The sequence below is a fragment of the Mucilaginibacter angelicae genome (assembly GCF_042434235.1).
GTDB classification, from domain to species: Bacteria; Bacteroidota; Bacteroidia; order Sphingobacteriales; family Sphingobacteriaceae; genus Mucilaginibacter; species Mucilaginibacter angelicae.
Window position 1 is genome coordinate 57672 of sequence record NZ_JBHLTS010000071.1, and the last position, 57671, is coordinate 115342.

At 42.8% G+C, this 57671-nt stretch carries 46 protein-coding genes (2 of these 46 cut by a window edge); 13 read left to right on the top strand and 33 right to left on the bottom strand.

Annotation, left to right across the window (positions count from 1 at the left end; translation table 11 throughout):
* A protein-coding gene (locus ACFFGT_RS23010; protein WP_377024866.1) for a RagB/SusD family nutrient uptake outer membrane protein crosses the window boundary here: on the top strand, window positions 1-1578 show its 3' portion. The gene continues 3 nt to the left of window position 1, outside the view; the window shows 1578 of its 1581 coding nt (coding positions 4-1581); its start codon lies beyond the left edge, outside the window; it ends in the stop codon at window positions 1576-1578.
* A 286-nt stretch (window positions 1579-1864) separates the two neighbouring features.
* Here the strand turns inward: ACFFGT_RS23010 and ACFFGT_RS23015 are convergent, their stop codons facing one another.
* The 28 genes from ACFFGT_RS23015 to ACFFGT_RS23150 form a co-directional block, all read right to left on the bottom strand.
* The gene (locus ACFFGT_RS23015; RefSeq protein ID WP_377024867.1) at window positions 1865-3166 is read right to left on the bottom strand and encodes a sensor histidine kinase; all 1302 of its coding nucleotides are present in this window, start codon (window positions 3164-3166) and stop codon (window positions 1865-1867) included.
* The gene (locus ACFFGT_RS23020; protein WP_377024868.1) at window positions 3150-4523 is read right to left on the bottom strand and encodes a sigma-54-dependent transcriptional regulator; all 1374 of its coding nucleotides are present in this window, start codon (window positions 4521-4523) and stop codon (window positions 3150-3152) included. Before ACFFGT_RS23020 ends, ACFFGT_RS23015 begins: the two co-directional genes overlap by 17 nt.
* A gap of 21 nt (window positions 4524-4544) precedes the next feature.
* On the bottom strand, window positions 4545-5729 hold the full coding sequence (locus ACFFGT_RS23025; protein ID WP_377024869.1) for an ABC transporter permease: 1185 nt from the start codon (window positions 5727-5729) through the stop codon (window positions 4545-4547).
* 27 nt (window positions 5730-5756) lie between these two features.
* Window positions 5757-6980, bottom strand: coding sequence for an ABC transporter permease (locus ACFFGT_RS23030; RefSeq protein ID WP_377024870.1), 1224 nt, complete (start codon window positions 6978-6980; stop codon window positions 5757-5759).
* Window positions 6981-7004: 24 nt separating this feature from the next.
* Window positions 7005-7670: an ABC transporter ATP-binding protein gene (locus ACFFGT_RS23035; RefSeq protein ID WP_377024871.1), complete on the bottom strand. Its 666-nt coding sequence runs from the start codon at window positions 7668-7670 to the stop codon at window positions 7005-7007.
* 39 nt (window positions 7671-7709) lie between these two features.
* Window positions 7710-9167, bottom strand: a complete 1458-nt coding sequence (locus ACFFGT_RS23040) for a TolC family protein (RefSeq protein ID WP_377024872.1) — start codon at window positions 9165-9167, stop codon at window positions 7710-7712.
* 116 nt (window positions 9168-9283) lie between these two features.
* Window positions 9284-10531 carry an efflux RND transporter periplasmic adaptor subunit gene (locus ACFFGT_RS23045; RefSeq protein WP_377024873.1) on the bottom strand — a complete coding sequence of 416 codons (1248 nt, stop codon included), beginning with the start codon at window positions 10529-10531 and terminating at the stop codon, window positions 9284-9286.
* Between the two features lie 611 nt (window positions 10532-11142).
* The gene (locus ACFFGT_RS23050; RefSeq protein WP_377024874.1) at window positions 11143-11508 is read right to left on the bottom strand and encodes a response regulator; all 366 of its coding nucleotides are present in this window, start codon (window positions 11506-11508) and stop codon (window positions 11143-11145) included.
* A gap of 117 nt (window positions 11509-11625) precedes the next feature.
* Window positions 11626-12408 (bottom strand): NIPSNAP family protein, encoded by a 783-nt coding sequence (locus tag ACFFGT_RS23055; RefSeq protein ID WP_377024875.1) that lies wholly within the window; start codon window positions 12406-12408, stop codon window positions 11626-11628.
* A 32-nt stretch (window positions 12409-12440) separates the two neighbouring features.
* On the bottom strand, window positions 12441-16631 hold the full coding sequence (locus ACFFGT_RS23060) for a hybrid sensor histidine kinase/response regulator (RefSeq protein ID WP_377024876.1): 4191 nt from the start codon (window positions 16629-16631) through the stop codon (window positions 12441-12443).
* 238 nt (window positions 16632-16869) lie between these two features.
* Window positions 16870-17640, bottom strand: a complete 771-nt coding sequence (locus ACFFGT_RS23065) for a 3-keto-disaccharide hydrolase (protein WP_377024877.1) — start codon at window positions 17638-17640, stop codon at window positions 16870-16872.
* 19 nt (window positions 17641-17659) lie between these two features.
* Window positions 17660-18535, bottom strand: coding sequence for a sugar phosphate isomerase/epimerase family protein (locus ACFFGT_RS23070; RefSeq protein WP_377024878.1), 876 nt, complete (start codon window positions 18533-18535; stop codon window positions 17660-17662).
* 50 nt (window positions 18536-18585) lie between these two features.
* Complete coding sequence (locus tag ACFFGT_RS23075; RefSeq protein WP_377024879.1) at window positions 18586-19479, bottom strand: hydroxypyruvate isomerase family protein; 894 nt, start codon at window positions 19477-19479, stop codon at window positions 18586-18588.
* 2 nt (window positions 19480-19481) lie between these two features.
* On the bottom strand, window positions 19482-20732 hold the full coding sequence (locus tag ACFFGT_RS23080; RefSeq protein ID WP_377024880.1) for a nucleoside permease: 1251 nt from the start codon (window positions 20730-20732) through the stop codon (window positions 19482-19484).
* 34 nt (window positions 20733-20766) lie between these two features.
* Window positions 20767-21210, bottom strand: a complete 444-nt coding sequence (locus ACFFGT_RS23085; RefSeq protein ID WP_377024881.1) for a c-type cytochrome — start codon at window positions 21208-21210, stop codon at window positions 20767-20769.
* Window positions 21211-21351: 141 nt separating this feature from the next.
* Window positions 21352-22659 carry an MFS transporter gene (locus ACFFGT_RS23090; RefSeq protein WP_377024882.1) on the bottom strand — a complete coding sequence of 436 codons (1308 nt, stop codon included), beginning with the start codon at window positions 22657-22659 and terminating at the stop codon, window positions 21352-21354.
* 226 nt (window positions 22660-22885) lie between these two features.
* Window positions 22886-23938: a sugar phosphate isomerase/epimerase family protein gene (locus ACFFGT_RS23095; protein WP_377024883.1), complete on the bottom strand. Its 1053-nt coding sequence runs from the start codon at window positions 23936-23938 to the stop codon at window positions 22886-22888.
* 26 nt (window positions 23939-23964) lie between these two features.
* On the bottom strand, window positions 23965-25116 hold the full coding sequence (locus ACFFGT_RS23100; RefSeq protein WP_377024884.1) for a Gfo/Idh/MocA family protein: 1152 nt from the start codon (window positions 25114-25116) through the stop codon (window positions 23965-23967).
* 147 nt (window positions 25117-25263) lie between these two features.
* On the bottom strand, window positions 25264-25830 hold the full coding sequence (locus ACFFGT_RS23105; RefSeq protein ID WP_377024885.1) for a gluconate 2-dehydrogenase subunit 3 family protein: 567 nt from the start codon (window positions 25828-25830) through the stop codon (window positions 25264-25266).
* A gap of 120 nt (window positions 25831-25950) precedes the next feature.
* A complete protein-coding gene (locus ACFFGT_RS23110) occupies window positions 25951-27378 on the bottom strand; it encodes a Gfo/Idh/MocA family protein (protein WP_377024886.1) in 1428 nt (475 codons plus the stop codon).
* Between the two features lie 38 nt (window positions 27379-27416).
* Window positions 27417-29096: a GMC oxidoreductase gene (locus ACFFGT_RS23115; protein ID WP_377024887.1), complete on the bottom strand. Its 1680-nt coding sequence runs from the start codon at window positions 29094-29096 to the stop codon at window positions 27417-27419.
* 163 nt (window positions 29097-29259) lie between these two features.
* Window positions 29260-30975: a GMC oxidoreductase gene (locus ACFFGT_RS23120; RefSeq protein WP_377024888.1), complete on the bottom strand. Its 1716-nt coding sequence runs from the start codon at window positions 30973-30975 to the stop codon at window positions 29260-29262.
* 3 nt (window positions 30976-30978) lie between these two features.
* Window positions 30979-31578, bottom strand: coding sequence for a gluconate 2-dehydrogenase subunit 3 family protein (locus ACFFGT_RS23125; protein WP_377024889.1), 600 nt, complete (start codon window positions 31576-31578; stop codon window positions 30979-30981).
* Window positions 31579-31761: 183 nt separating this feature from the next.
* The gene (locus ACFFGT_RS23130) at window positions 31762-32676 is read right to left on the bottom strand and encodes a TIM barrel protein (protein ID WP_377024890.1); all 915 of its coding nucleotides are present in this window, start codon (window positions 32674-32676) and stop codon (window positions 31762-31764) included.
* A 17-nt stretch (window positions 32677-32693) separates the two neighbouring features.
* Entirely contained in the window at window positions 32694-34223 is a 1530-nt protein-coding gene (locus ACFFGT_RS23135; protein ID WP_377024891.1) for a TolB family protein, read from the bottom strand.
* A 466-nt stretch (window positions 34224-34689) separates the two neighbouring features.
* The gene (locus ACFFGT_RS23140) at window positions 34690-35769 is read right to left on the bottom strand and encodes a fatty acid desaturase (protein WP_377024892.1); all 1080 of its coding nucleotides are present in this window, start codon (window positions 35767-35769) and stop codon (window positions 34690-34692) included.
* A 257-nt stretch (window positions 35770-36026) separates the two neighbouring features.
* On the bottom strand, window positions 36027-37931 hold the full coding sequence (locus ACFFGT_RS23145; RefSeq protein WP_377024893.1) for an ATP-binding protein: 1905 nt from the start codon (window positions 37929-37931) through the stop codon (window positions 36027-36029).
* A 52-nt stretch (window positions 37932-37983) separates the two neighbouring features.
* A complete protein-coding gene (locus tag ACFFGT_RS23150; protein WP_121233902.1) occupies window positions 37984-38550 on the bottom strand; it encodes an acyl-CoA thioesterase in 567 nt (188 codons plus the stop codon).
* Window positions 38551-38678: 128 nt separating this feature from the next.
* On the opposite strand from ACFFGT_RS23150, the gene ACFFGT_RS23155 reads away from it, so the two are divergent.
* From ACFFGT_RS23155 to ACFFGT_RS23165, 3 genes are all read left to right on the top strand, one after another.
* Window positions 38679-41468, top strand: coding sequence for a TonB-dependent receptor domain-containing protein (locus tag ACFFGT_RS23155; protein ID WP_377024894.1), 2790 nt, complete (start codon window positions 38679-38681; stop codon window positions 41466-41468).
* A 69-nt stretch (window positions 41469-41537) separates the two neighbouring features.
* Entirely contained in the window at window positions 41538-42257 is a 720-nt protein-coding gene (locus ACFFGT_RS23160; RefSeq protein WP_377024895.1) for a toxin-antitoxin system YwqK family antitoxin, read from the top strand.
* Between the two features lie 249 nt (window positions 42258-42506).
* Window positions 42507-43298, top strand: coding sequence for a hypothetical protein (locus ACFFGT_RS23165; RefSeq protein ID WP_377024896.1), 792 nt, complete (start codon window positions 42507-42509; stop codon window positions 43296-43298).
* Between the two features lie 111 nt (window positions 43299-43409).
* On the opposite strand, the gene ACFFGT_RS23170 is transcribed toward ACFFGT_RS23165, so the two are convergent.
* Together ACFFGT_RS23170 and ACFFGT_RS23175 are read right to left on the bottom strand one after the other, a co-directional pair.
* On the bottom strand, window positions 43410-43913 hold the full coding sequence (locus tag ACFFGT_RS23170) for an FKBP-type peptidyl-prolyl cis-trans isomerase (protein ID WP_377024897.1): 504 nt from the start codon (window positions 43911-43913) through the stop codon (window positions 43410-43412).
* Window positions 43914-43925: 12 nt separating this feature from the next.
* On the bottom strand, window positions 43926-45947 hold the full coding sequence (locus tag ACFFGT_RS23175; protein ID WP_377024898.1) for a thioredoxin domain-containing protein: 2022 nt from the start codon (window positions 45945-45947) through the stop codon (window positions 43926-43928).
* A 404-nt stretch (window positions 45948-46351) separates the two neighbouring features.
* Here ACFFGT_RS23175 and ACFFGT_RS23180 point away from each other — a divergent pair, with 404 nt between their 5' ends.
* Complete coding sequence (locus ACFFGT_RS23180) at window positions 46352-48316, top strand: M1 family metallopeptidase (RefSeq protein ID WP_377024899.1); 1965 nt, start codon at window positions 46352-46354, stop codon at window positions 48314-48316.
* Window positions 48317-48460: 144 nt separating this feature from the next.
* Here the strand turns inward: ACFFGT_RS23180 and ACFFGT_RS23185 are convergent, their stop codons facing one another.
* A complete protein-coding gene (locus ACFFGT_RS23185; RefSeq protein WP_377024900.1) occupies window positions 48461-49612 on the bottom strand; it encodes a hypothetical protein in 1152 nt (383 codons plus the stop codon).
* 352 nt (window positions 49613-49964) lie between these two features.
* On the opposite strand from ACFFGT_RS23185, the gene ACFFGT_RS23190 reads away from it, so the two are divergent.
* Window positions 49965-50324 carry a response regulator gene (locus ACFFGT_RS23190; RefSeq protein ID WP_377024901.1) on the top strand — a complete coding sequence of 120 codons (360 nt, stop codon included), beginning with the start codon at window positions 49965-49967 and terminating at the stop codon, window positions 50322-50324.
* Between the two features lie 47 nt (window positions 50325-50371).
* On the opposite strand, the gene ACFFGT_RS23195 is transcribed toward ACFFGT_RS23190, so the two are convergent.
* Window positions 50372-50869, bottom strand: a complete 498-nt coding sequence (locus tag ACFFGT_RS23195; RefSeq protein ID WP_377024902.1) for a hypothetical protein — start codon at window positions 50867-50869, stop codon at window positions 50372-50374.
* A gap of 121 nt (window positions 50870-50990) precedes the next feature.
* Here ACFFGT_RS23195 and ACFFGT_RS23200 point away from each other — a divergent pair, with 121 nt between their 5' ends.
* The 3 genes from ACFFGT_RS23200 (at window position 50991) to ACFFGT_RS23210 (ending at window position 54328) form a co-directional block, all read left to right on the top strand.
* On the top strand, window positions 50991-53276 hold the full coding sequence (locus ACFFGT_RS23200; RefSeq protein ID WP_377024903.1) for an ATP-dependent helicase: 2286 nt from the start codon (window positions 50991-50993) through the stop codon (window positions 53274-53276).
* A 166-nt stretch (window positions 53277-53442) separates the two neighbouring features.
* Entirely contained in the window at window positions 53443-53811 is a 369-nt protein-coding gene (locus ACFFGT_RS23205; RefSeq protein WP_377024904.1) for a helix-turn-helix domain-containing protein, read from the top strand.
* 220 nt (window positions 53812-54031) lie between these two features.
* Window positions 54032-54328 carry a hypothetical protein gene (locus ACFFGT_RS23210; protein WP_377024905.1) on the top strand — a complete coding sequence of 99 codons (297 nt, stop codon included), beginning with the start codon at window positions 54032-54034 and terminating at the stop codon, window positions 54326-54328.
* A gap of 19 nt (window positions 54329-54347) precedes the next feature.
* On the opposite strand, the gene ACFFGT_RS23215 is transcribed toward ACFFGT_RS23210, so the two are convergent.
* Window positions 54348-55778: a tetratricopeptide repeat protein gene (locus ACFFGT_RS23215; protein WP_377024906.1), complete on the bottom strand. Its 1431-nt coding sequence runs from the start codon at window positions 55776-55778 to the stop codon at window positions 54348-54350.
* A 568-nt stretch (window positions 55779-56346) separates the two neighbouring features.
* Here ACFFGT_RS23215 and ACFFGT_RS23220 point away from each other — a divergent pair.
* The 4 genes from ACFFGT_RS23220 to ACFFGT_RS23235 form a co-directional block, all read left to right on the top strand.
* Complete coding sequence (locus tag ACFFGT_RS23220) at window positions 56347-56508, top strand: hypothetical protein (RefSeq protein ID WP_162996918.1); 162 nt, start codon at window positions 56347-56349, stop codon at window positions 56506-56508.
* 51 nt (window positions 56509-56559) lie between these two features.
* The gene (locus tag ACFFGT_RS23225) at window positions 56560-56703 is read left to right on the top strand and encodes a hypothetical protein (protein ID WP_377024907.1); all 144 of its coding nucleotides are present in this window, start codon (window positions 56560-56562) and stop codon (window positions 56701-56703) included.
* A 36-nt stretch (window positions 56704-56739) separates the two neighbouring features.
* Window positions 56740-56892, top strand: coding sequence for a hypothetical protein (locus ACFFGT_RS23230; RefSeq protein WP_377024908.1), 153 nt, complete (start codon window positions 56740-56742; stop codon window positions 56890-56892).
* A gap of 75 nt (window positions 56893-56967) precedes the next feature.
* The coding region annotated (locus tag ACFFGT_RS23235; RefSeq protein WP_377024909.1) for a hypothetical protein crosses the window boundary (this coding region is incomplete at its 3' end): on the top strand, window positions 56968-57671 show 704 of its 988 nt. Its footprint extends 284 nt past the window's final position.

Below are 57671 nucleotides of genomic sequence, written 5' to 3' on the forward strand. Positions count from 1 at the left end.
AAAACTTCCATTCATAAATATTGCGCCCTGCTTTTTGCGGCCATCACTATATCATCATGCACCAAAGTTGATGTGCCTGTTGAAACCGAATTAACCCCTTCCAACTTCCCTACAACACCGCAGCAGTTTATCCTGGCTTCGGGTGCTGCCTACGCGCAGCTCAGGGGATCGTTTGCACAGTCATACTGGCAAATGCAAACCCTGAGTACCGATGAGGCTATCATGCCTGCAAGGGCCGGTGGCTGGCGCGATGGCGGCCGCTATCAGCAGCTGCATTATCACAGCTGGAACGCCGACCTGCCGCAAGTACAAGATGCCTGGACATGGGGTTTTGGTACCATAAGTACCTGTAACCGTATCATTGCTACTTTTGCCACATCACCCGATAACGCGGCCAAAGCTACCACCATTGCCGAACTGAGGGCTACCCGTGCCATGGTGCTTTTCTTTATGATGGACCTGTACGGTAATATACCGGTAGTAACCACATTCGGTTCGGCTGATAAACCGGCTACCATGGCCCGTAAAGATGTTTTTAACTTTATTGAAAAAGAGCTGAACGAGGTGATCCCTAATTTGAGCACTGTAGTTGACCAAACCACCTACGGCAGGCCAACACAGTTTACCGCCTTTGCCATACTGGCCAAAATGTACCTTAATGCCGAAGTTTACACTGGCGCCGGCCGTTATAATGATGCCGTTAAAATGTGCGATAACATCATCCAATCAGGAAAATACAGTTTGGAGGATGATTACCTTAAAATGTTTTACCCGGATAACGGCCCTAAAGTCAAAGAATTCATTTTCGCTATCCCTTATGACCATGCATTAGCACAGGGCGAACAGTTTAGCTGGTATTCACTGCACCCGGCCTTACAGGCTAAATATGGTTTGTTGTACCGCTTAAGTAACCCATGCAGTACCATCCCATCGTACTACGCACAGTTTAATGATCCTAACGATATCCGTACCAGTCTTTGGCTTATTGGTAAACAGTATGATTTCGCGGGCAATCCTATCATCATTAAAACCACCAAAAAAGGCCTGGATGCTTCATATAGCGGCCCCGACCCTACCGCCCCGGTTGATTTTCAATTAACTTTTACACCGGATCTTACCCTGGTTGATGTACCCACCTTTGAGGTTGGCGGCGATGAACTGGGTAAAGCAAAAGGTATCCGTAATAATAAATACTATCCGGATGTTACCGCTACCGACCGTAACCAAAGTAACGACGTACCGGTTTTCCGTTATGCCGATGTACTGCTGATGAAAGCCGAAGCTATTTTGAGAGGCGCTACTGCAACCAATGGCGAAACCGCATTATCGCTGGTTAACCAGTTAAGGGCTAAGCGTAAAGCAGCAACCTGGACTACTGTCGATCTGCCTAACCTGTTACAGGAACGCGCACGTGAGCTAAACTGGGAAACCTGGAGAAGAAACGACCTGATCCGTTTTGGTAAATATGAAGAGTCATGGGGTTACAAAACTGATAAAGACGTTAACAAACGCCTTTTCCCAATCCCATCTGCCGAGCTTATCTTAAACTCAAAGCTTAAGCAAAATACCGGTTATTAATATCCTTTATACCCCTGTTTTATTTAAAACCCAGCTGTCCCGAGTGTTTTCGGGGCAGCTTTTTTGTTTTTTGGAGGAGGAGTGCCTACTTATAAAAAAAATGTCATTTCGATAGAGCATGGGGCGGCTGTGAGCGCCGGGGCGAAAGAGAAATCTTGTACGCCCTGTAAAGCAATTGTGCATGGCGTACAAGATTTCTCCTAACGCTAACGCTCGTTCCCCAACCGGTTCGTCGAAATGACAATTGGGCTTATTGAAGAATAAATACATCTTAAAATCCTTAACCCTACCCCCAATAAACCACAAACTCTGTTTGCCGTTCACCAACAGTCTTCAATGAAAACTCAAAACCATGGTTCAGCATGATCTCTCGTACCAGGGTTAAGCCTATACCTTGCCCATCTTTTTTGGTGCTGAAGAATGGAGAGAACAGGTTAGCCTGCTGCTCTGCGCTAATGCCATTGCCTGTATCGGTGATCACCAGCTTTTTTTCTTTAGGGTTGATGGTAAATGTTACCGACCCTTTATCATCAATAGCCTCTATGGCGTTTTTCACTATGTTGATGAATGCCTGCTCCAGTTGCTGTTCATCGGCCATGATCTTAATCGGCTCTTCCGGTAAATTAACATTAAGCGACACACCTTTTTCCTCAGCGCGGATGCTCATTAGTTTGGCTACCGAACCAATAAGCTTTTGCAATATAACAGGCTGCTTGTTGGCAGGTGGCAGCTTAACCAAATCGGCAAAGTTGCGCATAAATAAGTTGAGGTTCTGGTTCCTGTCCATAGCTACCTGCAGGGCGTCCTTTATCGGATCGAAATCATGGCCATGCCAAAGCTGGTCGGTTTTCATGGCCGATTGCATAATGGAATTAACCGGGCCGATGGTATTGTTAACCTCATGCGCCATCATCCTGATCACTTTTCCGTAAACCTTCTTTTCGGCGGCAAGGATCTCGGCAGTCAGATCTTCTAACATGATAAAGTGGCGCGAAAATCCGCGGTCGATAAAATGAGATTTTTGCAGCTTAAACGAGTTGATCCCATCCAGCTTAACAACCATGGTTTCGCCCGATTTAAGGACTTTTATCTGCGCAAAAAGCGGATGATCCAAGTCGCTTATTAATTCACCAACCAGGGCTTTTTCATCCATGCCGAGGGCCTGCAGTGCTTTCGGGTTTGCTTGCTGTACGCGGTCATCAAAATCAAGAATAATGATACCTGTTGGCGAGGTATGGATCAGTTTTTCTAAAAAGAAATGCTGTTGCTCCTGTCGTGTCCGTTCGGTTCTTAACTCGTCCATCATCTGGTTATAAACATCAATCAGCGCATCAACTTCCTGTTTGCCGGTTGAAAGAAATTTCACATTAAAATCTTTGTCTTTTATGGCTTCTATACCTTGTAGCAACATTTTTAAAGGCAATACAAGCTGGCGGTAAAGCTGTATTGCCACAACTGCCGAAATAAGAACAAATGCTTCTGCTATGATAAAATAGATCTTATTGTCGATGAAAATAAACCATGCAAGCACCAGGGTAAGCAGGTGCAGGATCACCACAAATAAAATGTATTTAGTCCTCAGCTTCATCGTACGGGATCTGGTATTTTTCGAGTCGCCGGTACAGGGCACTGCGCGTGAGGCCCAGCGCCGCCGCGGCTTTGCTTATTTTGTTTTTATGATGATCTAAAGCCCGTTTTATCATCTCCACTTCTACCTCTTCTAAAGTTAAAGTCCCAACACCCGGCAACTGGATATTGCCCTTTTTTATTGGCGACATTTCCAACTGCGACCTAAAATCATCAACACTCAGTTCATCCCTCCGGCTTACCAAAATGGAGCGCTCCACCAGGTTTTTCAGCTGCCTGATATTACCCGGCAAAGGTAGCTGCTGCAGCCACTTCATGGCCGATGGTGCTACCGACAAATTTGGCCTGTTATAGATCTGCTTTAAGTTATTAATAAAAAAATCAACCAGCAAAGGAATATCCTTGGGCCGCTCGCGCAGGGCGGGCAGGTAAACCGTGATCAGGTTAATACGGTATAACAAATCTTCACGAAAAGTACCACGGTTTACCATTTCATTCAGGTTTTTATTGGTAGCGCACACCACGCGGGTATCAACCGTTTTGGTGCGACTGCTGCCCAATACTTCATAAGTGCGGTCCTGCAATACACGGAGCAATTTTACCTGGCTGCTGGCATCCAGATCGCCTATTTCATCTAAAAAAATGGTGCCTTTGTTGGCCATTTCAAAACGGCCTATCCTGTCAAACCGGGCATCGGTAAACGCCCCGCGAATGTGACCGAACATTTCACTCTCAAACAGCGAGGTAGAAATACCGCCCAGATTAACTTTAATGAAGGGCTTATTACGGCGGATGCTATTCTGGTGGATAGCTTCGGCGATCAACTCCTTACCCGTGCCGCTTTCGCCCATAATCAATACCGAAGCATCAGTTGACGCAACACGGCCTATGGTTTCCAAAATATCGAGCATCCGGGCATCTTCACCTACAATGTTTTCAAAATTATAGGTTTTATCAAGCTGCTTACGGGTCCGGTGTTCGGTCTTTTTATCCTGCAGATCGAGCAGGGTTTTTACCGACTGGATAAGGTGTTCATTAACCCAGGGTTTGTTGATGAAATCATTTGCACCCAGCTTCATGCCTTTAACTGCCAGCTCGATACTCCCCCATCCGGTGATGAGGATAACAGGAATGGCGCTATTGATGGCCTTGATTTTTACAAGCAGATCCATTCCCTCCTGCCCCGATGTATCTATCGAAAAATTAAGATCAAGAATAATGAGCTCTGGCGCTTTTTTCTTGATGATCTTCAAGGCTTCGGCAGGTTCATCGGTACTTACGGCATCATATCCCTCACTTTTTAAAAGCAGGATCAGTGAGGTACGTACGGCAATATCATCATCAATAACCAATATCATAATATGCGGTCAATATCGTAATTATTCTTCGTGTAAAGCAACAGCCGGGTAAATGGCCGCAGCCTGTTTGCCGGGGTACAATGAGCAAATGAGCACCAATAAGTAAACAAATAAAACAGACAATAATATGCCTTCGATATAAACGATAGCCGGCAAATCAAATACATTCAACAGCGGGAATTGGACGGCAAAAAAAGTCCCGATTATGAGCGCCAGCGTTGCCAGGATCATGGATTCGGATACTAACTGAGCCGACACCGATCTGCCTGTAGCACCAATTGCCCGGCGTAAACCAATCTCGCCCCTGCGCATATTGATATTATACCACAACACACCAAACAAACCAAGAGCAACATTGATCACTAAAAATGTACTTACAATAGCTAATATAATCATGGGTACTATTGCAAAATAATTTGCATCTGTTCGTTTATTGGCAAGGTGTTCAATTTCAACATTGGCGTTTTTCATGTAATTGGCCATCGTTTTGTAAAGTTTCCCTTCAAAGGCTGCATCGGCACCGGGATCGACTTTTACCAGTATTTTATCGAGCCAGCGGAATGAACCTGTATCTGTTCTGAAATACATACCCGGGCCAGCTTTTAAATAATCGCCGTTCCTTTTTATGGTTTGTATTACCCCAACTACCTTAAACTTATTTTTATCATCATCATTACCTAAAAGCTTACCAACGGCCGTTTCATTGCCAAAAGTTGCCTCCTTTAAGTCGGCATCAATGATAATGTGCTGGTTTTTACTAACCACATCTTCCTTATTAAACCAGCGCCCTTCTAATAAGGTAACATTCATTACTTTTTCGTAATGATCTTCAACCGTAAAATTATTCAGATGGTCGACGTGTTTTCCTTTAAATGTTAATCCGCCTTGGTTCGTTCGCGATGAAAACGGGATATTACCGCTCACAAAAGTGATCTCTTTTATATGAGGCAATGATTTTATTGTTTTGCGAAGCGTTTCATAATAAAGGTCAAGCGAGTCGACATTTTTTGTTTGGTATGAATTATTATAGTTGATCACCCATACATCCTGGTAATCAAATCCCATTGGTTTTTTATAATTGTTGTAGTAAAACATCAGGAGTGTAAATACCGCAAACAGTACCAGGAAGGATGCCAGCATCTCGGTAATAAGCAGGAAATTCTGCTTTTTTTTATTCCAGATGAGTTTAAATAAATGCTTAAACATAATATTTTGATTTAAGGATAAATGAAATTAAGCTTTGAGCGCTGTGACTACATTCAATTTTGACATGCGCCACGCAGGATAAACACCCGACAGTAAACCAAAAACGAGGCAAACCAGCAAGCCGATAAACAACACTGTAAAATTGATGCTAAGCTCGAGGTTGTCTATCAGGTTAGCATTATTAATAGCATAAAGCGCTATTACCGACAAAATTGTACCGATTAAACCACCCAATAAAGTAAGGATCAGGTTTTCAACAATAAACTGGTAAACCAATGTTTTTGATGATGCCCCAAAAGCTTTTCGTACGCCAATTTCTGACGATCGCTCCATGATACGGGTAATATTGATGTTGACCAGGTTAAGGGTTGGCAGCAAGGTAAAAATGAATACAAAAATGCTGATGGCGGTAACTACGATGAATACGCCGGATTGTTTTTCATTCCCGGTATCAACATAGCTTCTGAAAAAGGTATTGGCGTGGCTGTAAAGGTGTTTAAATTCTTTCCGCTCAACAGGCACGCGTTTTATGATGCTTTCATATTCGGCCTGCATTTTAGGTACATCGCTTGCCGAATTACCAAGCAAGATCCCCATATAGCCACCTAAATAGCCTTTGCTTTTATAATCTTCTTTTGATACGGTGTATGGCAAATAAATATCGCTGTAAAGCATATAATTTGTTACCGGTACGTTTTTTACCACGCCAATTACGCGGTAACTCACATTATCTGCTTCGATGTATTTACCAACTACCGGTGTAACATCGCCAAAGTAGTCCCGTTTCATATCTTCGGATATTATCGCAACGCGATCTGCATTGCTTACCTGCTGTTTATTAAATGGTTTCCCTTCGGTAAAATCATAGTCGAGCACATCCCAATACTCAGCATTGGTGTATTTAAAATTAACTGCTATCTTTTTGTTGTTAACATAGGTATTTGTACCCTTAAACATTGATGATATAGCAACCTTAACAGGGGTTTTCATCATGCCGGTATAATGGCTCAAAAAGTAGTACGACAATGTACTCGACATCATATTGTTATCGCCGCTTTCCTGGATCCGGGTAATGTACAATGACCTGTCCCGCTTTTTATCAGGGTAGTTATCGCCAATTACCTTATTAATAAAAGCAGTTAATACCATCAATATGGTTAAGGTAAAACTGATCCCGAACAAGCTGATGAACGTGAAAAACTTGCGGCGTTTAAGTACTGCTATGGCTATTTTAAAATAATTTTTAAGCATAAATTCAATTTTAAAACCGGTTAATTATTGAACCTGTGCGCCATCAAACAGGCGCACCAAACGGTGGGTTTTGTGGGCCATGTTTTCATCGTGCGTTACCATTATTATAGTGGTGCCATCGTTACGGTTAAGGTTAAGGAGGATCTCCATGATCTCGTTACCCATAGCGCTGTCAAGGTTACCGGTAGGCTCATCTGCCAAAATAATCTCAGGTCTGCCCACTATAGCTCTCGCAATAGCCACGCGCTGCCGCTGCCCGCCGGACAGTTGAGTAGGGAAATGCTTTAAACGATTGGCCAGGCCAACTTTCTCTAATGCCTCGGTGGCCAGTTCCCGGCGTTGCTTAGCGGTGGTATCGCGGTAAAGTAAAGGCAGCTCCACGTTATCAAGTACCTGCAGGTCATTAATGAGGTGATAGCTCTGGAAAATAAAGCCAAGCTTTTTATTTCTGAACTGCGCCAGCTGCTTATCATTCATACCTTCTGTTTTTTGATCATCAATCCTGATCTCCCCTTTTGAAGGCGCATCAAGCAGGCCCATAATGTTAAGCAGGGTACTTTTACCACAGCCCGAAGGGCCCATGATTGATAAAAATTCGCCTTTGGCAATATCAAGGGTTACGCTGTTCAGGGCCAGGGTTTCGATGGTATCGGTGCGGTACACCTTTTCAATGTTTTGTAAACGTATCATGGATTTAAGTTTGAATTATTGAGTTAATGAATTATTGATTTAGTTATAGGTTATTTTTTTGTTTGTTTCAAAGTCGTAAAGCGAAAGATAACGCAACTGGTAGTAAGCTCCCCAAAAATCGCGAAGGGCAGCCACATAATCGCGCTGGGCCTGGTCGTTTTCTCGGAAGGCTATGCCGAGATCGGTAATGCTCAGATCGCCCAAAACATAGCGCTCGCGGGCTATCTGGTATTTTTCGGCAGCTATGCTGTCAGCTTGAGCGGTATAAACCAGTTGTTCCTTCATTACATTAAAAAGCGATACCTGGGTTACTATCTGTTGTTTAAAAGTTTGTTTATCCTGCTCAACAGCATATTCTGTAAACTGCTGATTGGCCAAAGCCGTTTTAGCCCTCGATTTAGATCTGCCCCAATCCAGTATCGGTATTGAAAGCTGCACCTGCAGCAGCTGCTGGTTTTGCGGGTTCTTGTACACATCCGGGATATTGGTAGCCGTATTTGAAAAGCCTAAGCTGGCGGTAAGGGTGGCGGTCAACCCATTTTGTCCTTTGGCTTTAGCCACATCGCGCTTAGCTTCTGCAATACGGCGCGAAAAAGCGATAGCATCCGAGCGGTTAGCATAAGCCTCGGCCAGCACTTTATCTGACGAAACGATCATATTGCTGATATTTTGCGGAACAACCAGTACGATCTTATCATCCCCCTCCTGGCCGGTAAAACTGCGCAGGTTAAGCGTGGCAATCTCCATATCGCGCCTGGCCGTACCTACGGCTTTTTGCGCGTTGATCTTTTCCAGCTGCAACTGCAGGATCTCATTTTTTGATACTTTTCCTAACTCATACTTCAGGTTGGCCACCTTTAAAATCCCCTGTGTATTGGTAAAATTGGTTTCGGCAATCTTGAGGTTTACCTGGGCCAGCAGCAGATCGAAAAAATAGCCTTCTACGTCAACTGCTATTTTTTCCTGTGCTTCAATGTAAGCCTGCTTGCTTTCATTAAACTTCAAAGGCTCAATTTTTTTATCCCATTTCAGGCTATTGAACTGAAACAGTGGCTGCGCGTAATTGATACCGTAAGGAATGCCGTTATACAACACATTATGCCTGTCAAAATCATCAAAGCGCTGCAATTGCGTAGTACCGTAAATAGTACCGCCGGTAGCAGTAATGCTCTGGCTAAAGTTAAGCTGTAACGACGAATTGTCGTTATGGATCGGCTGGAAAAGTATGGTACCATCGGGCTGCTGCACCTGCGAAAATGTTTTGGTATATCCCGGTAAAATACCGCTTAAAGCCAGCTGTGGCTGATAGTTTGATTTGTAGGTGCGGTATTCCCAATATTTGGTTTCGCGCACGGTAGCGGCCTGCTTTGAGGCAATGGAGTTGGCCTTGGCCAGCTCAACCACCTGCTGCAGGGTTAGCCGCAGGGTGTCGCCGCCAGTATGGGCTAATGCTCCTTTGGCTATGATTAATAATAATATGATGTATAAATATTTCATTGTGCTCAAGTCGTTTTTTTGAACCGTCATTGCGAGGAACGAAGCAATCCCAGATTAGCAAATCCGCTCTGTACAATTCGCGATTGCTTCGTTCCTCGCAATGACATTTTTTATTTCTAATTCTTCACCGTTACTTCCTTCGAGTTTTTGTATTCGCTCATATCCGATGTAATGACCTCATCGCCGGGCTTTACACCATCCCGGATCTCCACGTAATCAAAATTGGTGAGGCCGATATGTACCGTGCGGCGTTCGGCCTTACCGTTGTTCAGCACAAAAATGTCCTGAACAGATGGGCCTTTAAATGCCGGGCCATTAGCCACACGCATGATCTTGCTGTGTGCAGCCGTCACCAAAAAAACATCGACCTTCATATTAGGCCTGAGCAGTTTACTCGCCCTGTCATCCAGCAGCACATCAAAAGAAATGATGCTGTTTTGTACCGATGGGGATACATTGCTCACATGCCCACGTAGCTGTGCATCATTGATCCGCACAATCACCGGCAAACCGCTATGTACCTGATCAGCTACGTTATCTGAAACACTGCCCTGGATCCTGAAGCTGCCCAGATCGGCAATGCGGGCCAGCGTTTCACCTTCGTGAATGTTGGCGCCAATATTTTTATTTACATAAGTAATTACCCCGGTGCGTGTTGCCACCACATTTGCCAAATCAAGCTTGCGTTGTAGTTCTTTAAGGTCGTTTTGCTGGATATCAGCCGCGATTTCTGCCTCCCTGATTTCCAACTGCATAGTTTGCTGTTTGCTTTTGATCTCGTTCTCCAATTGCTTTTTTTCGAGCTGGGCAACTTTAAGGTTCAGTTCGGCCTGTTCAATGCCTTCGCGGGTACCGCCGCCGGCTTTATACAGGCGCTTGGCATTTTCAACGGCATCGGCAAGGTTACTGATCCGCAGCTGTTTAATGTCATTGTTTGATTGGATATCGTAAAAGCTTTTGTTCAGATCAAGCTTGAGTTTGCTGATCTCGGTGCGTTTGGTTTCGAGCTGAAACTTTTGTTTTTCAAAATCGGTTTGGGTAGCCGATTTATCCAGTGTTAATATTGATTGACCTGCTTTGATCTTGTTACCCGCGTCCATCAGCGCACTTTTGATAGAAGCATTTATCGGACTGGTGATGATCTCTTCAAACTCCGGCAAGACTTCGCCCGTAGCATTTACGGTGTTTTCGATATTGCCAATTTCAACTTTGGCGGTAGTTATTTCAGATTGGGTGATGGTTGATTTAATATATCCCCGCAAAAGCATCACAGCAAACACCAAAACAGCTATGCTGATAATGATGACAAGCGCTGTTTTTTTGCGTTTGGCAGTTGTAACTTCAAGTGTAATTTCCTTATCCATTGTGATAAATTTGGATAAGGTTTTGCAAGAGCTATACCAATATTAAAATACTAATAATCAATAAATTATGAATTTTCAATTTTCAAAAAGTGATCGATATCGGACAAAGTTTTCTATATCGACCGTGGACGCTGATTTTTTTGCCCCGTCCTGAAAAAGCTATACAGGTTTGTGATGCGGAGAGTTTAAACAATTCAAACATTAAACTCATGTCATTGCGAGGAGCGGCATGGGCTAAAGCGCCTGGAGCGACGTGGCAATCTCGTAGCAAATGCATAGTCGCTTTGCATATTCGATAGGCATTAGCTACGAGATTGCCGAGCTATCGCTTATAATGACGTGACTGTAAGTTATTGATTATTAAGTATGTTTTTTTTGATCGATTTATGAATATGGGCGTTGCCTGCGGCCCGTGCTATCCGCTCATACTGCACAGGCATTAGCCACAAGGCCGGTATCCGCTACTATCACTAACGCGCCCCCCGCGCACCATCGTTGAAATATATTTTACACGTCATTTCATTTTTTTCAGGTTCCCCTGATAGTTACTCGCAATGACATAACTGTAAATACTGACTATCAGATAAAACTGCAATGATTTTGCTGGTATTTTACACTTCCAAATGCTTCCTGATCTTCCCTAACAGGTCATCTATCTCAAAAGGTTTGGCTAAAAAATCATCGGCACCGGCATCATAGGCTGATTTTTCGATATCGCGGCTTGCTGAGATCATGATGATCGGGATCCCTTTGGTAGTATCGTCATTTTTTAGTTTACGGCAGATATCGCGCCCGTCAAAACCCGACATCCAAATATCGAGCAACAAAAGATCGGGGAACTCAGTTTTCATATCTAAAATGGTCGCTCCATTTACCGTCGACGAAACCTGGTACCCCTCAAAATCAAGTATGATCTCCACCGCATCCACAATCCCCGGATCATCGTCCGCTATCATGATCTTTTTTGTATTTTCCACCTATCCCCTAACCCACAAAAATCAAGCCCATATAGCAATACCGGGGACTTTATTTGAATAAAATTTATTGCTGAAACTTATCTGTGGACCAAGCTTATTCCCAAAACATCTATTAACTTAAAAATCAGAGTAATCTGCCGGATGAAGAAAGATAATATCAGCATGAGAAACGTTATGCTGGTATTCAGCTTTAGCCGAAAGTGTTTTCCAGTAAGCATCTTTCCCAAAAGTGTCCCAATGCTTGTCCCGGTCTTCTTTACTGTTAAAAGTGGTCATGTACATTAAATTAGGCATGTGGCTGCCTGCAATAACCTCCGAATAAAAAACAGCATTAAAACCAAGCCTTTTAAAAAGACCTATTTCATCGCCTGTGTTAAACATGGTTACCTTGTTTACATTGTATTTTTCGGTAGGGCTTTCGTAACTGCGCAATTCGTAAACCCTGTTGGCTTTGTTAGCTGTAAGGTTTGGAACTTCTGTTGAAGGCATACCCGGAAAGGCCTGCAATATAATTGTTTCCAAACGGGTATAAGGCTGCTCATTATATGCAGCATCAATGTATTCCTTTCCATCGGCAAGGTATGTGGCATCGGCTTGCAACTTTTGGTCAATTCCCATTAATTTATCCCAGGACTGAAACGGGGTAAATACATATAATAGCCTGGCCGTATCCTGTTGAGCTATAGGTTTAAACACACCAACATTTTTAATACCGGCCCTATGCAGCGCAGGTATATAGGCCTGCTGCAAATACTTTTCAATTGTACTTTCCTGGGCCTGGGTTTTGTAATGATATATTTTAAGCCGATAATAATTACGCGCAGGCGCAATGCCAAATACTGCAGCTACAATAAAAAAGCAGGCTAAAAAAGCTATGGAAGATTTTAAAAAAGAGTTCATAACGGCCGAAGGTTTTCGGGGTAAATATAACCTCATTTTAGCAAAGTTGTGTTAAGCCCATTTATATATTTACCCCATTTTTCCAGCATCTCCATCAGGTCTGAAAGCTTCATGGGCTTGCTCAGGTAATCATTCATTCCGGCATCCATACAGGCCTGCCGGTCTTCGGGCATAGCATTAGCTGTCATGGCTATTATTACCGGCTGCTCCTGCATATTGCTGCGGATAAAGCGGGTTGTTTCCAAACCATCCATATCGGGCATTTGTACGTCCATCAAAATCAGGTTGTATTGTTTTGCCACCATGGCATTTAAGGCCACGTGCCCATTTTCGGCAATATCGGCGCTATAGCCCATTTTACTTAGCATGTGTATAGCAAGCTTTTGGTTTATTAAATTATCCTCGGCTATAAGAATGCTCATGGGGTAATTTTTAGCAAACTCTTTTGAAAAAACAGTTTGCACCGGCTGATACTCGATTTTGATGCCACTGCCAGCCTTTAGCTGTTCAACAATATGCTTATGTAAAAGATTATGCTTGGTAGGTTTGGTCAGTACCGCGTTAAACACATTATCATCCCGCTTAGCTTGTTCACTGCCTATTGAGCTTAGCAGCAAAATGGGCATTTCAGGAAATTTCTGCTTTACTTCTTTAGCCAGCTGCAGGCCGTCCATTTCGGGCATGCTCATGTCTGTTATCAAAAGGTCAACATGTTCGCCCTGGTCGTCAAGCACCTTTAATGCTTCTGTTGCTGATGCCACAACTACAGGATCATATTTCCACTGTCTCAACTGTGTATCAATAATATCGCGATTAGTGGCATTATCATCAACAAATAAGATCCGTTTATTTTCAAGCTCGGCAAGGTTAAGGTGAACGTAATTTCGTTTTACGTTTTGCCCCACTTTTGATTTTAAGGTAAACGAAAAGGTAGTACCCCGCCCCATTTCACTTTGCACACTGATCTCGCCGCCCATTAGCTTAACCAGCTTTTCGCTGATAGCCAAACCCAAACCTGTACCTCCGTATTTACGCGTGGTGCTTGAATCAACCTGCGAAAATGGCTTAAACAAGCGCTCCATTTTATCATCGGCAATACCAATGCCTGTGTCCCTTATTTTAAAGATCAAATCAAGGTCGTCCCCCTTCTGCTCTTTTACACCTACGCTTATAAAAACTTCGCCCTGAGTTGTAAATTTCACAGCATTACCTACCAGGTTGATCAATACCTGGCGAAGACGTAATGAATCGCAAATGATCTGAACCGGCACATTATGTTCAACCTGGTACACCAGGTCGAGATTTAGACGTGAGGCTTTTTCGGCAAAAACATCCAAAACACTTTCTATGCAATCCCGCAGATCAAAATCTTCTTCATCAAGCTCCATATTGCCCGATTCAATTTTGGAAAAATCGAGGATGTCATTAATAACGGTCAGCAACGCATCGCCGCAATTTTTTATGGTTTCGGTATACTCTTCCTGTTCGTTGGTCAATTTGGTACTGGCCAGTAATGTTGCCATACCTATAACACCGTTCATCGGTGTACGGATCTCGTGGCTCATGGTAGCCAGGAAAATACTCTTGGCTTTATTGGCATTTTCGGCTTCTTCACGTGCTTTTTCTGATGCCTCACGGGCCAGGCGCTCGTTGGCTGTCATTTTCACCAGGCTCTCGGTACGTTCCTTTACCTGGCGTTCCAGTACGGTTTTCTGCGCTTTGAGAAATTTAACCCGGTATTTAAAAATGGAGTATAATAAAGCAACTATAGTTACTGCCGCAATTAACTTAAACCACCAGGTTAACCAAAACGGAGGCACAATGGTAATTTTCAACCCCGTTGTAGCCGGCGACCATAACCCTGACGTATTCTGGTATTTTAATTTAAAGGTGTATTCGCCCGGGGGCAAATTGGTGTATGAAGCAGTATTTCTGCTACCAACGTTATTCCAGTCTGTATCAAAATTTTCGAGTATATAACTGTAGTTCTTTTTATCAGATGAAGAATAATCAAGCGCTGCATACTGTAATGTGATTACCGATTGCCTGTACGATAATTTGACCGACCGTGTATCGCTTATATCCTGTTTTAATGGAGATGGATCATCTTTGTCGCGGGCAATTTTTACCGTTTTATTGAACAATTGAAAATTGGTGATCACCAGGGGCATAAAGGCCGATGGTTTTAAGATCTGCCCTGGAGTAAATGAATTAAAGCCGTTAATACCTCCGAAAAAAATCCTGCCTTCTTTTGTTTGCAGGGCCGAATGTGATTTAAATTCTTCATCCTGCAGACCATCTTCGATGGTATAGTTTTTAAAAGTGTGCTTAACCGGATCATAGTTGGATAAGCCATTGTTGGTGCTAACCCATATAGTACCCAGCTTATCTTCGCGTGTTGCATAAATTACATCACTTGGCAAGCCATTTTTGGTAGTAAATACTGTAAAATGTTTAGTAACCGGGTTAAAAAGGTTAAGCCCCGAAAGGGTACTGATCCAAATGTGGCCTTTGCTATCCTCAAATAAATCGGGGATGCTGTTATTGCTGATGCTGTTATGTTTTTCATCATGCTGAAAACGGGTGAAGGTTCCGGTTTTCCTGTCCATCAAATTTAACCCGGCGTCAAAAGTGCCCACCCAAAGGTTATCATTATGATCTTCGAGCAATGAATAAGCCCTGTCACTGCTGATGCTTTTGGGATCATTAGGATCATACCGAAACGCCGAAAATGTGCCCGACTTTTCATCAAATAAATCAAGCCCTCCATTATAAGTACCTGCCCAGGTGCGGTCATCACGGGTTTGGATAAGCGCATAGATATTATTATTACTTAAACTACCAGGCTTTGCGGCATCATGCTTAAAGGTAGTAAACCTCCCGGTTTTAGGATCAAAACGGCACAAACCATCTCCCCACGTCCCCATCCAGAAATTACCTTTTAAATCCTGGGTAATCTTCAACACATAATTTCCGCACAGGCTGTTGGCATTAGCCGGATCATTCACGTAGTGTTTAACGGTACCATCCTTGTTAAACACGTTAACCCCACCACCATCGGTACCTACCCAAATATTGCCTGCCTCATCTTCATGCAAACAAAGTACAAAGTTATTGGCCAGGCTGTTTGGTGATGAGTTATGCCTGAAATGCGAAAAGCTTTCGGTACTGCGTTTATATAAGTTAATGCCCCCGCTAAAGGCCCCAAGCCACATGTTGCCCATCCTGTCCCTGCAAATACTGTAAATAGAATTGCCATTCATGCTGCCTCTATCAATATCATCATGCTTATAGGCTGTTATTTTACCGGTAACCATATTCAGGATATTAACGCCATTATTTTCAGAGCCTATCCACAAATTACCGTTCAAATCCATCCCTAAGGCCAAAATGGTATTGCCCGAAATACTATTAGCATCTTTTTCGTTATGGAGATAATGCTTAAATGTACCCGTTTCTGCAGTAAATAAATTAAGACCGCCATCCTCGGTACCAACCCACAACCGATTGGAGTTATCTTCATAAATGCAGCTTACGTAGCTTCCGGAAATGCTTGAATTTACCCCATGCTGATTTTGATAGCGGGTAAAAGTTCCGGTTTTTCTATCAAATAAGTTAAGACCACCGCTTAAGGTACCAACCCATAAACGATGTTTTGAATCTTCCTTAAGTGCAGTTACGTCATCGTCGCTTAGCGAAGACGAGTTTGTATCACTGTGTTTATAATGGGTGATCTTATTGTTAGGAATATCAAACCTGTCAAGTCCGCCTTTTTGACTTGCTACCCATAAAATACCCTCATGATCAAATATCAGCCGGTTTACAAGATTACTTGAGATGCTGTTGGGGTTGGCGCTGTCATGAAAATAATGTACAAACTTACCCGTTCTACGATCAAGTTTATTCAGGCCAAAAAGTGTAGCCAGCCAAATGTTGCCATCTTTATCTTCTGCAATGTCCGATACCAGATTGCTACTTAATGAATTATCATCCTGGATACTGTGTTTATATATCACAAAACCGTATCCGTCATAGCGGTTAAGGCCATCACGGGTACCTATCCATATAAAACCGCGGCTATCCTGAATTACGGAGCTTACATTAATTTGAGATAAGCCTTCGCGGGTGCCAATATGCTCAAATTTAAGGTTCCTATCCTGCGAAAACCCGTTTTTAGCAACCAATAAGGCAACTACAATAAATAAATATTTATAAATATTCACAGTAACGGGCTGTATTAAATTTAATGAAAATCTATTTCTTCAAACAAGAAACAAAATGGCTTATAGCTTAGCTTATACGGCCATTATATTTATAAGTTTAATGTAAATAAAAAAAATAATAAAACAGATACTATTAAGCAATAGTAAATCCTATAGCAAAAGCCCCAAAAATCATGAGATAAAAAAAGCCTCCCGGCAAATACCGGGAGGCTTACAATATTTAAATTATCAATATAACTTACAGCTCTCTTACCCAAATATTACGGAAGCTAAGCGGTTCGCTTTTATCGCCGTGGGCCTGCAATTTAATTGGCGAAGCGCCATGTTTTTTACCTTCGTACGATGGTTTGCCAATGTACTGTGTAGGGCCAAGCAACTCAAAGTTGTTTTCAACCAGCACACCGTTAAAAAACACGGTAGCCCTTGCTGCCGATTTCAATGAACCATCCTCGTTAAATACAGGAGCAGTCCAGATAACATCGTAAACATTCCATTCGCCGGGTTTACGGCCAGGGTTTGCCAAAGGGATTACTTGTTTGTACAAGCTGCCTGCCATACCGTTAACGTAGGTTTTGTTTTCGTACGAATCTAAAACCTGTAACTCGTAACCGGCATCGCCCTTACCTATTGAAGCTAAGAATACACCGCTGTTACCGCGGGCCTGGCCGCTGCCTGTAATGCTTGCAGGCACTTTCCACTCAATATGCAGCTGGTAATTGCTAAAAGTTCTTTTGGTTTCGATATTACCGGTAGCTTTGTTTACGGTAAGCACATCACCCTTTACCAACCATTTGGCCGGGGTTTTATCTTCAACAGAAACCCATTCGTCAAGGCCTTTACCGTTAAACAAAATGATAGCGTCAGACGGTGCATCGCCTAAATTTTTACCTGGTGTAACTACTTTAGGGATTGGCTCCCAAATCTCGGTATCTTCGGGTTTAGCGTTTTGCGCGTTCGCCATGAAGCAGCTTCCTGCTAAAAGGGCGGTTAGTATTAATGGATATTTCATCTCTCTAAAAATAATTGGTTTAAACGTGAAGGGTATCTTTCAGGTATGAAGCACTTTTGGTGATGCTCACATACGGATCAATATTGGTATAGTTTTCCTGCTCAACAATAAAATGCTTAATGCCTGCAAGTTTAGCTTTGCCCAATATGGTTTTAAAGTCGATATCTCCATTGCCTATTTCGGTATTCAGTTCGGCATTGGTCTTATCCCTGTCTTTAACATGCACAAACGCAAAACGGCCCGGGTGTTTTTCAAAGATCTCAACCGGGTTTTTACCGGCGCGTACTACCCAGTAAATATCCATTTCCATGGCAACCAGCTTAGGATCGGTATTGTTTAGCACTACATCATAAAAAGTAGTATCACCAACCGGCGCCCATTCAAAGTTGTGGTTATGATACCCTAATTTTAAGCCCGATTTTTTCAGAATCTCGGCAATCTTGTTCATCTTTTCGGCAATGCCTTTACAGTCATCAACTGTTTTAATGAAGTTATGATTTAAAGCAGGGATAATGATGTGCGACTGACCGATGGTGTTAGCCACTTCAATGTAAGCGTTCAGGTCGTCCATTTTGCCGTCGCCCAGATATTGATCTAAACCGTAATGTCCGCTTGGCGTTGTTAAGCCGTTATCTTTTAAAAGCTGGCTAAACTCTTTACCCTTTAATCCCCAATAACCGGTTTCTTTGTTAAAACCAAAGGTTTCAACCTCGTTATAACCGGCTTTTGCTACCTGTGCAATAACACCTTTTACATCTTTGGGTAATTGATCGCGCAGGCTATACAATTGCAGGCCCACTTTATTTGAAGCTTTTGCCGATACCAACTTTGGTGCAATAACCGCACCGGCTGCTATTAATCCGGCTTGTGCTAAAAATGTTCTTCTGGTTGTCATGTATTTGTTTTATTAGTTTAGCTTTTTAGAGTGATAAGGTGATGTAAGGTTTAAACATCACAAATATGCACCGCTTTTTTAAGCGAAGCTATTTTGTCTTTTTGTTTGGGGATAAACTCCTGTGCAACAAAGCCCTTATGCCCTACTTCAACAATGGCACGCATAATGGCCGGGTAATAAAGCTCCTGTGTTTCGTCAATCTCGTTACGTCCGGGCACACCACCGGTGTGGTAATGTGCTATATACTGGTGATTGGCGCGAATATTACGGATCACATCTCCTTCGTCTATCTGCATATGATAAATATCATAAAGCAGCTTAAAATTTTCAGAACCAAGCCTGCGGCAAAGTTCAGCACCCCACTCTACCCTGTCGCACTGGTAATCCTTATGGTCAATCTTGCTGTTAAGCAATTCCATTACCAGTATTATATTATGTTTTTCGGCAAGTGCCACCATAGGTTTCAGGCCTTCAACACAGTTGTTCCAGCCTTCCTCATCGGTTTTACCACGACGGCTCCCGCTAAAGCAGATCAGGTTTTTATAACCGGCTTCTGCCACCAACGGAATCATTTTGGTATAGTTTTCATGCAGTTTGGCATGATACACCTTATCACCAAACCCATCGGTAAGATTAATCTCCGCCCCGTTGCACATGGAGGAGAACAGGCCATATTTTTTGAGTGTAGGCCAATCTGAAGGGCCAACAAGGTCGATGCCTTTTATGCCGATATCTTTTGCGGCTGCACAAAGCTGATCTACCGTAAAGTCACCGTAGCACCAGCGGCATACCGCATGGTTAATATTGCCTTTGAGCTTATCATCAGCCTGCATATGTTTTTCTGTTTCGGTGGTAAATGAAGATAATACGCCCGACGCGCCGATAGCGGCCGTGCCCGCGATCATGCTTTTAATAGCCGAACGCCTGTTTTGATTTGATGCCATGATTATATTTCGGTTTGTGCAGAAGGTTCCTGAATATCCAAACCTGGCTTTGTGGCCATGCTGGTTTTATCTTTAAAAAATGCCAGGAAAAAGATCAATACCACAGCAGCAATACCGGCAGGGATCAGCCAGATAGTTTGCCAGTTATGTGATGTTTCAGATATTTTCCAATGATCAACAATAGGGCCTGAAATGTACGAACCGATAAGCATACCAACACCGTAAGTTGCCAGCGTAATAAAACCCTGAGCTGCGCTTTTAAAACGCTCGCCTGCTAAATTATCAGTATAGATCTGGCCGGTTACAAAGAAGAAATCATAACAGATACCATGCATTACTATACCGGCTATCAGCATCCAATAGTTTGAGCCCGCGTCACCGTATGCAAAGAAGATATAGCGTAATACCCAGGCAAGCATACCAATGGCCAGCATTTTTTTAACGCCGAAGCGCACAAAAAACAGTGGCATAGCTGCCATGAAGGCCAGTTCGGACATTTGGCCCATTGACTGTACACCGGCAGCAGCCTTAACGCCTACTTCATTTAAAAAAGGATTGGTAAAGTTGTAGTAAAATGCTAAAGGCACACATATAGCTACCGATGCCAAAAAGAAAATCAAATACGACTTGTTTTTCAATAACCCTATCGAATCTAAACCAATGATATCGCCAAATGTAGTTTTCTGACCTTTCTTTACCGGAGGGGTATCAGGCAGTGTAAAGCTTAATAAGCCTAATATCAATGATGCTACTGATGCCATTTTAAAGGTAAGCACCAGCGTTCCGCTTTTTTCCCATCCCAACAAGCCAATAGTTATGCCGGCAATGATCCATCCTGCTGTTCCAAATACCCTGATAAGAGGAAACTCCTTACTTGGGTTTTGCATCTGCTTAAACGAAACCGAATTTACTAATGCCAGCGTTGGCATATAAATGATCATGTAAAACAGGATATTAGGGTAAAACTTATCAAAATCGGCAATGGTAGTTGCGTAATATAATGATGCTGCACCCAGTAAGTGAAGCACCCCTAATATTTTTTGTGCCGAAAAGTACTTATCAGCAATAAGCCCGATAACAAAAGGAGCTATAATTGCACCTAACGATTGTGTTGCATAAGCCCCGGCATTTTGTGTACCGGTAGCCTTTAACGTAACCGTTAAATAAGTACCCATTGTTACAAACCACGCGCCCCAGATAAAAAACTCCAGGAACATCATTGTTGAAAGCTTTACCCTAATTCCAATATTCATAGTTATATTTTAAAGCCGGATTTAATTATCCCCATTATTTTTTTAATGATAAAATGTATTTTACTATCTCTTTGGCATCAGCTTCAGGTAATGAAGGGTGCGGGGTCATGGCAATGTTGCCCCAGTTACCGCTGCCGCCGCTGATGATCTTTTTAGCAAGCATTTCGATATTAGCGTCTGAAGCTTCATATTTACCTGCTATATCCTGGAATGCAGGGCCGATAACTTTGGTATCAACTTTATGACAGGTGCTGCAATCTAACGATGCCATTAATTTTTCGCCGGCTGATGAACCTGCAGAACCGCCTGCTGATTCGGTACCTGTTTTTGCTACAACTGTATCAGCATTAGCATCGGCAGCTTTTGCACTTTGGTTTGCGCCATTGGTGCTGTCACTGCCACCGGTGTTTTTTGATGAATTTCCGCCACAGGCAGTAACCACTGCGCTGATACAAAGAATAAAGAATACTTTTTTCATAAAAGTTTAATTGTGGTTTTCGATGATAACCTTACAGAAAATCTGTTCCTTAACAAAGCTCCTGCCGTTTTCATCATGTAATTTTAATTGGGTTGGTTAATCAGGCGAAAATTACAACTTTTTATCATAAATAAAACCTCATTAAACCGATATAGCACCTAATGAAGCAGTTTTTTTACGTGAGCGCATGTAAATTACCAGGCCAACAAATGCAACGATTAATACAACCGGGATGATCAGGGTTGTATTCAATACCTCCGGACCAGCTGCCGACCGTGCCGCGTCAAACGCCTTAGCCATATCCGAACCTGCCGGGGCCGAACGGTAAGCATCCAGACTTGCGCCTGCCGGTAATTTTGAAGCCATGATTTTATCGTAAAAACCACCCATGAACATCATATAAATAGATACCCCGAACATACCGGCTCCGCCCATCAGGTTTAAACCTACGGCACCCGTACGCGGCAGGTTTTCGGCCACAAAACCTATCATACATGGCCAGAAGAAAGCTACTCCCAGACCAAAAACTACCGCTGCAAAATAGATGGCATCGCCATGCAGATGAACCATCAGGTAAATGCCCAGGGCCGATAAAATAGCGGAGATCAGCAATACACCCTGCGGCGCTAAACGGTGTACAATAGGGCTTGCGAAAGCACGGCCCAACACCTGTACCGAAGCAACAAAGGTTAAAATTAGTATGGCGTTATCCGTTACCGTTTTGAATAAAACATCTGTCCACTGGTTGGTAAAAAGCTCGGTAATAGCTGTGCCGAACATGCAAATGATCATGAACAGAAACAAAGGATTAACTAATGCTTTGTACATATCGTTGGTACTAACACCGGCCGAAACCCTTTCGGTAACCGGGAAGTCTAATTTAGAGAACAGGTAACCATAAGCTATGGTAGGGATCAGCATCAGCGCAATTTCAACCTGCGAGATCCAGTACGGCTTTGGCGATACACCATGGGCCAAAGCAGTATCCAGTCCGAATACGATTAGAGTACCGATTACGATACCCGCCGGGAACCAGAGGTGAAAGTGGTTAAGCTTAGTGGTTTTATTGTCTGTGTACAACGAAGCTACAAGCGGGTTACAAGAAGCCTCAACTGTACCGTTAGCAATACCTATCATTAAGGTAGAAAGGAACAGCGTCCAGTAGCCATTAGCAAAAATGGTGAGCAGGATCCCTATCAAGTGAAATATGAAAGCCGATACCAGCAGTTTTTTCATGCCGATAATATCCACAATAAAGCCACCGATAATGATAGCCAGCGGAAAGCCCCAGAAAGCAGTTGCCGCAATGGTGCCCAGTTGTGAGGCGTTCAAGTGAAATCTTACCCCCTGGTCGTTCAAAATCCCGGCACGGATACCGAATGATAATGAAGTTACCAGCAACGACAGGCAGCTTGCCCTGAATAGCTGTGTACGGTTAATAGTTTGCATTTTTAATTATTTAGGTTATATGATAATTGGTTAATTGGTTGTATCAAAATGCATTTTGCTGAATTGCTTCAGCTTTATATTTGCCCGCTTTGTGAATCCCATCTTTACCTGGCGGGGGTATTAAATTTAATACATGTCATTGCGAGCGTAGCGCGGCAATCGCATGCTATACAGAGCGGATCTGCACAGTTCGCGATTGCTTCGTTCCTCGCAATGACATAGGCGGTTATATCCCTAACGTTTTCCTGTTAAACGCGTCATCAGAACCTGATGCTGCGAAATCATCAAAAGCACGTTCAGTTACACGGATAATATGATCTTTGATGAATTGGGCACCTTCTTTTGCACCGTCTTCCGGATGTTTAAGCGCGCATTCCCATTCAAGCACAGCCCATCCTTTGTAATCATATTGTGTTAATTTGCTGAAAATCGATTTGAAATCAACCTGTCCGTCGCCCAATGAACGGAAGCGACCGGCGCGGTCAACCCAGTTCTGGTAGCCGCCATAAACGCCCTGGCGTCCGGTTGGGTTAAACTCTGCATCCTTAACATGGAACATTTTAATGCGCTCATGATACAGGTCGATATATTCCAAATAATCCAAACACTGCAGTACAAAATGCGATGGATCATAAAGCAAATTGGCGCGTTTGTGGCCTTTTACATGGTCAAGGAACATCTCATAAGTGATCCCGTCATGCAGGTCTTCGCCCGGATGGATCTCGTAACAAAGATCGATGCCGTTATCTTCGTAAACATCCAGTATTGGGGTCCAGCGTTTGGCCAGTTCGCCAAAAGCAGTTTCAACTATACCTGCAGGGCGCTGCGGCCACGGGTACATCATTGGCCAAAGCAAAGCACCGCTAAAGGTAACTGAAGCATTTAAGCCTAAATTTTTTGAAGCCTGCGCAGCATATTTTAATTGCTGTACGGCCCATTTTTGTCTTTCGGCAGGGTTGCCACGCAAATGTTCAGGGGCAAAGCCATCAAACAGGTCATCATAAACCGGGTTTACGGCAACCAGCTGACCTTGCAGGTGGGTTGATAGCTCGGTTATTTCTAACCCGGCAGCGTTAACGATGCCTTTAATTTCATCGGCATAAGTTTTGCTTTCGGCAGCTTTTTGCAGGTCGATAAAACGGGTATCATTAGTTGGCAGCTGAACGCCTTTGTAACCCAAACCCGCTGCCCACTGGCAAATAGATTCAAGGCTGTTAAATGGTGCCGTATCTCCTATAAATTGTGCTATAAATATGGCAGGTCCTTTTATAGTAGTCATGTTTTTTGTTTTAAATAGATGATAAATTAAATAGTAAAATCAGTCCATTTGGTATCCGATTTACCTGATGCTATCACATTTTCGATAAAGGCCATTCCGCGAACGCCCTCTTCAATGCCCGGGAAATCCAGTTCTTCCGGAGTTGCTTCCTTACCTTCCAAACCGGCCTTAACTGTTAAGGCAAAATTACGGTAGAGGTTGGCAAACGCTTCCAAATAACCTTCCGGGTGACCGGCAGGTGTACGTGTATTATGCTGAGCGAATGAGCTGGTATAACCACCGCCTGTACGCCAGGTTTCGGCGGGTTTATCAGTATACATTACTGTTAGTGAATTAGCATCACTCTGGTGCCATTCCAAACCGCCTTTTTCACCATAAACCCTGATCTTTACATTATTTTCTTCGCCGGCTGCAATTTGAGTGGCAGTAAGCACACCGCTTGCACCGTTGTTAAATTTCAACAGGGCAGCACCATCGTCATCAAGCTTGCGACCTTCAACTACGATGTTGATATCGGCACAAATTTTAGTAACCTGTAAGCCGGTAACATATTCGGCCAGGTTAAAGGCGTGGGTACCTATATCGCCCATTGCACCTGCAATCCCGCTTTTACCCGGGTCGGTGCGCCATGAGGCTTGTTTGTTATCTTCTCCTTCTAAAAAGCTGCTCAACCATCCCTGCGGATATTCAACATAAACTTTTCTTATAGCGCCTATTGCACCTGCTTTGATCAGTTGCTTAGCTTCCTTAACCATCGGGTAGCCGGTGTAAGTATGAGTTAAGCAAAATAGTTTTCCTGATGCCTTAACTACTTTTTCCAGCTCTTTGGCCTCATCAAGCGAAAAGGTCATGGGTTTATCAAGCACCACATGGAAACCATTCTCCAGCGCCATTTTGGTTGGGGCAAAATGCACATGGTTAGGCGTTACAATGCTAATTACCTGCACGCGTTCATCTTCGGGCAGTTGTTTTTCTTTTTCAATCAGTTCCTGGTATGAGCTGTATGAGCGGCTTGCAGGTAAGCCAAGCAAAAGGCCGCTGGCTTGTGATTTTTCGGCATTGCTGCTAAAAGCGCCGCAAACCAGTTCATACTCGCCATCAATACGGGCAGCTATGCGGTGTACAGCACCAATAAAGGCACCTTGTCCGCCGCCGATCATTCCTAATCTTAATTTCATTTGTTTTTGTTGGGGTTGATGTTTTTTGATTAAAGGCTTCTCAATCGATTGTATACATCAAAAACAGCATTATTACATAATGCTGTTTTTGATGGCAATTCAAATTTTGTAAAAACCAAAGGTATAATCAATTGATATTGCAATTTTTTAGGTTGCCCAGGCTTTATCGCCTTTTTTGTATGGCAGGTTGCCGTCATATTTACCAGGAACGGCAATATAACGCAATGCCTGTGTAGCACCCGGTTTTGAAGTGAAGAAACCCAGCAGAGTTAATTCCTTCATCATCCTGAAGTAATGGTTAGGATCTTCGGGCTTTTTGGTTTTGGTGTAATCTTTTTGTTCTTTGTCAAGCGCGGTTAACAGTTCGGTACGTTGCTGAGGGGTAGCTTCCATAAACTTTTTACCGAATTTTTTGTCGCTTGCATCATTAAGGTCATTAAGGCCTTTGGTGAAAATTTTCTGATCATCGGTTTTGTAGCAATCCTGTACCATTACTGACATAAACTTGCCAATTTCGGCAGCTTTAGCACCCGGGCTTGATGTTGCCGGCAAAATGGTTTCGCCAATTTCATCCATCAGGGCAAGGTCATCCTGCGTAAACAGGTCGTTTACTTTTGGCGAAGATGGTTTACATCCGGAGATGAAGAACTCGGCGCCGATGATGGTACCGCCAAGGATCAAACCTACCCTGCCTATCGCTTCTCTTCTATTCATGTTTAATTATTGATTTAATGAATTAGTGATTTAGTTGGGGTTAGTGATTTAGTGTTTACCAAACTTACGAAGTTTTAAAAACTTCGTAAGTCTTTTCCCAACTAATCACATATTCCTAAATTACGCTTTTAACACAAAACCTTCACGGTAATCGCGTTTAATGTATTGGTTAACGGCATCAAAGTTGGTAACCTTCATGGCCTGGTTATCCCATACCAGTTTCACCCTGCCGCCTCTAAGCTCATGACCACGCACCGCAAGGTTTGCCATTAATAATGCTTCGGTAAGCGGACCAGCCTTATCAAACGATGAGCTTAACTCTGTTTTACCGTAACCGGCAATACAACCTTCAACCCACTGTGCATAGTGACCATTTGCACCACCCGGTACGCGAGCCCATTTTTGCGGGGCTTTTGCATCTTTAGTAAGTGCCTTTGGCAGCAATGTAGGCGCGTCAGAATACGTACTTGCAAACATTTTTCCTTTTGTTCCGATAAATAAGGTACCGTTACCTTCTTCACCTCCAAAATCTTCGCTCGCTAACAATTCCACAGGTCTTTCAGGCTGGATGCCACCATCCATCCAGTGCAGGGTAACATCGCCTTTGGTTTTCTCAGTTTTAGGGAATGTTAACGTAATGTGGCTCGACGGAGGGCAGCTTTCTGGGAAATGGCCTTCTTTAAACTCATCTACATAAACACTGCCAACGCTGGCCTGTACGTCTTTTGCGTATTGAATACCCAACACGCGGAAAGGTGCTTCAACAAGGTGGCAACCCATATCGCCAAGGGCGCCGGTTCCGTAATCCCACCATCCGCGCCAGTTAAACGGCACCAATTTATCAACGTAATCTTTTTTTGGTGCAGTACCCAACCACAGGTCCCAATCCAATTCTTTAGGGATGTTTTGCTGTGGCGGCGGCCATGCAATGCCTTGCGGCCAAACAGGGCGGTTTGTCCAGCAGTAAACGGTATGCACATCGCCAATCAGGTCGGCATCATACCATTCTGACATTAAACGGGTACCATCATTTGATGAGCCCTGGTTACCCATTTGAGTAACCACTTTATACTTTTTGGCAGCCTCGGTTAACATACGGGCTTCCCAGATATCATGCGTTAGCGGTTTCTGAACATATACGTGTTTGTTCAGTTGCATAGCATTGTAGGTGATAATAGCGTGGTTATGATCGGGGGTTGAAACCGATACAGCATCAAAATGCTTGTGTTCTTTATCAAACATTTCGCGCCAGTCTTTATAATACTTTGCTTTAGGGAAATCGCTGCGTGATTTGGCAGATCTTCTGTCGTCCACGTCGCATAAGAAAGCGATCTCTGCTTTACCGCTTTTGTAAAAGTTAGCAATATCGCTTTGGCCTTTACCACCTGCACCAACGCCGGCAATTAACAATTTATCGCTTGGGGCGATGAAACCTTTCCCGCCCAATACATGGCGCGGAACGATCATAAAGCCTGCCGCAGCAATAGCACTGCTTTTAATAAACTGCCTTCTCGACGGATTAGGGGTTTTGTCCTTTTCTTCAGTCATAGGTATTTTGTTATTAGGTTGTTTTTATGTGGTGATGATTAAATTTCTCCTTTTTTAAGCGCAGTTACAGCGTAATCAGCTGCGCGGGCAGTTAAAGCCATATAGGTAAGCGACGGGTTTTGGCATGCAGCCGATGTCATACAAGAACCATCGGTAACAAATACGTTTTTAGCATCCCAAACCTGGTTCCACTGGTTAAGTACCGAAGTTTTTGGATCGCGGCCCATACGCGCAGTACCCATTTCATGAATGCCACGGCCAAGGAATGGATTGGTGTTAGACGTTTGCACATCTTTACAGCCTATCGCCTCCAGCATCTCCTTGCCGTCTCTCTCCATATCAATACGCATTTTCAGCTCATTTTCTTTCAATTCGGCATCAATGGCAACAACAGGTAAGCCCCATTTATCTTTTTTGGTTTTGTCGATGGTAACCTTGTTATCGTGGTAAGGCAATGTTTCACCGAAAGCGCCCATACCTACATGCCATGAACCCGGTTCGGTTAAAGCATCCTTAAATGCACCACCTATATTCAATTCGGCAATGTCACGGCTCCAGCCTTCGCGGCTTGCCGAGCCCTGGTAACCAAAGCCACGGATATAATCGCGTTTTTCACCATTAAGGTTACGGAAGCGTGGGATATAGAAACCATTTGCACGGCGACCGAAGTAATATTTATCCTCGTAGCCTTCAAACCTGCCCGAAGCGCTCACGTTAAGGTGGTGGTCCATCAGGTTATGGCCCAACTCGCCGCTGCTGCTGCCTAAGCCGCCTTCCCAAACATCGGTTGCCGAATTCATCAGGATCCAGGCCGAGTTAATGGTTGAAGCGTTTACGAAAACGATTTTAGCAAAGTATTCATAAGTTTTGTTGGTTTCGGCATCCAGTACCTCTACGCCTTTTGCTTTTTTGGTGTCCTTATCGTACAAAATTTTAGTAACGATAGACCATGGACGAACCGTTAAATTACCGGTAGCCATAGCCGCAGGTAAAGTAGCCGATTGTGTGCTGAAGTAAGCGCCGAACGGACAACCTAACCAGCATTTATTACGGTACTGACAATTGGTACGGTTGTTATGCGGTACAGTGATATTCGCTGTACGGCCAATGATCATGTGGCGTGCTTCTTTATAATATTCTTTAAGGCGTTTTGATACGTCTTTTTCAACAACGTTCATATCCATTGGCGGCATGAAATCGCCGTCGGGAAGGATGGCCAAACCATCTTTATTACCGGAGATACCTGCAAATTGCTCTGCATAGCTGTACCATGGCGCAACATCTTTGTAACGGATAGGCCAGTCAACAGCAATACCATCTTTTAAGTTGGCTTCAAAATCAACATCGGCCCAGCGGTATGACTGACGGCCCCACATTAATGAGCGTCCGCCCACGTGATAACCACGGAACCAGTCAAAACGTTTTACTTCCGTATAAGGACTATCTTTATCACTTGCCCAATAGTCAAGGTTAACTTCATTTAGTGGATAATCGCGTTTTAGAACCGGGTAATCCTCGATCATTTTTTGGGTACGACCGCCTCTGTGCGGAAATTCCCATGGATCTTTGGTAGCGTTTACGTAATCTTTAATGTGCTCAATATTACGACCACGCTCAAGCATGATGGTTTTCAAACCCTTTTGTGTTAGTTCTTTGGCAGCCCACCCGCCTGAAATTCCTGAGCCAATGACTATTGCGTCATAAGTGTTTGCAGACATACGAATAATATGATTAGTTTAATTTGTTTAGTACTTGGTTACTCCGTTAAATGTATGAATAAAATTCATTTTCCAAATATTTCATTGTGTTTTTGTTACACATAGCTCGCCCCCCGGCCCCCTAAAGGGGGAGAAGCTTTTACCCCCCTTTAGGGGTTGGGGGCTATATATTCCCCTTTTTCATCTGGCTCATGGCATAATCTGCCGAGCGGGCGGTAAAGGCCATATAGGTTAAGGATGGGTTTTGGCATGAGGTTGACGTCATGCTGGCGCCATCGGTAACAAATACGTTTTTAACGCTGTGCACCTGGTTCCATTTATTTAATATTGATGTTTTAGGATCGTTACCCATGCGCGCACCGCCCATTTCGTGGATATCCAAGCCGGGGGCACGTTTATCCGTACTTGCTTTGATATTGGTAAAGCCTGCACTGGTAAACATCTCGGTTAGCTGCTCCACGTAGTCCTTCTTCATCTTTTCATCGTTATCATCATAATCGATGTTCATTTTTAGCAACGGTACGCCCCAGGCATCTTTTTGCTTATCATCAAGGCTTACAAAATTTGTTTCCTTCGGGATGGTTTCGCCCATCATGTGCGAGCCTACGTGCCATGGGCCAAGTTCTTTATTGGCGAGGTTATTTTTCAGGCTGCTGCCTACACCATCCCAGCTGCGGTCAGGGTAACGGTATGCGCTGAAGCCGGAGGCATAACCACGCAAAAAGTCGGTTTCCTGTTTGTACACGTTTCTGAACCTTGGGATGTATCCACCACCGGCGGGGTTGCGACCATCAGTTGTCCATTCTTTGGCTCCATCGTATTGGGCACCGATATGCGCCGAATAGTTGTGGAATGCCACGTATTTACCCAGCACACCGCTATCGTTACCCAAACCATTAGGGAAACGGTGCGATTTGGAGTTGAGCAAAATGAGGTTGGTATTCAAAGCCGCTGCGTTTACAAAAATCACTTTGGCGTGATATTCAATAGCTTCTTTAGTATTTGTGTCGATAACGCGCACACCGGTTGCCTTGCCCAATTTATCATCATAAATAATTGATTCAACAACCGAGAATGGTCTCAAGGTAGCATGACCGGATTTTAAAGCCCATGGAATGGTACTGGCGTTAGCGCTGAAATAGCCACCGAAAGGACAGCCACGCTCGCAGATAGTACGGCGCTGGCATTGTACCCTACCTTGATCCAGGTGGATTTGGTTAGGGGTTGATAAATGCGCACAACGGGCACTGATCACATAGCGGTTTTTATAAGTGCTTTTTACGTGCTTGCTGAAATATTCTTCTACCGTGTTTAAGGGGAATGCAGGCAAAAACTCGCCATCGGGCAATTCGGCAATACCATCGCGGTTGCCGGAGATGCCTGCGAACTTCTCCACATAGCTATACCAGGGCGCGATATCTTTATAACGGATAGGCCAATCCACCGCAAAACCATCGCGGGCGGGTCCCTCAAAATCAAAATCGCTCCAGCGTTGGGTTTGGCGTGCCCATAGCAGGGATTTGCCTCCTACCTGGTACCCACGGATCCAATCGAAAGGTTTATCCTGGATGTACGGGTGCTCGGCGTCTTTCACAAAAAAATGTGCGGCACTTTCGCCAAAGGCATAACAGCGGTTTACAATGGGATTCGCTTCCTGGATTGCCATGGGCAGTTGGCCGCGGTGCTCAAATTCCCAGGGGTACATATTGGTTGTGGGATAATCCTTGATGTGCTTTACATAACGGCCACGCTCCAATATCAGTGTTTTTAATCCTTTATCGGTAAATTCTTTGGCAGCCCATCCCCCGCTCATACCCGAGCCAATTACAATGGCATCAAAAGTGCGATCCTTAACGCTGTCGATATTTAAATTAGCCATCGCTTAAACTGCCTGCTTTAATTTATAAGGGAAACGCGCGTTGTACCTGCCGGGAACAAGCTCGTAAACCACTATGTTGGTCATAAAATATTTTGAATTGGTATACCCGTTGATTGTTTGTCTTTTTACCATGCTGTAAAACTTCTTCAACTCGGACGAGTATTTACCGTTAAACGGCGGAACCGGATTATTATCCATTTTAGCAGCTTCAAATTCTTCAGCCTTGCCTTCTTTCTCTATATCCAGTAAAAAGGTCTCCCGGGTTTTGGCATCAAGCTGATCAAACGTTTTACTATATTGTTTCTGCACGGCATCTGCAAAATGGCTCATTCCGGTTATAAATGCCTGCTGATCTTCTTTTTTATAGCAATCATCCACCATTTTCAGCACAAATAAATGCAGCAGCAGATCCCTTGCACCGGGCGTTGTTGTTTTGGGGATAACGGTTTCCGCAATATCACCTATCAGTTGCTCCTGACCGGCAGTGATATCCATGTTTTTGAGTGCTACCTTTGATTTCGCTTTATCCTGCGAACAGGCCGGGAGCAATGCTGCCCCTCCTATTATCAAAGCCAGGTTTTTAATGACGGTGCGCCGGTCCATTGTTTAAACTAAATTGTTTTAGCGAAGCCTCTTCTATCTGCCTGATAGTTTTTAATTTATTGGACAAATAAAGGGTAAGGCTTAATATGATTTATAACGTATCTCCAAACTTAATAATTACAATTTAAAATCAAAGGATGGAAAAATTAAATCTTCACAAAGGTGTAAGTTAGCTTTATACTGTTAATAGCCCCACTTTTTCATGATTTGTAAATCAATTTTTACACAATCGATGGGATCCTGACCCTGGTATGCTTCCTGTTCAATAATGAACAATGAGGTACCTCCTTTTTTGGCACCGGCTTTAACAATATCCCTCACCGGCAGGATCCCTTTGCCTAAGATGGTACTTTCAGTATCATCGCCATTATGCGGCGGTACTTTAATTTCGTCTTTTACGTGCATTGACTGGAACCGGCCTGGATATTTATTGATAAACTCCAACGCCATGCCGCCGGTGCTGAACATATTGCCAATATCAATTTGCTGGGCAACCAAAGCAGGATCGGTATTTTGGATGATATAATCGTAAAGGGTGATGTCGCCAACTTTGGTACTGATCTCAAAATTATGATTATGATAGCCAAACATCATTGACGATTGCTTGCAAAGCTCGCCGCATTTGTTAAACTGCTCCATTGTACGTTTCAAAGCATCGGTATCCGTACGTACTTTTTCATCCAACCATGGGCTTATCACAAACTTTTGCCCCAGGGTAGCTGCATCCTCAACGGTATATTTCCAGGCATCGGTAAAATCATTTTTAGATGCATCCCAATGCTGAGGTGTCATTACGGTATGACCGCTTGGCATTTTCAGGTCAAGATCGGTCAAAACTTTTTTGAACTCTTTTGCGGTGTAACCATAAAATTTCCTGTCGATATAATTGGCATGCTCCACATGTGCGTAACCTGCATCAGCAATTTTTTTAAGCGTTCCCTGCGGATCGGCCTTCATGGCATCACGTACACTGTAAAGCTGTACACCTACCCGCTTTAGTTTATTATCTGTTGCGGCAAATAAACTATCAGGAAGCAAGGCTGCCCCGGCTACGGCCATGGCTCCGGTTTTTAAAAATGATCTGCGTGTTGTATGCATGGTATTACGTTTTAAGGTTATTTTGCTATCGGAAATACAGGAAACAATAAATCAGAGTTACTTACAAAAGCCAGGTATTTGCTATCCGGCGCCCATGAAGGTGTGTTGATAGTACCCTGGCCTCCATATAAATAAGCTACCACTTTTGACGGACCGCCGCCAACAGGCATTACCCTTAAATATACATGTTTATAAAAGGGATGATCGCCGGGGGCTACTTCGCTTTTCAGGAAGGTAATATACTCTATCCACTTGCCATCGGGCGAAACGTGCGGGAACCAGTTGTTATAATCATCATTGGTAAGCTGGGTTTGCTCGCTGCCATCGGCTTTCATACGCCAAACCTGCATCAAACCGCTGCGTACCGAATTAAAGTAGATATACTTACCATCGGGCGAATATTCAGGGCCATCATCCAAACCCGGAGTATTGGTTAACCTTTCTTCGGGACCACCTGCTGCCGGGATGCGGTACACATCATATTCTTTATTGCGTTCGCCACAAAAAACAATGTACTTTTTATCGGGCGACCAGCCATGCATATAACTTGCCCCATGTCCGGTTTGTGTTATGCGGGTAGCTTCACCACCTGCCGAAGACACGGTATAACCGATAGACGGGCCGCCATCCCCGCTGCTGATGGCCAGCATTTTGCCGTCAAAAGAAAGCACGTGGTCGTTATTATTATTTTTAGCCATACCGGTATTGAGCAATGTTGGGGTATGCGATTTTAGGTCGAATTTATAAAGGGAACCTTCACTGTTATAAATGAGGGACTTACCATCCAGCATCCAATTTGGGGCCTGGATAGATTTTGGCGACTGGTAGATCACCGTGGTATTCTGGCTTTCCAGGTCGAGCAGTTCAATAGCGCTGCCTAAATATTGTTTATAAGGCACGAGTGTTGCCGGGGCCGGGGTAATTATGCGTACGTTGTTGAATACTGCCTTCTCAGTAACATCAGCATTGTGCGAGCAGATGAAAATGCCTACATAAACATCATCGCCCAAATCAAGGTCGGTCACTTCTTCGCTCACAAACAAATCGCCTTTGCGGGCTACCGACATGGTGTAGATATTGCCCTTGCGTTCCAGCTGGATCACATCGGCAGCGGTGATGGATGCCTTCTTTTCTTCGGTGATTCCGCTTACTGTTTTACGGTATTGCAGCGAGGTTAAACCATCGCCATGAACAACAGCATTGATATGTTTTGAGTTTGAATCGAGTGTAGCACGAACCATCAAACCGACTTTACGGTGCAGTTCAACACCCTTACCTATAAACGCGGCGTTGGTACGGAGGATGAAATCACCCTTCATTTTCTTCCACACAAAATGAAAATCATCATGCGTAGCCCAAATGTTTTGACCCGAGCCGGTAAGTGTATATTGCTGATTTTTGGCGTCATATACCCCACTGCCGGCATGCTTAACTGTACCCACATCTGTTTGGCCATCAAAGATCCCCAAATCCTGTGCATTTGCTCTCGGAACTGATAAAGCAAGGCAAGCCATGCATAAAACAACACTGAATATTTTACTGCGCATTGGTTTTTTGTGTTTAGTGTACACTATAATCGGTTCACTAAAGGTATATAATCAATTTGCAATTAAGATAGTACTATTTTAACATTTCTCCATTTTTTTAACGTATAACCAGATTTTTACAAAGTGTATTTTTAACACCTGGGTAGTTATTAAACCAAGTCTCGCCGTTGTTGGTGTTGTCACAATAGGTGTTCGGAAGAAATAAAAAAGCGGGGGGATTGTGCGATTCCCTCCCCTGGGAGGGTGTAGGGAGGGGTTCACCAATAGGCCTATTCATTTGAAATGGCGTACAAACCCCTCCCTGCCAACACACATTTCAGCCGCACCCTTCCCGAGGGAGGGAATTAAAAAAGCTTCCGAACAGTTGTTGTGACAACAACGGCAAGCAGAGGAGACGTTTCTTTAACACAAAAAAGCCATAGCAATTATCTCGCTATGGCTTTTGTATAATATTTATAAAAACAGCTTACTCCGCTGCCACCAATACATTAGCCTTATCAGCAACCAAAACGGCTACCGGCACAACTACCGGAACAGGAGTACAATATTCCTTCAAAAAATCAGCTTTTGAATCGCGGTATGAACTAACAGCCCCCAGCATGCTCATCATTTTAATATAACACCAGGCCAAATCAAACTGATATGGTTTAAAGCCAGAACGGGCACTTTTAGGATACAAATGGTGGTTATTATGCCACTCGCCTGCAACATAGCCCGGCCATAACTGATTGATGGACATATCCTCGCGGTTATGGTCTACACCATCGCGGCGCATATCTTTTCCCTTGCCGTGGCCCTCGTAATTAAAGGTACGTACACCAACTGCCCAGATCCCCGCCGAACCAAATACAGCGCAGGCCAGTGGTAGGCCGCCTAACAGGTAAAAAGCAGCAAACCAAAAACCCCAGTTTAATATGATACCAATTACAGTACGGGTTGGGTTGGCAAGGGTTCCCCATTTTTGATACTGTTTGTAAGTGTTAACAGTTATGCCTGTATGCTTCATCAGGTTAACACATTTGTTGTAAGAGGCTTCGTCCATATTACGGGCTATGGGCTGATGGTTAACATCGGCCAAAAAGCAATACATAAAACCACCCTGGGCATTATAAGGATCACCGGGCTGATCAGACAACGCATGGTGCACATGATGCGATACCGCGTAGATCTCTTCAGGGATAATTTTAAGTGTTAGGTTTTGTGTAAAAAAGCGCCAGAATTTATTTTTAAAAGTATAGGCGCCATGGGTGCAATACCTGTGGTGCCAGATAGTACCATGGGTACCCATAATGATCATGCTGTATACAAAGGCAACAATAAGCCCTGTAATGCTGAAATATTTAAAAATGAACAGCCCTAAAAACGGAACTAAAGCCAGTACTAACGACCAGCTTAAAAACGAGAGCCAGTTTTTTTTATCGCTGAATACATTCAAACGTTTAAAAAATTCCTTTACAATTTGCTTGTTGGTGGGTTTTGAGAGGTTTCCAAGTTCATCTGTCCAACCATATGCAGGTGGTTCGAGCACAGTGTTTAAAAATGCCATTAAGTTTTGGGGAGTTAGTTTAATTTGTCGGAGAATTGCTATAAATTGTCACAATATAGTAAAAAGTACTTATTGCTTATACGTAACAACGGGATAAATAGATTTAAATTACCCAACAAAAGATTAAAACTTTTTCAAAATAATTAAATTTCTTTATAGGAAATTATAAAAGGCAATATCAGCAACATATTACTTAATAAGAATTAATCATGTAGTAAGGTTACAGATTTTAAATAGGAATAATTTTTGATAGAAGATTAATCTGTTACCAAAGGGAGGCTAAAACTGAAGGTACTACCCTTGTTTACTTCTGAATTTACCCACAGCCTGCCGCCGTTAAATTCAACAAGCTCCTTACATAAAAACAAACCGATACCTGTTCCTTTTTCGCCGGAGGTGCCTGTTGCAGTATATTTTGTATTCAGGTTAAATAAACGATCGAGTTTTTCAGCAGGGATCCCGTTACCTGTATCAGTAATGCTAATTACCAGTAAGCCTTCATCAATAGTGCTTTGTAAAGTAACATTGCCGTTATCACCTGTAAATTTAATGGCATTGCTTACCAAATTACTTAAAACCACTTTTAGGTGCCGCTCATCAGCCTGCACACACATCCCCGGCAAAGCACGGTTTTCAAACCTGATATTTTTTTGCTGAAAAAGATAGCTGAAGATCCGCTCTGTCTCCATCCCAATTAAATGGATATCAACCGCCGATGGTTCGTGATTTACACCTTTGATCTGGCTTCCCGCCCATTCAAGCAGGTTTGACAGGGTTAATTCAGCACTCTGCACTACAGGTTCAATCTCTCCCATCAGGCTTTGTACTTCCTCTCCGGTTAAAACACCTGTATTGTAAAGGCGTAATATAGAATGCAGATTAGCAAGCGGCGTACGCAGGTCATGCCCTATTACAGCCAGTAACTTATCTTTAAGGCTATTAATACCGGCCAGGTTTGCAGACTGCCCCTCTATCAATTCTTTCTGAATCAGTAATGCTTTATGCTGTTTACGCATCCGGTTACTTAAAACTCGTTTTTGCTTGTAATGGTAATACGTAACCGATAAAGCCAATACTACTATCAGCAAGACGATAAACAGTGTAACGATTATAGCTTTCTGCAAATGGATTTTTTCCTGGTATGCCTTAGCCTTTTGCTCAACAGCTGCAATAGCATTAAGCCGGCTATTCAACTCAAAATAACTTTGGATCAGCTCCGTATTTTTACGTTTGTTAATAGTGTTAAGGCTATCAAGCGCCTGGGTGTATTTTTTTTGATAGGCCAGCGACTGCACCATATCGTGCTTTTGCTCAAAGCTGTAGGTCATGGTTTTATAAGCAGACGAGATGCCATCCATCACCCCTATACTATCTGATAAAGCTGCACCTTTTTGAGCAAGACCGATAGCTTTATCATACTGGTTTAACAAATTATAAATGGTAGCACGTTCAATAAATGATATAGCCCTCAAACGCTTGTTATTAACCAGATAGCTCATATGCAGGGCAGTATCTGAATAAGCAATGGCTTGCGGATACTGTTCCTTTAACCTGTAGGCATTAGCCAACCGGCTATACAATATACAAATTGCAGGCAGGTCATTGATGTTGCGGCTCAGTTGCATGGCCAGTTTAGCATTGGCTATCCCCTTATCGTATTGCTTAAGCCTGGCATAAACAAACGAACGTTCATTGTAAAGCTCGGCAAGCATTTTAGGATCATGACCTGCAAAGCGGGCGGCTATCTCTAAATTTTTTAAAGCCTTACCATAATTTTGCAAATCGGTATAGGCCCGGCCAATAGAATTATAACAATGAGCCAGCACCAATGGCTTGTTTTTGGGCAGATAGTTTAAAGCCGAGTTAAAATAAAATAAGCTGATAGGGTAATACGACTGTGACCAATACACATGCCCCAGGTTTAAAAAAGCGCTGCCTGTACCTTCATTATATTTTATTTTTTCCGAAAGTAATAATGCATGCTCGGCCATTACCCTTGCCTCATATGGGGCACCAACGTAGGTATTTTCAACAAGCTTATTAAGGCTATCGATAGTTTTGATCAGGGCAGGAGATTTTTTCGGATCCGTTCCGCTTTCCTTTTGCGCATAAGTAATACCATGCATCAATAACAGCAATAATAAACCTACAGGCCTCGTCATTCGCTAACAGTTTCAGACTGCAATCTAATAATAAACTTTATATACGCAATAGCTATCCGGCAACAAGGCAGCGCTCGCCCTGCAGCAGTTCAATGCAATGCTCATAGTTATCAGGCATTTGAATCTGTTCAACTTCCTTCATATAGCTTTGCTTAATTTCTTTGCGGCGGCGGGCTTCAATAAAACGCCTTACCTGCTCCCGGTTTTCCAGTACCAGGCCCGGTACTTTGGCGGGTTTATTAAACTCATCCCGGGCCACCATGGTAAAATAACTGGTATTGGTATGTTTTACCGAATGATTTTTGATATTTTCAGAGATCACCCTGATACCTACTACCAGCGATGTATTGCCCACATAATTTACCGATGCCATGAGCGATACCAGTTCCCCTACCTCTACAGGCTGCAAAAAATCTACGGTATCGATAGATGCGGTTACACAATAATTGCCCGCATGTTTGGCGGCGCACACATAAGCCACCTTATCCATCAGTGAAAGCAAGATCCCCCCGTGAATTTTTCCGCCGAAATTGGAGTATGAAGGGATCATCAGTTCGGTAATGGTGGCCTGCGAAAACGCTACGCTTTTATAGCCGTCGATATCGGGTAAAGTGCTCATAAATAATGATAATATAGTATAGGGTTAAGCGCTAAAGTACAATTTATGCAACATTAGTATTACATGGGGTTAAATCATTAAACCTTCACTAAACTTTAATGGTCAATAACCTAAATTGACCCTAAACTATGAAAAAACACTTACTGCTCGCTTTTATCGGCATTCTTTTTTTATCAACGGCCTATGCCCAGCAGCCCCGCGAAGTGCACGGAACTGTAGTTGACAGCGTGGGCGCCGTACCCGGAATTACCGTAAAACTGATATCTGATAAAGACAGTGTAGTGGTAGCAACCAGTACAGCCGGTGCATTTTATTTTCCGGCCGTTATCTCCAAAAATTTCAAGCTCAGCATAAGTGGCATCGGTTACCAACCATTTACCCGCCGTTATGTAATGGATAACGATACCAAACCCATTAAACTTGATCCCATTAAAGTAAAGGTGCAAACCAATATGCTGAACACGGTGGTGGTTTCGGCTGTGATCCCCATTACAATAAAAGAGGATACAGTTGAATACAAAGCCAGCGCCTATAAAGTGCGGGAAGGATCACCTGTAGAAGACCTGCTTAAAAAACTGCCTGGTGTAAGCGTTGATAAGGATGGCAACGTAACTGCACATGGCAAACAGGTTACCAAAGTACGGGTTAACGGTAAGGACTATTTTACCGGAGACGTACAAACCGCCACCCAAAACCTGCCTGCCGATATTGTAGAAAACATCCAGGTGATTGACGACTATGGCGACCAAGCTAATCTTACCGGCATCAAAACAGGTGATCCGGATAAGATCCTGAACATCACCATACAAAAGGGAAAAAGCAAAGGCAATTTTGGCCAGGGAAGCGTTGGCGTAGGTAACGACGATCGGTACCAGGCGCGTCTCTCGGCCAATTCATTCTACGACGCGCGGCAGCTGGCGCTCATCGGTACCTGGAATAACAATAATACCAACTCCTTTAATTTAGGCAGCAGCGGTGGCGGCGGTGGAAGGGCTGGTCGTGGTGGCGGTGGAGGCAGCAGCAGCGCTGGTGGCGTAAGTACTGCCAATGGGATTACTACCAACCGGTCTATAGGTACCAATTACCGCGACGACTGGAGTAAAAAAGTAACAGTGTATGGCAGCTATAGCTTTGCCGATAAAGACAGGGATATCAACAGTACAACTGAGCAGCAAAATCTTTATCAATCGGGCAACATCATCAATATGGATAACAGTACCAATCATAACCATGGTATTAATCACCGTTTTGATTTCAATATCGAATACAAAATAGATACATCCAACTATATTAAAATAAACCCCGGCTTTTCATATGCCACTGCCGAAAACATGAGCACCGATACTTTCAGCAACACACGCAACCAGAGTGTTGTTACGGGTGATGAACTGGCCCTAACCAATAACTCGTCGCAAACAGGCAGCATCAATGTATTGTACAACCATAAATTTCATAAAAAAGGCCGCAATTTTAGTATCAATGCCAATGCCAGTTATTCAAAAAACGATCAGGACCTGAACGATAAATACACTACCCGGCAGGATACTGTTGTTACACCTTTGTTTCAGCAGATCAATTCGGATAATCAATCACAAAAGGTAAGCCTGCATTTTTCATACATCGAACCTATTGGCAAAAGCACTTACCTGGAAAGTAACTACAGCTATAATTATTCAAATACTGATAATAACCGCTACAATTACCGGGTAGACCCCGTAACGGGCAGGCAAACCTATGTCGACTCGTTAAGTACAATATATAACTACCAGTTTATTACTAACCGTATCGGTTTAAACCTGCGCGGGGTACAAACTAAATATAATTACACCTTAGGTTTGGCAGTTCAACCTTCAAAGCTCGATGGCGAATCACATAATTTCCATACTACCACATCTACCTTCAATATTATACCTACAGCAAGGTTTATCTATAACTTTTCTAAAAACCATTCCTTTTCGTTCAATTACAGCGGCTCCAACGCCCAGCCTTCATTTAGCCAGCTACAGTTGCAGCCCGACTATTCAAACCCGCAAAACAGAATTTATGGCAATCCGGATTTAAAGCCCGAATTTACCAACAGCTTTAATGTACGCTACAACCAGTTTGATATTGCCAGTGGTAATTCCCTGTTCACCAGCTTATCATTTGCCGAAACACAGGATAAGATAGTTACCAATTCGGCGCCTGTTACCGATAGTACGCAAAGCACCAAAGGCAACAATACTATACAGGCAACCCGTTATATTAACACCAATGGTTTTTACAATGTAAACGGAAACTATACGTTTTCAAAACCTTTTGCCGAACGCAAATTCACTGTATCGTTAAACGGTGGTGCAAGCTACAGCAATAATATATCATACATTGAAAACGCAAGGAACGAGGGTAAAAACTGGGTATTTAACCAGGGCGCTAAACTGAGGGTAGATATTGACAGCATTATGGACAGCGAGATCAGCGCCAATTATAGCCTTAACACCACACGTTATAGTCTTCCATCGTCATTAAATACCGATGCCCAAACCTGGACACTGGGACTTGACGGCCGTAATTACTTTTTTTACAGCTGGGTATTAGGTTACAGCTTAACGCAAACCATAAATCACGGCTTCAGCAGCACAGTAAAGGCCGATCCTACCTTATTGACAAGCTATGTTGAATACCAGTTCTTAAAAAAACATATCGCCTCGCTCCGGTTCCAGGCTTTTGATATTTTTGACGAAAACAAAGGTATAACACGTACTGCGGTAGGCAACCAGATCATCGATACCCGCACCAACCGGTTGGGAAGATATTTTATGCTCAGCTTTACGCTCCGGCTTCAAAAATTTGCAGGCAGCCGTCCGCAGGGGCGTAATGGCGGCGGTCGTGGTTTTGGCGGAGGAGGCGGCGGCGGGCGCCGAGGCGGCCGGGGATAATTTGTATCCCGCTTTTTTTGGAGATAAGTTAAACGCTGTTATATATTTACAAAAATCTATATCCCTGCATTGAGAACACTTATTTTAACCTTTATATCGATATTATTTATCGGCAGTGTGTTTGCACAAACAAAGGACGCCGCCACCGGAAAAACTGCTCCCGAAACGGTTGTCATAAAACATCGCCTTACCGATTCGGTGGTTGAACGGTTCAATGTACTTAAAAGCAATAAAGGCATCCGGCAGGGCTTATACCAGGCCCTTTACCAAAAAAACTATGCGCTTGCCAGCGGGTACTACGAAAATGACAAAAAAACCGGTGTTTGGCACTTTTTTGATAACCGGGGGCATCTTGTACAAAACTTCGACTACAGAACCAACCAGGTCACCTACGAAGCCCCTGAAGACACCACATCAAACCTGCATTACATTGTTGATGTGCAGCTAAACGATACAGCAAGGGTTACCAAACCGATTAAAATAGGCGGCCGCTTTTTTGGATACCTGCCCTACCTTAACCTGTTTAAGCTTCCACCCGATTTGATGAACCTTAACCCCAATGTATCTTTCGGCATGATTGAATTGCTGGTTAGCCCACTGGGCAGGCTTGCGTCATTCAAAGTACATGTGTATAGCGGCAATTATGAGAAAGCTTTTAATATGAGTATCGATGTCCCCGACCCTGCCGATAAGATCTTTATACCGGCCACAGTAAACGATGAGCCGGTAGCATGCCGTATAGTTATGAAGTGCGCTTTCAGGAACGATGGCGGGCTGGAGTTTTATTAATAAAAATTAGTACCCGCCGAAAAAACCTTTTGCAAAAAACGCAAAAGTAAACACTCCATAGCATTTTTTTATTAATTATCCATACAGACCCAAAAGCAGCTGCAAACGCAAGGCATAATTTAATAATTAACACGAGAGCCGCAGAAAAACCAATTGGGAAGGGCTTAAGGCTATAATTAGTTTTGATATCAGATTTAGGCAACCTTATCAGGCCTAACAAAGATCATTAAAAATTAAAACCTTAAAAAAATGAAACCTTCAACTATCTTATCCGCCATTCAATTATTATTGAACAATGCGGCTCCTGCACTCCGCATCAGGAACAATTATGTAATTCAGTTTGCTTTAGTAATGCGCACAAGGCGCAGTGTTTTAAATGTCTTTGCCATTGCATGCTGCCTGCTTTTAGCAAACTGTACCAAAGAAAAAGTTGAGCCGAACACCGCCCCCAGCCCTGCGCCTATGGGTGCAACGGCAGTTAACGCAACTATGGCTGCAACAACCGGCAGCCCACTTGACAATTTAAGTATCATTGAGATGCCTATAGCAAATGGATATTTGTATGGGAATATCAACGGTACGGGTTTATACAATTTCAAACCGACAGCCCGCGAAGTTCTCCACCCTGAAGTTGCATCAAGGGTTATCATAAATACGCAACTAACACAAGCAGGCTTTAGCATTAACTTTGTAAAAGGGGGCTATTTGCCATCATCAGGAAAACCATTCTATTTTTTGAAAGTTGCAGACAAGTATTTATCTGTCGGGCTTATCGGGCTTTATTTTGCCGATGCTATCCCGCAGAATGAGCAATTAAGCAAATGGGTATTTACAAAAGGGCCTCAGGTTACCGGTGCACCCGGCACTACTTTCTTTATCAGCAGTGTAGGCTTTGGCGCAACTACCGTTTATTCATTACAGGTTTTACATGATGACAGCAGAAATGAATATTACATCGGTTTCAGGCCGCTTAACAGCGCCGATAAGCAACAAGTGTTTTCCATTTCTAATACAAGCTCGGTGCCGCCAAACACAAAATAAGCTACCTATCACAATTCAAGTGTTATTATACGAGCAACCTGCCAGTTCAACAAACAAAAAAACCCGCTATTTTCATAACGGGCTTTTTTATTTTGATATCCTGATCGATAATTAGTGATCATGGTGACCATCCGGGCCGTGTGCGTGGCCGTGTGATAGTTCTTCGGGAGTTGCAGGACGTACTTCAAGGATATTACCTTTAAAGTGCAGTTCCTGGCCAGCCATTGGGTGGTTAAGGTCAACAATAACAGCATCTTCGGCAATTGAAACTACCATAGCCTGAAAACGGTGGCCCTGGTTATCCTGTAAAGGCAAAATGCTGCCTATTTCAGGCAATTCAGTACCCTGAAACATTTCTTTTGGCAGGTTGGCTACTGCTTCTTCATCATATACACCATAGGCATCTTCAGGAGATAAGCGAAACTCGTAGCTATCACCGGTTGCAAGTGTGCTCAGGTTTTCTTCAAATTTGGGCAGCATCTGGCCTGCACCAAATAAAAAGGTTAGCGGCTGTTCCTGGGTGGTACTTTCTACCAAAGTTTCGGTGCCGGTGTTTTCACGGTCTACGTACAAATCGTAGGTTAATGATACTACGTGTTGTGGTGCAATCTTCATTATAAATTGTTTTTAGTTGTAAAATCTGGCTTCAACCTCATTAAGGGCGTCTGCCGGGTTATTAGCAGGTAATCCGCAGGTTTTATCTTTACAAATAAAAATTTGTGTTGATGCACCAAACTTATCCTGCAGCAAAGGTAAACTTCCTGCATTACCGCCCAACATAATTTTATTGGGGATGTAATTATTTTCCATTTCCTTTCTGAAAGCTTCCGCTCCGGCACCGGTTATTGCAATTTCATTTATTCCAAACACCTCATCCAGCAAAAGCATCACCCAGTTTGAATAGGCCGATCCATACTTTGCCAGCTGAGGCATTACATTGCGTAACAACTGCGCCGAAACTTCAACGTAACTTTCGTTATCAAAAAGCAAGCCTAACTTTTTAAGCACCCGTGCCATAACCGAATTGGAGGCCGGGATTACCCCATCCATAATTTCAGATTTACGGGCAATCAGCTGCTCATCATCATCGGCCGTAAAAAAGAAGATGCCCTGTGTTTCGTCATAATAGTGGGCTATAGCCGTATCAGCAAGGTTTTTGGCCTGCAGTAGCCAGTGCTCATCAAAGGTAACTTCATAAAGGGCAATAAGGCCGTCGATGATGTTAGCATAATCATCCAAAAATGCAACAGGCTTATCCTGTGACGATGTGGCGCTATAAACCCGTGAGAGCCTGCCATTTTGACCAAGCAGGTTATTTAAAATAAACCCGGCATTGTTCAGTGCAAGCTTAAGATATGCTGGTTTATTGAAAGTACGGTAAGCGTCTGCAAGTCCTTTAAGCATTAACCCGTTCCATGATGCCAGGATCTTGTTATCCAATCCCGGCCGTACACGGATGCTGCGTGCTTCAAATACTTTTTGTTTTGAAGCATTTATTTTAGCAAGTAATTCATCAACCTGTAAGCCTAACTTTTTGGCGAGTTCTTCATCGCTATCCTTGCGGAATAACACATTTGCTTCTTCTTCTTCCCAATTGCCATCCTCCGTAATATTGTAGTAGATGCTGAACAGTCCGGCTTCATCGCCCAGGATCTCTTCGATCTCCTCTTTGGTGAAAATATAGAATTTGCCCTCTTTCCCCTCACTATCCGCGTCGAGCGCCGAATAAAAGCCATAATCTGGCGACATCAGCTCACAAGTACTGAAAGTAATGATCTCATCAACTACCTGCCTGTACAATTCATCAGGCCTCCAGGTGTAAGCTTCGGCATACAGGCTGATGAGCTGGGCATTATCATACAGCATTTTTTCAAAGTGTGGCACATGCCAGCGACCATCAACCGAATAACGGGCAAAGCCGCCGCCAACATGATCATAGATCCCGCCGAAAGCCATTTTATGCAATGTAAGCTTTACCTGTTGGGCAATCTCTTCATCCTTCATTAAATGTGCGTAGCGCATTAAAGCCAGCCAGTTATTAGGCATCGGGAATTTAGGCGCGTTACCTGTGCCCCCCTCCTGTTTATCAAAATAGCGCCTCCAGTTATTGATAATGGTTTGCAGGTCGGTTTTACTGTATTGGGTCTGGGCTTCCACAAACTCTATCGATTCATATTTCTGGATCCCTTCGGTAAGGCGTACTGCGTAATCTTCTGCTTCTTCAGGTTTTTGTTTGTAGAAATCGGCCAGGTTAAAGAGCAGCGATGTCCAGTCGTTTTTAGGGAAGTAGGTACCTCCGTAAATAGGCCTTTGATCGGGCAGGCAAATGCAGTTTAACGGCCAGCCGCCCCTGCCGCTCATCAGTTGCACGGCACTCATATATATCTGGTCAACATCGGGGCGTTCCTCCCTATCCACCTTGATACAAACAAAATACTCGTTCATTACCGCGGCTACGGCTTCATCCTCAAAGCTTTCATGCTCCATAACATGGCACCAGTGGCAGGCCGAGTAGCCGATACTTACCAGGATGAGCTTATTTTCGGCCCTGGCCCTATCAAGGGCTTCCTTGCCCCAGGGATACCAGTTAACCGGGTTATTGGCATGTTGTAATAAATATGGCGATGTTGAGTTGGCCAGGCGATTCATATGATAAATGTATTTGCTGCAAAAATGCAGATATAATTGCACCTGTAAGTTAAATGGTAATTATTTAGAAAAGTTTTACTAAAGAGAGGTATTTATAAGCCTTGTTATGAGGAGAAATTTTTTCTCGCAAAGACGCGAAGACGCAAAGCTTTTTTTCTTAGCGCCTTCGCGTCTTTGCGTGCATATCTAAACCAAAAATCTTTAACGTAGTAACCGATTGTTTAAGCTCATAATAGTTTATTCATGATGACAATTTCATATAAACACTTTTTAAAAGTAACATCCCCATTACAACCCAAAACAAATAAGTCAAAATCACTTATATCCAACCCTTTCGGCATCTAAAATTGTCAAACTCACAAATTATTTCCCTTTATTTGCCCCCTTATTATCAAAAATTTAAGATGCACTGTTTAAAACTGAATTATTTACTATGCGCTGTAGCGCTGATGCCCTTAACGCGAACGGCATCGGCACAAAGTACCGATACTACAAAGTACAATCACCAGGACCTTTTTGGTCCTATTACCTGGCCGGTTACCAGCGGCGGAACACGCTCGGCAGCAGGCAAGCCATCTCCTGCATACTGGCAAAACCGTGCTGATTACCAGATCAAAGCTTCCCTTAACGAAGGTAAGGATACTACTATCACCGGCGAAGTTACCATCACCTATACCAACAACAGTCCCGATAAATTGGATTACCTGTGGCTGCAGCTGGATCAAAACCTGTTCAAACCTGATTCGCGCGGGGCGGCTGTAACCCCGTATACCGGCGACCGCTTTGACGTTCGCGGTTTTAGTCGTGGCGGCTACCATATTGCCTCTGTTGATGTTACTTACAAAGGCGAAACCTATAAGGTTGATCCTGTTATAACCGATGCCCGCATGCAGCTGCGCCTTAATACCCCGATGGATGGCAAAGGCGAAAAAATAGAGATTAAAGTTAACTACGATTTTGCTATTCCTTTTTATGGCGCCGACCGCATGGGCCGCAAAAAATTTAAGCAGGGTTATGTTTATGAAATTGCCCAGTGGTACCCGCGCATGTGCGTTTATGACGATGTGGAAGGCTGGAACACCCTGCCTTACATGGGCTTAGGCGAGTTTTATTGCGAATACGGCGATTTTGATTATTACATCACCGCTCCTGCCAATAAAATAGTGGTTGGCTCGGGCGATTTGCAAAACCCTGAAGAGGTGCTTACTCCTGCTCAATTAAAAAGACTGGAAGATGCCCGCAACAGCGATAAAACGGTAACTATAATCAGCGCTGGCGAGGTTGGCAGAGGTTCAACCCGCCCGTTTAAGGGTATGCTGACCTGGCACTATAAAATGCAAAACACCCGCGATATTGCCTGGGGCGCCTCGGATGCTTTCATTTGGGATGCGGCAAGGGTTAACTTCCCGTCTGGCCGTAAAGGTATCGCTATGTCGGCCTACCCTGTTGAAAGCTCGGGCTACGATGGCTGGGGACGCTCAACCGAGTACCTGAAAAGCAGCATGGAAATTTACTCGAAAGCTTACTTTGAATATCCATGGAACTCGGCTGTAAACGTATCGGGCGTTGCATTGGGTATGGAGTATCCCGGCGCTATCTTTTGCCTCAGTAACTTTAAAAAAGGGCAGCTTTGGGGCGATGTTACCCACGAGATAGGTCATAACTGGTTCCCGATGATAGTAGGCTCAAACGAGCGCAAATACATGTGGATGGATGAAGGTTTCAATACTTTCATTAATGAATACGCCACCGAGCAGTTTAACAATGGCGAATATGTTGACAAAAGCGGATCGGCACAAAACGTACTGGCCGGTTACCGCAACAGTAAAGACCCGCTCATGACCGCTCCTGAAGCTATAGGCTTGAATGATTATGGTCAATACTACAACAAAACTGCTTTAGGACTGGATATATTACGGAATGTGGTGATTGGCCCCGAGCGTTTTGATTATGCCTTCCGCGAGTATGTTAAAAACTGGGCATTTAAGCACCCGCTGCCCTATGACCTTTTCAGAGCTATGAATGATGCCAGCGGTGAAGACCTGAACTGGTTCTGGAAATCATGGTTCTTTACTACCTGGAAGCTTGATCAGGCTATTACTTCGGTAAGCTACATCAAAGGTAATCCGGCCGAAGGCGCACTGATCACCCTTACCAATAACGAAAAAATGGCTATGCCTGTTGATCTTAAAATTGTTCAGGTTAACGGTAAAACCGAAACTCTTCACCTGCCGGTAAATATCTGGCAGCGCGATGGCGTTTGGAAGTTTAAATATCCATCAACATCGGCCATCAAAAGTATGGAGATTGATCCGGATCACGAACTGCCCGACGTTGACCTGAAAAACAACGTTTACAGGGGAGAGTGATTTTGATTTCGGATTTCGGAATTTCGATTTCAGATTTGTGTGGAGATTAGAGATTAGAGATTAGAGATTAGAGATTAGAGATTAGAGGAAATTTTTCAATGGCGATGAGTGTTTGAGCTCATCGCCATTTTTTATGGTTTTTTCTCAATCAAAATTAACCTGGCCGAAGTTTGTTTTAATAATGATGTTTTTATTTGCATCGCCTTTGCCTAAGTGGCCTTTATAGCTTTTTGTGGCAATGTCGGTCGTTGTATTATCCGGCAGTTTAATCTTAGGATCGCTGCTGTTTAAATTTCCATAACAGGTGCTTACATCAAAATTGGCATTTAACCCGGTAATCCGGCCTACCTCAACGCTGCTGTAGGCGGCATTTACATTTAACGTTTTTATGTTTTTGTCGATATTTTCTATCCTGAGCTGCTTACCGAACCTTACATTAATGTTGGCCGACGAATAAACTTTCCCTATTCGTGCCGGGCCATAACTTACACTGGCATTTAGGTTATTACCTTCATTAAGGTCGAGGCTGCCGTGTATAATTTCGAGCCTGGTACCGCTAAAGCCTTCAATATCGGCATTGCCAAAGTTTACTTTTACGTAGTTAAGCGGGTTGATCAATCGTTTTGCTTTAAGATTGCCATATAGGTTGTTCAACAATAATTTTCCTTCAAAATCGGGCAAAATGGTTGTTCCATAGCTGTTGTTGATGCTTAAAGCATTTTTCGATGGCATAAAAACAACATAATTCACTTCTATTTTTTTAATATGAGGCTTATCCTCTCCCTTCCATAACACATTGCCATTATTGCCGTCGTCATCGCCAATGATTGTTTTAAAAGATACTGTAGCCTCCCTCCTGCTGTCGCTTACATTAATCGCGTTTAAAAAGTTCTGTGCGTCGGTTTGTTTATCGGCATAAATATTTACCTGTACTTCTATGCTAAACTCATTACGGTTCCAGGTGTTTATTTTAACCTCACCAAAACGGTTATCGATCATTAGCCCATCCAATTTGCCGGCAGTATAAAGCTTAGTGTACTTTTTTGATGCGATTTTTATTGAATTACTTTTAATCTGATCCTGCAGATTGTCATCATCATAAATAATCCCGATGTTTTTTAAAACATCCGGGGCTGGCATAATTACAGCGGTGCCGCTACCAAGCGTATCGGCTTCATTCAGGTTAACAACAGCGTTATCAGTTTCTGCTTTATTGGCATCCTGTGCAACGCTTTTGTTTGCGGCAACAGTAAAACAGATCAGGAACACCAGGTTCAGGCTAAATTTAATTTTCATTTTGCAAATCATATCTATCAGGTTATACCATAAATGACACACCACTTTTTAATGAGTTGCATCATCCAAAAACAAAACCCGGCAGTTATGCTGCACGCCGCTATTGCATGAAAGCTATTTAACTTACTATCAGTTGTTTTAGTTGTAAAAAACCACTAAAACAATTATCTTTACAAAAAGATAAAATACCACACAATAACATCACATCTAACTGTTAATAAGGTAGATATCAGTCAATATACTGCTATATTGACTTCAATAGGGTCTGGGGAATATTTTTAATTATAAAACATTTTGTTTATTTGTGACATTAAGAGCTAATAGCGATTACACTACAATTAGCATTTTATCTATGGCAAAAAATATACTCATAATTGAAGATGATGCCGAAATTTTACGGGTACTGGAAACGGTGCTCACTTTTCATGATTTTGAGGTTACGGGCCTTAACCGTACCGATGATATTATTGCAGCCGTAAAAAACTACAACCCCGACCTGGTTTTAACTGATTATATGTTGCCCGGCCTCAATGGCGGCCGCATTTGCCAGCTTATTAAAGGCAACGAAGATACCCGGCATATCCCGGTAATCCTGATCTCGGCCTATCATGAACAGGCCATTGCCCTGGTTAACTTCGGTTATGATGCTTTTGTTCCCAAACCTTTTGATGTAAATAAGCTGGTGAAAACGATTAACAGGTTTTTGAATTAGACTTTTAAATAATCTTGACAGTCTTATAAACCTTAATAGCAGGAGATTTACTTTATTTTTCTTTTACGGTATATTTTAAAATAGCAATACGTAAAAAGCCCGATTGCCAAAAGCCATGCAAATGGTAGTATCTTTTTCTGATTCTCTATACTATCTCTCGCACAATCATGGCTTAAATAAGTTACTCCATCCACATCAACGTTTACAACCTCTAATAAATCATTGTTCATTATCAAACCGTTGGTCTTTAAAACCGATAACCTTATAACATGTCCTGGTTTTACATTATCAACAAAGGTATCGTAGTAAAAACAGTCGGCCCAATTAGCACCAATTTGATAGTGCTTATCATTTTCTTGAACATAAAGGCCATAATTTAAACTCCCTCTCCCTCCTGTATTTTTTGTTATAGCTCTTAAATGCAAAGCATTAATAACAACGTTATCCCCGTCAAAATCAGCAGTCAAGGCATCGCAGGTTAAAATAATAGCCCAAAACAATGCTACTAATGTTGCTACTATCCATTTTAAATTATCAAACTTCATTATTCAATTATAATGAATACAAATCCGAAATCGAAAATCCGAAATCCGAAATCCACAAAACTCCTTTCCCCTTTCGCCCCAAAACCTTAATTTCGCTGCTTCAAGAAAAGAGGAAAAGATTTTGGATTATTTACAGGGATTAAACCCCGAACAAAGGGCAGCGGTTGAACAAACTGAAGGGCCGGTAATGATTATTGCCGGTGCCGGATCGGGCAAAACACGTGTTATTACCTATCGCGTGGCGCATTTGGTACGCAAGGGTGTTGATTCATTTAACATACTGGTACTTACCTTTACCAACAAAGCAGCCCGCGAAATGCGCGAGCGTATTACGCATGTTGTTGGCAATGAGGCCAAAAATATATGGATGGGCACCTTCCACTCAGTGTTTGCCAAAATACTACGGGTGGAGGCCGAAAAAATTGGCTATCCCAGCAATTTCACCATTTATGATACCGACGACAGCAAGAGCGTATTAAGGGCCATTTTAAAAGAAATGAACCTTGATGACAAGCTGTACAGTGTAAACTTTGTACTTAACCGCATTTCGGCGTCAAAAAACAACCTGATCTCGTGGCAGGAATATAACAAGAACGAACAGATCCAGGCCGACGACTTTTCGAGCGGCCGAGGGCAAATGGGCAAAATTTACGAAATGTATGCCACCCGCTGCTACCGTGCCGGCGCAATGGACTTTGACGATTTGCTGTACAAAACCAACGAACTGCTAAAGCTGCATCCCGATGTGCTCAACAAATACCAGCATAAGTTTAAATACTTAATGGTTGACGAGTATCAGGATACTAACTTTTCACAGTACCTGATTGTTAAAAAGCTTGCGGCAGTTAACGAAAACTTATGTGTTGTAGGTGATGATGCCCAAAGTATTTATGCTTTCCGTGGCGCCAACATCCAAAACATCTTAAACTTTGAAAAGGATTATCCCGATCTGAAAGTGTTTAAGCTGGAGCAAAACTACCGCTCAACCCAAAACATTGTGAATGTGGCCAACAGCATCATCCGCAATAATAAAGATCAGCTTAAAAAGAACGTATTCTCCGAAAAAGAATCGGGCGATAAGATTAAAGTTATGCGTGCCTTCAGCGATAACGAGGAGGGTAAGATAGTAGCCGAAGCCATTATGCAGGACCGCAGCTCAAACGGGCTTAAATGGTCGGCATTTGCCATACTTTACCGTACCAACGCGCAATCCCGCTCCATGGAGGAGGCTTTACGCAAGCTGGGCATCCCATATAAAATATACGGCGGGCTTTCATTTTACCAGCGTAAGGAAATTAAGGACCTGATATCTTATTTCAGGCTCACCTTCAACCCTAATGATGAGGAAGCCTTAAAGCGTGTTATCAATTACCCTAAACGCGGTATTGGTGACACCTCGGTTGATAAGATCATTGTTGCTGCCGACCAGCACGGCATAACACCCTGGGAAGTGATAGTTGAACCGGCCAAATACCTGGAAGGAAAAATATCCGGTGCGGTTTCCAATTTTGCTGTCATGATCCAGAGTTTCCAGGTGTTGACCAAAACCAAATCAGCCTACGAATCGGCTTTATATATTGCGCAGCACTCGGGCTTATTGAAGGATCTTTATGAAGATAAATCGGTTGAGGGACTTAACCGTTACGAAAATATACAGGAGCTTTTAAACGGTATCAAGGAGTTTTCGGAGCGTGAGGATATTGAAGAAAAAGGCCTTGATATTTTCATGCAGGATGTAGCCCTGCTTACCAACGATGACAAGGATAAAAACAAGGATGCCGAAACAGTATCGCTCATGACCATCCACTCGTCAAAAGGTTTGGAATTTCCGCAGGTATATGTTGTGGGGCTGGAAGAAAATCTTTTCCCTTCGCAAATGTCGCTTAACTCACGCAGCGATCTTGAGGAAGAGCGCCGCCTGTTTTATGTAGCCGTTACCCGTGCCGAAAGCAAGCTGCATATCAGTTACGCCACCTCACGTTTTAAGTTTGGAACATTGATTAATTGCGAGCCAAGCCGTTTTTTAGACGAAATTGATGCTAAATACCTTGAGCTCGATTACACCGCCAAACCCGCTTCGGGCAGTAATCCGTTCTTTGACGATGAACGCAAAGCATGGAGCCGGGACAAACAGCCAGATACATTTTCAAAGCCAAAACCGGCAGCTGCCGCACCAGTAAAAACCACATCCATACTGGCCAAAGCCCATGTGCCTTCAGCCGATTTCAAGCCATCAGATACATCCAATCTGCAGGTTGGTATGCAGGTTGAGCATGAACGTTTTGGCTTTGGTAAAGTACTTTCACTTGAGGGTAATAAGCCCGATATAAAGGCTACGATCTTCTTCAAGGAGATTGGTCAAAAGCAATTATTGCTAAAATTTGCAAAGCTCTACATAGTTCAGTAAACATAAACTAAGAGTTAAAATCCCTACTTTGAGGAAATGATTCCCCATGCCTCACCACAACCCATCATTAAATTGCCCTTATAACACTAATTTAAAGGTAATTTAATGATGGCATACCATTTGGATTGTATTAGTATCCCTTTCCTTAATTAATACTTAATTGAATATGAGCGATACTATAAAAAAGAAAACAAACAAATCCGTTGGTAAAAACATCCGGACATTACGCCATCAGCACGGATGGAGCCAGGAAGACGTGGCTAACCGATTGGGCATCTCTATTCCGGCATTTTCAAAAATTGAAACCGGCGTAACCGATATTAACTTATCGCGCCTTGAACAAATTGCTAATATTTTTGATATAAACGTAGTGAACCTACTGGCCCTTGATACCGAAGAGGTTGATATGAAACCATCAAGTTTAAGCGTTGCGCAAAAAAAGCTGATAGACCGCGAATCGGAAATTGCTAATTTACAGCGTAAGGTAATATTGCTATATGAGGAATTACGCAACAAAGCCAGCTTAGCAATATAATTGTGTGTTGTAAATGTTACAATTTACAGATAGTGTACATTGTTTGCTTCGCATTTGTGTCCTGTTTTAGCAGCTGCGTTAAATAACAGTTAACAATATTTAATAAAAGGAAATTAAAATAAAACTCCTTTTATTGTGTCAGCTAATTTATCGATAATGAGCGTTTTATAAGGGTTTTGGAGTAATAATTGTGGCATACGGATTATAAATACAAAAACGTATGTCAAATTATCTTATCTCCATATCAAAAAACGAAACCTTGAGCGATGGTATCATTCATGATCCCAAAAGTAAGCTAAAAGTTAAGGCATTTGATTTACTGAGGGCCCGTTTTAAACCCAGCAAAGGCGAAGTAAGATTTTTTGTAACCTCCGGCAATGAAACACTGGCTTTTGAAACTCAGGGCTATAACAAACACAGGCAATTGCTGGTTTTACAAATGATATCGTGGTATTGTATTTACCTTGGCCTCATAGAAGCACAGATACACTCAAGCCTGCCGGTACACTTTAGTTAAGGAAAATTATCGTTACAGGTTAAACCCGTGGCGGGTTATGCAGCATATCGCTCATTTCGATGATCTTTTCATCAATTTCAGATACGCACTTATCCATCATATCCAAACATTCGGCCTGGTCAACCAGGCCTTCTTTTTCGAGGTTAATTAAGCCCCGTAAAGTAGCTATAGGCCCCCTGATCTGGTGCGACAGGTATGAAGAATGCTCGGAAAGCTTTTTATTTTTTAACTGCAGGTCCTTAGTACGTTCATCAATAATTTCTTCAAGATGATGGTTTATACGGTCGAGGTTATCTTTTTGCCGTGATACTTCCCCGTTTAAGAGGGTAAGCTGTGAATTGGTTTTAGCCTTGCGCTTTACATTGCTTATAAGCAAACCAATTACTACAAGCATCAAACCCGCAACCACAGTTACCGCCCAAAATTTTGTCCGGTCGTAAGCCTGGCGCTCTGCAATTCTTTCGTTCTCTTTCAACTGCTCTTCCTGCCTGCGCTTGGCCTCAACCAAATTCATTTGTGCAGATACGTTAGTTTTGTAAGTAACGCTATCCTGCGTATATATTTCCCTTAATAAACTTACCGCACGGGCGTAGTTCTTTTTATTATACTCCAGTTCGTATGTAGTATATTTGTAATCGTAATCAAGCTTTGGGTCTTTCACTAACTGGGTATAGGCAGTTCCCTCCTGCACCATCTTTTCTGCATTTTTAAAATCGCCCTTGGTCATATAAAGCGCCGCAAGCGTAAGGTCAACGCTGGCTACCGATTCATTCAAATCTCCGGCTTTTGCCCCTGTATTGGCTTCAAGCAATAAACTCAGCGCTTTATCATAATCTTTAAGCTTAAAATAAATAACGCCGCGATTTTGTAAACACTGGATCATGTTTATCGTATCATGTCGCTTTTGAAATATCGGAAAGCTTTTGTCATAAAACTTAAGCGCCATGTACAGGTTATTTTTACGTGTATAAACGTTACCTATGTTTAGGTATAATGATCCAAGCAGTTTAGTATCATTTATTTTTTGAGCTATTTCCAACCCTTTATTAAGATAATCAAGAGAGCGTTCATAATCATGATCGCGAAACAGGATCCCAATATTATTATAAACACTTGCTTCCCCCCTCAGGTTATTGTTACGGGTGAAATATGAAAGTGCATTCAGATAGTTTTCAATAGCTTTTTCGGGTTGATCCAAATAGTATTTACCTATACCTATAACACGATAAGCTTCGGCAATACCATCAATATAATTAAGCTTGGTTGATAGCTTGAGGGCCTTATTAGCATCTTCAACAGTTTGCTCCGGGTTGGTTAACCTGTTTTTATATGCATTGGCATTTATAGTTATAACTTCATTAGTATCTTTAGCAGCAATATCAATTATATCATTCGCGTATACCGTCAACGATAATAAAAAGAATAATATAAATGCGCCGATTTTTTTCATTAAAAAACTTTTACGTTCTGTTCGGGTGAAAGTTATAAAATAATGCTGAATTATATTTAATGTTAAGAATAAAAAACGCTGTGGAAAATTATTTTTATATTTTTTCCAACTAATTAAAAAACATATTTATATTTGCAGTGTTAAATATTTGATATACAACATATTAAATACAAAAAAACAATTATTCCATACCACTTTGAGCAGGTTATAACCAATTACAATAATATTTCAACATATATGTAAAATGTGCAGTAGCGGCTATAATTTGTATATCAAATAAGTGAAATAATGTGAAAAACGTGCAATAAATTGTATACCATGCAACTAACTAACACAAATGATATTACATTTAAAATTAGTAATTTAACCCCGTAATTAAGAGTGTAAAAATACGAAACAGATAACATTTTTTTAAAATTTAAAACAACAGCATTTTTAAAAAACAGAGAGTAAAATCCGGCTTTTAAAATATTTGTGATAAGCTTAAAATAAGCTTGATGAGTTTTAATAAATATTTACTATCGTATTAATTTAAAAAATAGAATAATAAATACAATAATTAATCAATATGAAAAAAACAGTGTTTTTTGTACTCCTTACCGTAGGCGCCGGGGTACTGTCATCGTCATCAGTTTTGTCTTCATCAGCAAAAAAAGATGCACAGCCAACAGCTGTCAATTTCACCAAAACACCCACAGGTTTTAAACGCGACCTGGGAAGTGCCGACTGAGATCAATAAAATCAATACAAGAAATTCAACATCGATAAATAATACACGGTCATGAAAAAAATAATCACCATCGCTTTAGCAGTTCTGTTCACAGGAGCTATTACATCATGCAAAAAGGAAAGCCCCAAAGTTGAGTTTGCTAACCTTCATTCATTTACAACCGGTTATAAAAGAGACCTGGGAAGTGCTGACTGATTTATTTATTCAAGATCAATAAAACATAAAAACAACATGAAAAAATTCATCCTCATAGCAACAGTAGCCCTTAGTGCAGGTGCATTATCATCAGCTACAAACAAAAATGAAAACAAAGAGAAACCTGTAATTACGCAAGTAAACTCATTGACAACCGGCTTTAAAAGAGATTTAGGCAGCGCCGACTAAGCAACAAGCAATAACATACAAAAGAGATATATCAAACAAAAAATATTTACGTCCCCCCACATATTTAAAAACATCATGAAAAATTTAACACTGATAGCAACCTTAGCATTAAGCACCATATTATCAACTGCAACATTGGCTAACGCAGCCAACGGCCCTCAACCAAAACGTGATTTAGGTTCTGCCGATGCCCGCGGTCCTCAGCCAAAACGTGACTTAGGTTCTGCTGATTTTGCCCGTGGCCCTCAACCAAAACGCGACTTAGGCTCTGCTGATTTTGCTCGTGGCCCTCAGCCAAAACGTGATTTAGGTTCTGCTGATTTCGCTTTCGGCCCTCAGCCAAAACGCGACTTAGGTTCTGCTGATTTCGCTTTCGGCCCTCAGCCAAAACGCGACTTAGGTTCTGCTGATTTCGCTTTCGGTCCTCAGCCAAAACGCGACTTAGGTTCTGCTGATTTCGCTTTCGGTCCTCAGCCAAAACGTGACTTAGGTTCTGCTGATTTTGCTTTCGGTCCTCAGCCAAAACGTGATCTGGGTTCTGCTGATTTCGCTTTCGGCCCTCAGCCAAAACGTGACTTAGGTTCTGCTGATTTCGCTTTCGGTCCTCAGCCAAAAAGAGATTTGGGTTCTGCTGATTTCGCTTTCGGTCCTCAGCCAAAACGTGATTTAGGTTCTGCTGATTTCGCTTTCGGCCCTCAGCCAAAACGTGACTTAGGTTCTGCTGACTTTGCTTTCGGTCCTCAGCCAAAAAGAGATTTAGGTTCTGCTGATTTTGCTCA

Bases quoted from the DNA above. Each gene is read 5' to 3' on its own strand.
- ACFFGT_RS23230 (WP_377024908.1), top strand. From the start codon at position 56,740: ATGAAAAAATTCATCCTCATAGCAACAGTAGCCCTTAGTGCAGGTGCA.
- ACFFGT_RS23205 (WP_377024904.1), top strand. From the start codon at position 53,443: ATGAGCGATACTATAAAAAAGAAAACAAACAAATCCGTTGGTAAAAAC.
- ACFFGT_RS23180 (WP_377024899.1), top strand. From the start codon at position 46,352: ATGCACTGTTTAAAACTGAATTATTTACTATGCGCTGTAGCGCTGATG.
- ACFFGT_RS23185 (WP_377024900.1), bottom strand. From the start codon at position 49,612: ATGAAAATTAAATTTAGCCTGAACCTGGTGTTCCTGATCTGTTTTACT.
- ACFFGT_RS23175 (WP_377024898.1), bottom strand. From the start codon at position 45,947: ATGAATCGCCTGGCCAACTCAACATCGCCATATTTATTACAACATGCC.
- ACFFGT_RS23120 (WP_377024888.1), bottom strand. From the start codon at position 30,975: ATGGCTAATTTAAATATCGACAGCGTTAAGGATCGCACTTTTGATGCC.
- ACFFGT_RS23130 (WP_377024890.1), bottom strand. From the start codon at position 32,676: ATGCATACAACACGCAGATCATTTTTAAAAACCGGAGCCATGGCCGTA.
- ACFFGT_RS23195 (WP_377024902.1), bottom strand. From the start codon at position 50,869: ATGAAGTTTGATAATTTAAAATGGATAGTAGCAACATTAGTAGCATTG.
- ACFFGT_RS23070 (WP_377024878.1), bottom strand. From the start codon at position 18,535: ATGACAACCAGAAGAACATTTTTAGCACAAGCCGGATTAATAGCAGCC.
- ACFFGT_RS23150 (WP_121233902.1), bottom strand. From the start codon at position 38,550: ATGAGCACTTTACCCGATATCGACGGCTATAAAAGCGTAGCGTTTTCG.
- ACFFGT_RS23080 (WP_377024880.1), bottom strand. From the start codon at position 20,732: ATGAATATTGGAATTAGGGTAAAGCTTTCAACAATGATGTTCCTGGAG.
- ACFFGT_RS23095 (WP_377024883.1), bottom strand. From the start codon at position 23,938: ATGACTACTATAAAAGGACCTGCCATATTTATAGCACAATTTATAGGA.
- ACFFGT_RS23110 (WP_377024886.1), bottom strand. From the start codon at position 27,378: ATGACTGAAGAAAAGGACAAAACCCCTAATCCGTCGAGAAGGCAGTTT.
- ACFFGT_RS23020 (WP_377024868.1), bottom strand. From the start codon at position 4,523: ATGATATTGGTTATTGATGATGATATTGCCGTACGTACCTCACTGATC.
- ACFFGT_RS23015 (WP_377024867.1), bottom strand. From the start codon at position 3,166: ATGAAGCTGAGGACTAAATACATTTTATTTGTGGTGATCCTGCACCTG.
- ACFFGT_RS23215 (WP_377024906.1), bottom strand. From the start codon at position 55,778: ATGAAAAAAATCGGCGCATTTATATTATTCTTTTTATTATCGTTGACG.
- ACFFGT_RS23045 (WP_377024873.1), bottom strand. From the start codon at position 10,531: ATGGATAAGGAAATTACACTTGAAGTTACAACTGCCAAACGCAAAAAA.
- ACFFGT_RS23165 (WP_377024896.1), top strand. From the start codon at position 42,507: ATGAAACCTTCAACTATCTTATCCGCCATTCAATTATTATTGAACAAT.
- ACFFGT_RS23090 (WP_377024882.1), bottom strand. From the start codon at position 22,659: ATGCAAACTATTAACCGTACACAGCTATTCAGGGCAAGCTGCCTGTCG.
- ACFFGT_RS23085 (WP_377024881.1), bottom strand. From the start codon at position 21,210: ATGAAAAAAGTATTCTTTATTCTTTGTATCAGCGCAGTGGTTACTGCC.
- ACFFGT_RS23115 (WP_377024887.1), bottom strand. From the start codon at position 29,096: ATGTCTGCAAACACTTATGACGCAATAGTCATTGGCTCAGGAATTTCA.
- ACFFGT_RS23105 (WP_377024885.1), bottom strand. From the start codon at position 25,830: ATGAATAGAAGAGAAGCGATAGGCAGGGTAGGTTTGATCCTTGGCGGT.
- ACFFGT_RS23145 (WP_377024893.1), bottom strand. From the start codon at position 37,931: ATGACGAGGCCTGTAGGTTTATTATTGCTGTTATTGATGCATGGTATT.
- ACFFGT_RS23135 (WP_377024891.1), bottom strand. From the start codon at position 34,223: ATGCGCAGTAAAATATTCAGTGTTGTTTTATGCATGGCTTGCCTTGCT.
- ACFFGT_RS23065 (WP_377024877.1), bottom strand. From the start codon at position 17,640: ATGAAATATCCATTAATACTAACCGCCCTTTTAGCAGGAAGCTGCTTC.
- ACFFGT_RS23035 (WP_377024871.1), bottom strand. From the start codon at position 7,670: ATGATACGTTTACAAAACATTGAAAAGGTGTACCGCACCGATACCATC.
- ACFFGT_RS23100 (WP_377024884.1), bottom strand. From the start codon at position 25,116: ATGAAATTAAGATTAGGAATGATCGGCGGCGGACAAGGTGCCTTTATT.
- ACFFGT_RS23170 (WP_377024897.1), bottom strand. From the start codon at position 43,913: ATGAAGATTGCACCACAACACGTAGTATCATTAACCTACGATTTGTAC.
- ACFFGT_RS23210 (WP_377024905.1), top strand. From the start codon at position 54,032: ATGTCAAATTATCTTATCTCCATATCAAAAAACGAAACCTTGAGCGAT.
- ACFFGT_RS23030 (WP_377024870.1), bottom strand. From the start codon at position 6,980: ATGCTTAAAAATTATTTTAAAATAGCCATAGCAGTACTTAAACGCCGC.
- ACFFGT_RS23040 (WP_377024872.1), bottom strand. From the start codon at position 9,167: ATGAAATATTTATACATCATATTATTATTAATCATAGCCAAAGGAGCA.
- ACFFGT_RS23220 (WP_162996918.1), top strand. From the start codon at position 56,347: ATGAAAAAAACAGTGTTTTTTGTACTCCTTACCGTAGGCGCCGGGGTA.
- ACFFGT_RS23155 (WP_377024894.1), top strand. From the start codon at position 38,679: ATGAAAAAACACTTACTGCTCGCTTTTATCGGCATTCTTTTTTTATCA.
- ACFFGT_RS23140 (WP_377024892.1), bottom strand. From the start codon at position 35,769: ATGGCATTTTTAAACACTGTGCTCGAACCACCTGCATATGGTTGGACA.
- ACFFGT_RS23125 (WP_377024889.1), bottom strand. From the start codon at position 31,578: ATGGACCGGCGCACCGTCATTAAAAACCTGGCTTTGATAATAGGAGGG.
- ACFFGT_RS23075 (WP_377024879.1), bottom strand. From the start codon at position 19,479: ATGGCATCAAATCAAAACAGGCGTTCGGCTATTAAAAGCATGATCGCG.
- ACFFGT_RS23225 (WP_377024907.1), top strand. From the start codon at position 56,560: ATGAAAAAAATAATCACCATCGCTTTAGCAGTTCTGTTCACAGGAGCT.
- ACFFGT_RS23190 (WP_377024901.1), top strand. From the start codon at position 49,965: ATGGCAAAAAATATACTCATAATTGAAGATGATGCCGAAATTTTACGG.
- ACFFGT_RS23055 (WP_377024875.1), bottom strand. From the start codon at position 12,408: ATGAACTCTTTTTTAAAATCTTCCATAGCTTTTTTAGCCTGCTTTTTT.
- ACFFGT_RS23025 (WP_377024869.1), bottom strand. From the start codon at position 5,729: ATGTTTAAGCATTTATTTAAACTCATCTGGAATAAAAAAAAGCAGAAT.